This window comes from Stenotrophomonas sp. YJH_SMC_81, from assembly GCF_059370875.1.
On sequence record NZ_JCAFUB010000009.1, the window covers coordinates 1 to 56,864 of the forward strand.

General features: G+C 67.0%; 49 protein-coding genes (1 of these 49 running past the window's edge). 28 read left to right on the forward strand and 21 right to left on the reverse strand.

Translation table 11 applies throughout. From position 1 onward, the window contains the following. Window positions 1-480 precede the first annotated feature (480 nt). The 3 genes from AC5P8U_RS16165 to AC5P8U_RS16175 are packed head-to-tail and all read left to right on the forward strand — an operon-like array spanning window position 481 to window position 2,017. Entirely contained in the window at window positions 481-1,110 is a 630-nt protein-coding gene (locus AC5P8U_RS16165; protein WP_447897538.1) for a superoxide dismutase, read from the forward strand. Next, window positions 1,107-1,685: a flavin reductase family protein gene (locus AC5P8U_RS16170; protein ID WP_188240902.1), complete on the forward strand. Its 579-nt coding sequence runs from the start codon at window positions 1,107-1,109 to the stop codon at window positions 1,683-1,685. Before AC5P8U_RS16165 ends, AC5P8U_RS16170 begins: the two co-directional genes overlap by 4 nt. Continuing rightward, a complete protein-coding gene (locus AC5P8U_RS16175) occupies window positions 1,682-2,017 on the forward strand; it encodes a tetratricopeptide repeat protein (protein ID WP_072167526.1) in 336 nt (111 codons plus the stop codon). Before AC5P8U_RS16170 ends, AC5P8U_RS16175 begins: the two co-directional genes overlap by 4 nt. A 5-nt stretch (window positions 2,018-2,022) precedes the next feature. Here AC5P8U_RS16175 and AC5P8U_RS16180 read toward each other — a convergent pair whose 3' ends face one another. Then, window positions 2,023-3,171 carry a fatty acid desaturase family protein gene (locus tag AC5P8U_RS16180; RefSeq protein ID WP_072167525.1) on the reverse strand — a complete coding sequence of 383 codons (1,149 nt, stop codon included), beginning with the start codon at window positions 3,169-3,171 and terminating at the stop codon, window positions 2,023-2,025. 11 nt (window positions 3,172-3,182) lie between these two features. Beyond that, window positions 3,183-4,253 carry a ferredoxin reductase gene (locus AC5P8U_RS16185; protein ID WP_172412121.1) on the reverse strand — a complete coding sequence of 357 codons (1,071 nt, stop codon included), beginning with the start codon at window positions 4,251-4,253 and terminating at the stop codon, window positions 3,183-3,185. A 92-nt stretch (window positions 4,254-4,345) separates the two neighbouring features. Between AC5P8U_RS16185 and fabR the strand changes: the two genes are divergently transcribed. The 3 genes from fabR (at window position 4,346) to AC5P8U_RS16200 (ending at window position 7,977) form a co-directional block, all read left to right on the forward strand. Further along, window positions 4,346-5,002 carry an HTH-type transcriptional repressor FabR gene (gene fabR, locus AC5P8U_RS16190; RefSeq protein ID WP_447897537.1) on the forward strand — a complete coding sequence of 219 codons (657 nt, stop codon included), beginning with the start codon at window positions 4,346-4,348 and terminating at the stop codon, window positions 5,000-5,002. 277 nt (window positions 5,003-5,279) lie between these two features. Continuing rightward, on the forward strand, window positions 5,280-7,439 hold the full coding sequence (locus AC5P8U_RS16195) for a TonB-dependent receptor plug domain-containing protein (RefSeq protein ID WP_447897536.1): 2,160 nt from the start codon (window positions 5,280-5,282) through the stop codon (window positions 7,437-7,439). Continuing rightward, complete coding sequence (locus AC5P8U_RS16200; protein ID WP_072167522.1) at window positions 7,429-7,977, forward strand: thioredoxin-like domain-containing protein; 549 nt, start codon at window positions 7,429-7,431, stop codon at window positions 7,975-7,977. The genes AC5P8U_RS16195 and AC5P8U_RS16200 overlap by 11 nt, the downstream gene beginning before the upstream one ends. Before the next feature lie 78 nt (window positions 7,978-8,055). On the opposite strand, the gene mntR is transcribed toward AC5P8U_RS16200, so the two are convergent. Next, a complete protein-coding gene (gene mntR / locus AC5P8U_RS16205) occupies window positions 8,056-8,520 on the reverse strand; it encodes a manganese-binding transcriptional regulator MntR (RefSeq protein WP_005416934.1) in 465 nt (154 codons plus the stop codon). 116 nt (window positions 8,521-8,636) lie between these two features. Here mntR and AC5P8U_RS16210 point away from each other — a divergent pair, with 116 nt between their 5' ends. Beyond that, window positions 8,637-9,968: an Nramp family divalent metal transporter gene (locus AC5P8U_RS16210; protein WP_061479854.1), complete on the forward strand. Its 1,332-nt coding sequence runs from the start codon at window positions 8,637-8,639 to the stop codon at window positions 9,966-9,968. Between the two features lie 118 nt (window positions 9,969-10,086). Here the strand turns inward: AC5P8U_RS16210 and AC5P8U_RS16215 are convergent, their stop codons facing one another. The 4 genes from AC5P8U_RS16215 to AC5P8U_RS16230 form a co-directional block, all read right to left on the reverse strand. Further along, complete coding sequence (locus tag AC5P8U_RS16215; RefSeq protein ID WP_058982346.1) at window positions 10,087-10,413, reverse strand: thioredoxin family protein; 327 nt, start codon at window positions 10,411-10,413, stop codon at window positions 10,087-10,089. After that, a complete protein-coding gene (locus tag AC5P8U_RS16220) occupies window positions 10,385-10,852 on the reverse strand; it encodes a flavodoxin (RefSeq protein WP_080376919.1) in 468 nt (155 codons plus the stop codon). The genes AC5P8U_RS16215 and AC5P8U_RS16220 overlap by 29 nt, the downstream gene beginning before the upstream one ends. Window positions 10,853-10,877: 25 nt before the next feature. After that, window positions 10,878-11,918, reverse strand: a complete 1,041-nt coding sequence (locus tag AC5P8U_RS16225; protein ID WP_061479853.1) for a ribonucleotide-diphosphate reductase subunit beta — start codon at window positions 11,916-11,918, stop codon at window positions 10,878-10,880. Window positions 11,919-11,988: 70 nt separating this feature from the next. Further along, entirely contained in the window at window positions 11,989-14,352 is a 2,364-nt protein-coding gene (locus AC5P8U_RS16230) for a ribonucleoside-diphosphate reductase subunit alpha (protein WP_188240900.1), read from the reverse strand. A 431-nt stretch (window positions 14,353-14,783) separates the two neighbouring features. Between AC5P8U_RS16230 and AC5P8U_RS16235 the strand changes: the two genes are divergently transcribed. Continuing rightward, window positions 14,784-15,761: a zinc-binding dehydrogenase gene (locus tag AC5P8U_RS16235; protein ID WP_072167519.1), complete on the forward strand. Its 978-nt coding sequence runs from the start codon at window positions 14,784-14,786 to the stop codon at window positions 15,759-15,761. 232 nt (window positions 15,762-15,993) lie between these two features. Beyond that, window positions 15,994-18,621 (forward strand): TonB-dependent receptor, encoded by a 2,628-nt coding sequence (locus AC5P8U_RS16240; protein WP_495214235.1) that lies wholly within the window; start codon window positions 15,994-15,996, stop codon window positions 18,619-18,621. A gap of 106 nt (window positions 18,622-18,727) precedes the next feature. On the opposite strand, the gene betT is transcribed toward AC5P8U_RS16240, so the two are convergent. The 4 genes from betT to AC5P8U_RS16260 all read right to left on the reverse strand — a co-directional run bounded on the left by betT (window position 18,728) and on the right by AC5P8U_RS16260 (window position 22,044). Beyond that, entirely contained in the window at window positions 18,728-20,707 is a 1,980-nt protein-coding gene (gene betT / locus AC5P8U_RS16245; protein ID WP_072167517.1) for a choline BCCT transporter BetT, read from the reverse strand. A gap of 183 nt (window positions 20,708-20,890) precedes the next feature. After that, on the reverse strand, window positions 20,891-21,271 hold the full coding sequence (locus AC5P8U_RS16250; protein ID WP_072167516.1) for a VOC family protein: 381 nt from the start codon (window positions 21,269-21,271) through the stop codon (window positions 20,891-20,893). Window positions 21,272-21,367: 96 nt separating this feature from the next. Next, window positions 21,368-21,691 carry a DMT family transporter gene (locus AC5P8U_RS16255; protein ID WP_072167515.1) on the reverse strand — a complete coding sequence of 108 codons (324 nt, stop codon included), beginning with the start codon at window positions 21,689-21,691 and terminating at the stop codon, window positions 21,368-21,370. Then, on the reverse strand, window positions 21,691-22,044 hold the full coding sequence (locus tag AC5P8U_RS16260; protein ID WP_088497872.1) for an SMR family transporter: 354 nt from the start codon (window positions 22,042-22,044) through the stop codon (window positions 21,691-21,693). Before AC5P8U_RS16260 ends, AC5P8U_RS16255 begins: the two co-directional genes overlap by 1 nt. A 160-nt stretch (window positions 22,045-22,204) precedes the next feature. Here AC5P8U_RS16260 and AC5P8U_RS16265 point away from each other — a divergent pair, with 160 nt between their 5' ends. Beyond that, the gene (locus tag AC5P8U_RS16265) at window positions 22,205-23,056 is read left to right on the forward strand and encodes a LysR family transcriptional regulator (RefSeq protein ID WP_072167513.1); all 852 of its coding nucleotides are present in this window, start codon (window positions 22,205-22,207) and stop codon (window positions 23,054-23,056) included. Between the two features lie 101 nt (window positions 23,057-23,157). Here the strand turns inward: AC5P8U_RS16265 and AC5P8U_RS16270 are convergent, their stop codons facing one another. Then, window positions 23,158-24,078, reverse strand: coding sequence for a M14 family metallopeptidase (locus tag AC5P8U_RS16270; protein ID WP_072167512.1), 921 nt, complete (start codon window positions 24,076-24,078; stop codon window positions 23,158-23,160). A gap of 131 nt (window positions 24,079-24,209) precedes the next feature. Between AC5P8U_RS16270 and AC5P8U_RS16275 the strand changes: the two genes are divergently transcribed. From AC5P8U_RS16275 to AC5P8U_RS16285, 3 genes are all read left to right on the forward strand, one after another. After that, entirely contained in the window at window positions 24,210-26,291 is a 2,082-nt protein-coding gene (locus tag AC5P8U_RS16275; RefSeq protein ID WP_447897416.1) for a TonB-dependent receptor family protein, read from the forward strand. A gap of 62 nt (window positions 26,292-26,353) precedes the next feature. Further along, on the forward strand, window positions 26,354-28,126 hold the full coding sequence (locus AC5P8U_RS16280) for a chloride channel protein (protein ID WP_447897417.1): 1,773 nt from the start codon (window positions 26,354-26,356) through the stop codon (window positions 28,124-28,126). 101 nt (window positions 28,127-28,227) lie between these two features. Next, window positions 28,228-28,944, forward strand: coding sequence for an MgtC/SapB family protein (locus AC5P8U_RS16285; protein WP_495214236.1), 717 nt, complete (start codon window positions 28,228-28,230; stop codon window positions 28,942-28,944). A 30-nt stretch (window positions 28,945-28,974) separates the two neighbouring features. On the opposite strand, the gene AC5P8U_RS16290 is transcribed toward AC5P8U_RS16285, so the two are convergent. Next, window positions 28,975-29,379, reverse strand: a complete 405-nt coding sequence (locus tag AC5P8U_RS16290) for a MerR family transcriptional regulator (protein WP_088497877.1) — start codon at window positions 29,377-29,379, stop codon at window positions 28,975-28,977. A 63-nt stretch (window positions 29,380-29,442) separates the two neighbouring features. On the opposite strand from AC5P8U_RS16290, the gene AC5P8U_RS16295 reads away from it, so the two are divergent. Then, window positions 29,443-30,270, forward strand: coding sequence for a class I SAM-dependent methyltransferase (locus AC5P8U_RS16295; RefSeq protein WP_072167508.1), 828 nt, complete (start codon window positions 29,443-29,445; stop codon window positions 30,268-30,270). Between the two features lie 81 nt (window positions 30,271-30,351). Here the strand turns inward: AC5P8U_RS16295 and AC5P8U_RS16300 are convergent, their stop codons facing one another. The 4 genes from AC5P8U_RS16300 to AC5P8U_RS16315 all read right to left on the reverse strand — a co-directional run bounded on the left by AC5P8U_RS16300 (window position 30,352) and on the right by AC5P8U_RS16315 (window position 38,234). Next, window positions 30,352-30,615 (reverse strand): DUF6959 family protein, encoded by a 264-nt coding sequence (locus AC5P8U_RS16300; protein WP_231352155.1) that lies wholly within the window; start codon window positions 30,613-30,615, stop codon window positions 30,352-30,354. Window positions 30,616-30,762: 147 nt separating this feature from the next. Continuing rightward, the gene (locus AC5P8U_RS16305; RefSeq protein ID WP_111200613.1) at window positions 30,763-31,599 is read right to left on the reverse strand and encodes an OmpA family protein; all 837 of its coding nucleotides are present in this window, start codon (window positions 31,597-31,599) and stop codon (window positions 30,763-30,765) included. Between the two features lie 61 nt (window positions 31,600-31,660). Next, window positions 31,661-37,018, reverse strand: coding sequence for an ESPR-type extended signal peptide-containing protein (locus tag AC5P8U_RS16310; protein WP_447897418.1), 5,358 nt, complete (start codon window positions 37,016-37,018; stop codon window positions 31,661-31,663). 235 nt (window positions 37,019-37,253) lie between these two features. Next, the gene (locus AC5P8U_RS16315; RefSeq protein WP_072167504.1) at window positions 37,254-38,234 is read right to left on the reverse strand and encodes an AraC family transcriptional regulator; all 981 of its coding nucleotides are present in this window, start codon (window positions 38,232-38,234) and stop codon (window positions 37,254-37,256) included. Between the two features lie 693 nt (window positions 38,235-38,927). Here AC5P8U_RS16315 and AC5P8U_RS16320 point away from each other — a divergent pair. From AC5P8U_RS16320 to AC5P8U_RS16380, 13 genes are all read left to right on the forward strand, one after another. After that, on the forward strand, window positions 38,928-39,116 hold the full coding sequence (locus AC5P8U_RS16320; RefSeq protein WP_005416979.1) for a Flp family type IVb pilin: 189 nt from the start codon (window positions 38,928-38,930) through the stop codon (window positions 39,114-39,116). A gap of 89 nt (window positions 39,117-39,205) precedes the next feature. Further along, window positions 39,206-39,751 (forward strand): A24 family peptidase, encoded by a 546-nt coding sequence (locus tag AC5P8U_RS16325; protein WP_447897419.1) that lies wholly within the window; start codon window positions 39,206-39,208, stop codon window positions 39,749-39,751. Continuing rightward, complete coding sequence (locus AC5P8U_RS16330) at window positions 39,748-40,224, forward strand: TadE/TadG family type IV pilus assembly protein (RefSeq protein WP_072167502.1); 477 nt, start codon at window positions 39,748-39,750, stop codon at window positions 40,222-40,224. The genes AC5P8U_RS16325 and AC5P8U_RS16330 overlap by 4 nt, the downstream gene beginning before the upstream one ends. A gap of 25 nt (window positions 40,225-40,249) precedes the next feature. Continuing rightward, window positions 40,250-41,287 carry a Flp pilus assembly protein CpaB gene (gene cpaB, locus AC5P8U_RS16335; protein ID WP_447897420.1) on the forward strand — a complete coding sequence of 346 codons (1,038 nt, stop codon included), beginning with the start codon at window positions 40,250-40,252 and terminating at the stop codon, window positions 41,285-41,287. A gap of 18 nt (window positions 41,288-41,305) precedes the next feature. Next, window positions 41,306-42,664 (forward strand): type II and III secretion system protein family protein, encoded by a 1,359-nt coding sequence (locus AC5P8U_RS16340; protein ID WP_447897421.1) that lies wholly within the window; start codon window positions 41,306-41,308, stop codon window positions 42,662-42,664. Between the two features lie 28 nt (window positions 42,665-42,692). Further along, the gene (locus AC5P8U_RS16345) at window positions 42,693-43,949 is read left to right on the forward strand and encodes a CpaE/TadZ family protein (protein ID WP_005416986.1); all 1,257 of its coding nucleotides are present in this window, start codon (window positions 42,693-42,695) and stop codon (window positions 43,947-43,949) included. Beyond that, window positions 43,934-45,280, forward strand: a complete 1,347-nt coding sequence (locus AC5P8U_RS16350) for a TadA family conjugal transfer-associated ATPase (protein WP_061479830.1) — start codon at window positions 43,934-43,936, stop codon at window positions 45,278-45,280. The genes AC5P8U_RS16345 and AC5P8U_RS16350 overlap by 16 nt, the downstream gene beginning before the upstream one ends. A gap of 2 nt (window positions 45,281-45,282) precedes the next feature. Beyond that, window positions 45,283-46,239, forward strand: a complete 957-nt coding sequence (locus AC5P8U_RS16355) for a type II secretion system F family protein (RefSeq protein WP_069138314.1) — start codon at window positions 45,283-45,285, stop codon at window positions 46,237-46,239. Window positions 46,240-46,267: 28 nt separating this feature from the next. Then, window positions 46,268-47,203, forward strand: a complete 936-nt coding sequence (locus tag AC5P8U_RS16360; RefSeq protein ID WP_069138312.1) for a type II secretion system F family protein — start codon at window positions 46,268-46,270, stop codon at window positions 47,201-47,203. Next, the gene (locus AC5P8U_RS16365) at window positions 47,203-48,093 is read left to right on the forward strand and encodes a tetratricopeptide repeat protein (RefSeq protein ID WP_072167498.1); all 891 of its coding nucleotides are present in this window, start codon (window positions 47,203-47,205) and stop codon (window positions 48,091-48,093) included. The genes AC5P8U_RS16360 and AC5P8U_RS16365 overlap by 1 nt, the downstream gene beginning before the upstream one ends. Beyond that, entirely contained in the window at window positions 48,090-48,557 is a 468-nt protein-coding gene (locus tag AC5P8U_RS16370) for a DUF3613 domain-containing protein (protein WP_447897422.1), read from the forward strand. The genes AC5P8U_RS16365 and AC5P8U_RS16370 overlap by 4 nt, the downstream gene beginning before the upstream one ends. 8 nt (window positions 48,558-48,565) lie before the next feature. Then, the gene (locus AC5P8U_RS16375; RefSeq protein ID WP_180885409.1) at window positions 48,566-50,716 is read left to right on the forward strand and encodes a TadG family pilus assembly protein; all 2,151 of its coding nucleotides are present in this window, start codon (window positions 48,566-48,568) and stop codon (window positions 50,714-50,716) included. Window positions 50,717-50,815: 99 nt separating this feature from the next. Further along, window positions 50,816-51,520: a DUF2968 domain-containing protein gene (locus tag AC5P8U_RS16380; protein ID WP_032954256.1), complete on the forward strand. Its 705-nt coding sequence runs from the start codon at window positions 50,816-50,818 to the stop codon at window positions 51,518-51,520. A gap of 76 nt (window positions 51,521-51,596) precedes the next feature. Here AC5P8U_RS16380 and AC5P8U_RS16385 read toward each other — a convergent pair whose 3' ends face one another. After that, on the reverse strand, window positions 51,597-51,983 hold the full coding sequence (locus tag AC5P8U_RS16385; RefSeq protein WP_088497886.1) for a hypothetical protein: 387 nt from the start codon (window positions 51,981-51,983) through the stop codon (window positions 51,597-51,599). Window positions 51,984-52,169: 186 nt separating this feature from the next. Between AC5P8U_RS16385 and AC5P8U_RS16390 the strand changes: the two genes are divergently transcribed. Further along, entirely contained in the window at window positions 52,170-52,994 is an 825-nt protein-coding gene (locus AC5P8U_RS16390; protein ID WP_151355020.1) for an alpha/beta fold hydrolase, read from the forward strand. 430 nt (window positions 52,995-53,424) lie between these two features. On the opposite strand, the gene AC5P8U_RS16395 is transcribed toward AC5P8U_RS16390, so the two are convergent. The 3 genes in view from AC5P8U_RS16395 to AC5P8U_RS16405 are tightly spaced (each overlapping or abutting the next) and all read right to left on the reverse strand, a layout consistent with a single transcriptional unit that may run on beyond the window. Beyond that, entirely contained in the window at window positions 53,425-55,071 is a 1,647-nt protein-coding gene (locus AC5P8U_RS16395) for an MFS transporter (RefSeq protein WP_445391194.1), read from the reverse strand. Continuing rightward, a complete protein-coding gene (locus AC5P8U_RS16400) occupies window positions 55,065-56,348 on the reverse strand; it encodes an alginate export family protein (protein WP_445391195.1) in 1,284 nt (427 codons plus the stop codon). The genes AC5P8U_RS16395 and AC5P8U_RS16400 overlap by 7 nt, the downstream gene beginning before the upstream one ends. Continuing rightward, window positions 56,327-56,864 carry the 3' portion of an amidohydrolase gene (locus AC5P8U_RS16405; RefSeq protein ID WP_445391467.1) on the reverse strand. The gene runs 1,310 nt beyond the window's last position, so only the last 538 of its 1,848 coding nucleotides appear in the window; the start codon falls outside the window, past its right edge; its stop codon occupies window positions 56,327-56,329. The genes AC5P8U_RS16400 and AC5P8U_RS16405 overlap by 22 nt, the downstream gene beginning before the upstream one ends.

Sequence of the window (56,864 nt, forward strand, 5' to 3'; positions counted from 1 at the left end):
CGTAGCGACGAGCAACGGCTTTGACCGATGTGGAGGTCTTGCAGGCCTCTTTGGCGACCTGCAGTTTGAAACGCGCGTCGTATCTGTTCATGTATCCCTCGGGGTTGGATCTGATGTCCAACTCCCGGGGGTCACTTCACCTTGGGGGCTCGATGGCGCCATCCATGGCGCCAATGGTCCCGGCCAGCCCCTCCCCCCGCCACCGGACGGTTTCCTGCGAGCGCGGGCAGCACTTCAGCGCGCCGGTGAGGTTCGAAAAGCGGGTTCTGGTAGTGCCGGCCGCTGGCCGGCAACCCGACCTTGCCGGCATGCCGGCCAGCGGCCGGCACTACCATTCCGCTCGTGCTGTCCTGCAGGAAGAATCAAAGCGATGAACGCGCACGCACCTCAATCCCACCCCTTGACCTCAACCAATGTTGAGGTGCGATAACGATCTCCCCACGGCCAGCTCCTCTGGCCTTCCCCACGGAGATTGCTTCGATGTCGTACTCGCTTCCCCCGCTCCCCTACGCATATGACGCCCTCGAGCCGCACTTCGATGCGCGCACGATGGAGATCCACCACAGCAAGCACCACCAGACCTACGTCAACAACCTCAATGCCGCCATCGAGCAGGCCGGCATCGCCGAGCAACCGGTCGAGGCGCTGATCGCCAACCTCGATGCCGTGCCCGAGGCGCAGCGTGGCGCGGTGCGCAACAACGGCGGTGGCCACGCCAACCACAGCCTGTTCTGGACCGTGCTCAGCCCCAGCGGTGGTGCACCCGATCATGAACTGGCCGCCGCCATCGACCGTGACCTTGGCGGCTTCGATGCCTTCAAGGATGCCTTCAGCAAGGCCGCGCAGACCCGCTTCGGCAGTGGCTGGGCCTGGCTGACCAGCGATCGCGATGGTCGCCTGCAGGTGGAAAGCAGCGCCAACCAGGACAGCCCGCTGATGGGTGCAGCCGTGGGCCTGTCCGGCCACACCCCGATCCTCGCACTGGATGTCTGGGAACACGCCTACTACCTGCACTACCAGAACCGCCGCCCGGACTACATCGGCGCCTTCTTCAACATCATCAACTGGGCCGAGGTCGGCCGGCGCTACCGCCAGGCCCGGGCCTCATGAGCGGCGAGACACTGCCCTACGCCGGGCCGTGGGCGGGGGTGTTCCCCGCCCCGGTCCCGGTGCCATCGGTCGAGATGCCGCCGCGTGCCCTGCGGCGGCTGCTCGGCCATTTCCCGACCGGCGTGGTCATCGTCTGCGCGCGCGATGCACAGGGCAAGCCGGTCGGCCTGACCATCAACTCGTTCGTACCGGTCTCACTGCAGCCCCCTTTGGTGCTGTGGAACCTGGCGTTGCACGCGCAGAGCCTGTCCACCTTCCAGCGTGCCACACGCTTTGCGCTCAGCGTGCTGGCGGCCGACCAGGAGGCACTGGCCCGGCGCTTTGCCGATCCGCAGGTGCGCAACCGCTTCGACGGCCTGGCATTGCTGGATGACGACGAGGACGCCCCACCGCGCATCGCCGGTGCGGTCGCCCATCTCACCTGTACCCGCCACGCGCAGTGGCCGGTAGGCGATCACCTGCTGCTGGCCGGCCGCATCATCGAAGTGCACGAGAACGGCGGCACGCCACTACTGTTCCATCGCGGCCGCTTCCAGCCCGGCCCGGCCGAACTGCTGGTGGAGGTGCGCGGATGAACATCGAAGCTCTGGAATGCATGCTTGCCGCAGGCAAGGACGGCGCGCTGCTGCGCTTCGGCCTGGGCAAGGGCTGGCTGGATGCCGGCAACCCGGTACGCGCGGCAACCCACCTGGGCCGCTGCGTGGTGCTTGATCCGCATTACTCGGCAGCCTGGAAGCTGCTGGGCAAAGCCTGGCTGGCCAGTGGCCAGCCACAGGCGGCCCGTGAGGCATGGCAGCGCGGCTTGAGCGTGGCCGGCAGCAAGGGCGACCAGCAGGCGCGCAAGGAAATGCAGGTGTTCCTGCGACGCCTGGACCGCGAGCAGGCCGCCCTGGCGAAGGCGGGCTGAGTCGATCAGCCCGCGTTGGCCGATGCCGGTGCGGACATGATGTCCGGCATCGGCAGGCGGCGCGGCTTGCTCGGGAATGCGTGGCGCAGGATGCGCCAGACCACCTGGCCGAACTGGCGCGGCAGCGAGCCGTTGTTGTAGTGCTGGCCGTAGCGGCGGCAGATGTCCTTCACTTCCTTGGCGATGGCCGCATAGCGGTTGGCCGGCAGATCCGGATAGAAATGGTGCTCGATCTGGTGGCTGAGGTTGCCCGACAGCACGTTGATCAGGAAGCCGCCGCTGATGTTGGACGAACCGCGCAGCTGGCGCAGGTACCAGTGGCCGCGCGACTCATTGCGCAGGCACTCCTTGGGGAAGGTTTCCGATTCGGCGGTGAAGTGCCCGCAGAAGATGATCACGTAGGTCCAGATGTTGCGCAGGCCGTTGGCAACCAGGTTGCCCAGCATCACGGTGAGGAAGAACGGACCCGCCAGCAGCGGGAAGAACACGTAGTCCTTCAGCACCTGGCGGGCCATTTTCCGCGCCACCGGGCGGGTCTGCATCCACATCGCACGGCCGCTGATGCGGCCCTTCAGCCACCGGCCCAGGCGCAGGTCCTGCGCGGCCACGCCCCACTGGAACAGCAGTGCGAAGATCGGCGCGATGATCGGCTGCAGCAGGTAGAACGGCTTCCAGCGCTGTTCCGGGAAGATCCGCAGCAGGCCATAGCCGATGTCATCGTCCATGCCTCGCACGTTGGTGTAGGTGTGGTGGCGGAAATTGTGGGTCTTGCGCCAGTTGTCGGCGGTGGCAACGATGTCCCACTCGTAGGTGTTGCCATTGAGCTTGGGATCACCGGTCCAGTCGAACTGGCCGTGCATCACGTTGTGGCCCAGCTCCATGTTCTCCAGGATCTTCGACAGCGCCAGCAGCAGCGTGCCGGTGATCGCGGCCGGCCACAGCAGCGGCATCCAGAACAGCGGCGAAAATGCCGCCAGGAACAGCAGGCCACGGCCACCCACGCCGAACCAGCGCACGGCGGCGGCCACGCGGCGGATGTAGCGGGTATCGGACGCGCCGAGGCTGCCGATCACACGGTCGCGGATCGCGTCGAGTTCCTCACCGAAGGCATGCATCTCGGCAGTACTCAGGGCACGGTCGGTGGCGCGGGTCATGGCAGGCGTCCTCAGAGATCCAGGGTCAGGTCGGTGGTCGGTGCGCTCACGCAGATCCGTACCGGTTGTGCCGATTCGGACTGCAGGTCGCCGGTGCGCAGGTGGCGGGTGGCGCCACTGACGCGGTCACAGCTGCAGGTGTTGCAGATGCCCATGCGGCAGCCATGCTTGGGCTTGATGCCATGGGCTTCGAGGCTTTCCAGCAACGAGCGGCCGCGCGGCACGCTCAGCTGGCGGCCACTGCGGGCAAGGGTCAGCGACACTTCGCCTTCGCTGCTGGCGTCACGCAACGGCGCCGGCGGAGTGAATGCTTCCGCCTGGAAACCCGCAACCTGGTGCGCCAGGCGTTCGCGCGCAGCGGCAACGAATCCATCCGGGCCACAGGCCAGTACGTGGCGCTGCGCCAACGGGGTGTCATCGCCGGCCACCTGCAGATCGTGGGTATCGATGCGTGCGGCAGGCACATCACCTTCGCGGGTGGTCAGCAGGTGCACACGCAGGTTCGGCTGGCGCGCGGCCAGTGCCTGCAGCTCATCGCGGAACTGCAGCTGGGCGGCACTGCGCTCCCAGTAGAACAGGTCCACCGGCGCGGCCAGCGGGCGCTGGCAGGCTTCGCGCAGCAGGCTGCGCATCGGCGTGATGCCACTACCGGCCGCCAGCAGCAATACCGGAGCCGCGGCCGGCAGCTGGAATTCTCCGAACGCAGCCTCCAGGCGGAACAGCTCGCCCGGCTGCGCATGGTTGACCAGATGCTGGCTGACCCGGCCGCCCTCGACCGCCTTGACGGTGATCGCCAGTTCGCGCGGTCCCAGCGCAGTGGGGCTGTAGCTGCGCTGCCACAGGCGTCCTTCAATCTCCACGCCCAGGGTGACGTGCTGGCCCGCGCGCATGCCGGCCCAGTGCCGGTTGGTGCGCAGGACCAGGGTCGCCGCGCCCTCGCCGGCCGGCTCGCGCCGGACCAGGCGGGCCACCGGCTCACGCAGGGTCCACAGGGGATTGAGCTGGCCCGCCCAGAAATCGAACAGCGACGGCGAGACCCAGCGGTACGGAGAGAACAGGGATGGACGGACGACAGCGCTCATACGCGCACTATACGGGCGCACATACATCTGTGTATACATGTGTATATTGAACCGGATTGGGTATGATTCAGCCTCGCCCCACCGGAACCGCCATGGCCGCCGCCACCGTCTTGTCGACGCCTGAAGATGCCAACAGCCCGGCCCGCCGTACGGTGAGCCGCGAGGATCTGCTGGCCGCCGCCCTGAAACTGATCGGGCCGCACCGCAGCCTGTCCACGCTCAGCCTGCGCGAAGTGGCACGTGAGGCCGGCATCGCGCCGAACAGCTTCTACCGGCAGTTCCGCGACATGGACGAACTGGCCGTAGCGCTGATCGACGCGGCCGGCCGCTCGCTGCGCACCATCATCGGCGAGGCGCGCCAGCGTGCCACCTCCAGCGCCACCAGCGTGGTGCGGGTCTCGGTGGAGACCTTCATGGAACAGCTGCGCGCCGACGACAAGCTGCTGCACGTGCTGTTGCGCGAAGGCGCGGTCGGCTCGGACGACTTCAAGCACGCAGTCGAACGCGAGCTGCATTATTTCGAGGAAGAGCTGCAGCACGACCTGGTGCGCCTGGCCGCACTGGATGGCGCCGTACTGCATGCCCCCGAACTGGTGGCCAAGGCCATCACCCGGCTGGTGTTCGCGATGGGTGCCACCGCCATGGACCTGCCTCCGGAGAAGGATCCGGAGCTGGTCGAACAGATCTCCACGATGATCCGCATGATCATCGTCGGCGCCCGCACGCCCGCCGCATTCCGCCGCGGCTGACGATCCGCTCCCGGGGCAGATCCCTTTCCAAAGGAAAGGGCTCTGACCCCGTCCCCACTGCCCCCACGACTATTCCATCCTCCGCCTATGACCAGCGGCAGGGTGGTCGCTGTCAGTTGTAATGTTATAACACCCGCATGATCTGATTCGACCGGCGCTCCACCCGAAATTGCTGCGGCTTCGTTATATAGCACTTGCTATATTCATAAGTCATTGCTTTCATATGCGTCAGCCAGGTCGCCCTCGCCGCCTTTCTTCCCACAAGGACGACGCCCTCATGCGCTCTATCCCCCACCGCTTCCGACGGTTGCCGCTGGCCGCCGCCATTGCACTGACCCTGCCGCTGCCTGCACTGGCCGACACTCCGAAACCGACCGAACTGGACCGTGTGCAGGTCAAGGTCAGCACCGCCACGCGCAGCGAACGCCTGTTGTCGGACGTGCCGATCCGCACCGAAGTGCTGCGCAAGGAAGACATTGCGCTGCGCGCGGCCACCGACTTCTCGCGCGCCGCCGAGTTGATCAACGGCCTGCGCGTGGAGAGCAACTGCCAGAACTGCAACACCAGCGAAGTACAGCTGCTGGGCCTGCCCGGCGCCTACAACCAGCTCCTGTTCGATGGCATTCCGCTGCTGTCCACGCTGGGCAGCGTGTACGGTCTGGAGCAGATCCCGGCCGGGTTCGTCGACCGCATCGAAGTGGTCAAGGGCGGCGGCTCGGCGCTGTACGGACCGGGCGCAGTTGCCGGTGTGATCAACCTGATTCCGCCGCTGCCGGCGCGCAGCGGTGGCCACGTGCAGGCCGGCGTGGATGTGCTGAAGGGTACGCCGCAGAAGAACGCCGACGTTCGACTGGACCTGGTCGCCAAGGACGCAGACGCCGGCCTGTCGGTGATTGCCCAGCGCAACTGGAACAGCGGCATCGACTACAACGGTGACGGCTACACCGAGATCACCCGCAAGAACCTCAAGGTCGGCGGGCTGCAGGCCTGGTACGCGCCCACGCCGGGCACGCGGCTGCGCCTGGACCTGCAGGTGACCGATGAAACCCGCCGCGGCGGCAACCGCCTGGACCAGCCAGAGTACCTGGCCAACATCGCCGAATCGCTGGATACGAAATACCGCCGCGGCAGCGTGTCGTGGGACCAGGAGATCACTGCCGACGTCGATTTCCGCCTGGCCTATGCCTTCGCCGACATCGACCGCGACAGCTTTTATGGTGGCCTGGGCGACGTGGTCACCGATCCCTCGGCGCCCAGCTATGACCCGTTGCAGCTGGACCGCAACGTGGCCGGCAGCGCGGCCTCGCGTTCGTGGCGCCAGTACGGCCGCACCCACAACCCGCTGCACTACATCGACAGCCAGTTGAACTGGCGCCGCGGCGCGCATGCGCTGGCCTTCGGTGTGCAGTACAAGCACGAGGCGCTGCGCGACGACAACCGCACCGGTGACGGGCAGCGTCTCGCGGTGCTGGAGGATGCGACCTTCCACAACCTGGGCGCCTTCATCCAGGACGAGTGGAGCCTGCGCGACAACGTCGACCTGGTACTGGGCGCACGCGTGGACAAGAGCTCGGAGCTGGACAGCGCGGTGTTCTCGCCGCGCATCGCGCTGGCCTGGCAGGCCACTCCGAACCTGAAATGGCGGGCGGGCGTCGCCACCGGTTTCCGTGCACCGGAGATTTTCGTCGAGGACGTACATGTCGATACCCTCGGTGGCGAGCAGGTGCGCGTGCGCAACACCGATGGCCTGAAAGAGGAACGCGCGTTGACCACCCTGTTCGGCTTCGACTGGCGTTCGGACCCGGCCAATCCGGTGTGGAGCTGGGATGCCACCGCCTCCCATGCACGCATCCGCGACACCTTCGCGCTGGGCGAGATCCAGCGCGGCGATGACGGCCAGCTGAGCCAGCTGCGCTACAACGCCTCCGGCTCGAACGTGCTGGGTGCGGAAACCAACCTCGGCTGGCAGCCGTCGCCGCAATGGCGCCTGACCGCCGGTGCCTCGTGGTACCGCTCGCGCTTCCGCGAACCGCAGCGCATCTTCGACGACACTGGCGACGGTGGCGATACCATCATCGAAAGCCGCGACTACCTGAAGACACCACGCTGGACCGGCCTGGCGCAGCTCAGCTGGATGCCTGCCGAACCGTGGGAAACCTTCGTCGCGCTGCGCCATACCGGGCCGATGTCGGTGCTGAACAACCGGCTGGGCGAGCTGCACCGCACGCGGTCATTCCTGGTCACCGACCTCGGAGCGCGCTGGCACCGCCATCTGGGCACGCAGGCGCAGCAGGAAGTGTCGGTGGCCGCGGGCGTCAAGAACGTGTTCGATCAGCGCCAGAAAGATCTGGAAGTGGGCGCGCTGCGTGACAGCGACTATGTCTACGGGCCGCGCTTTGCACGTTCGTGGTACGTCAACCTGCGCTATGCGTTCTGAAGCTCTGCGAGCGTTGGTGCTGGCCTGTGCCGTGCTGCTGGCCGCACCGGCGATGGCTGCGGACCTGCACGCGCAGGTTTCGGCCTCGCTGATGCGGCCGGAGCAGCGATCGCTACGGCCGATGCAGTGGTCGTCGCCGCCGAAACTGGTGGCGCTGTACTTCGGCGCCGACTGGTGTGCACCGTGCCATGCCTTCGTACCCACGCTGCGCAGCGTGCGTGATGCCCTGCGCCAAGCCGGCGCCGATACCGAAGTGGTGTACGTCAGCCAGGATGAGAGCGAGAGCGCGCTTCGCCGCTACATGCACGCGCAGGACATGCCGTGGCCGGTGCTGGACCCGCGCCGCGCCGCGCGCATGCCGGCACTGCAGGCATTGGCCGGATTGGCACCACCGAACCTGGTGCTGATCGATGCGGATGGGAAGGTGCTGGCCAACGGATGGCAGGGCCGGCGCTATGAAGGCCTGCAGCCGGTGTTGAAGGAATGGACGAGACGCGCGTGCGCGCAGCAGCAGGCGCGCTGCCCGCCTGGATTGTAGATCCACGCCATGCGTGGATGCTCCCTGTCATCGCGCGAACAGCAGCCGAGCATGGCTCGGCTCTACAGGAAACGTGGCTCAGCCGCCCTCGGCCCTGCGCACGAATGCCTCGAACAGAGCCAGTGTCTGTTCGCTGACATGGTGCTCGATGCCCTCCGCATCGCGCCGCGCGGTATCTGCGTCCACCCCCAGCGCCAGCAGGAAACGCTCCACGGTCTGGTGGCGTTGGCGGCTGGCATGGGCCAGCGCCTCACCTTCCGGGGTCAGGAACACGCCACGGTACGGCCGCTGCACCACCCAACCATCACGGGCCAGGCGCCGCAGCATCTTCGCCACCGTAGGCTGGGCCACGCCCAGACGCGTCGCGATGTCGACCTGGCGGGCCTCGCCGCCGTCGGCCAGCAGGTCCGAGATCAGCTCGACATAGTCCTCCACCAGCTCCATCCGGTGCGCCTCGCGCACTTGCCGGAAGCTCTCGACCTGGCGCTCGGCCTCGATCAAGGGGGTGCTCTTCAGCGATGTCGAATCGTCGGTCTTGCCCACGCCTGCGCCTGTCCTTCCGGGGTGATCCGGTGTTGAACCTGAATTCTGGACCAGTAAAGCGATAAAGACGATTGTTTCACATTGCTAATGACTATAGCAGGAGCTATATTCGGGCCATGAACACCCTGGCGCCCCGCGACCCTTCGGCCTCCACTCCGGCCAGCCTGGGCGCGCTCAACGCCTCGGTGGCGGTACCCGACAAGGGTCACTGGTGGTTCCGCCTGCTGGCCTTCCTCGGCCCGGGCTACATGATCTCGGTCGGCTACATGGACCCGGGCAACTGGGCCACCGACCTCGCCGGTGGTTCGCGCTTCGGCTACCTGCTGCTGTCGGTCATCCTCATTTCCAACCTGATGGCGGTGATCCTGCAGGCGCTGTCGGCACGGCTCGGCATCGCCACCGGCATGGACCTCGCGCAGGCCTGCCGCGCCCGCTACCCGAAGCCGGTGAACCTGGCACTTTGGGCGCTGTGCGAGGCGGCGATCATCGCCTGCGACCTGGCCGAGGTGATCGGCACCGCGATCGCACTGAAACTGCTGTTCGACCTGCCACTGCTCTGGGGTGCGGTGATCACTGCGCTGGATACGCTGCTGGTTCTGCTGCTGATGAACCGCGGCTTCCGTGCGCTCGAAGCCTTCGTGATCGCGCTGCTGATGGTGATCTTCGCCTGCTTCGTGGTGCAGATCGCGATGGCTGCCCCGCCAGTGATGGCGGTGCTGGGCGGATTCATTCCGCGCGCACAGGTGGTGACCGATCCGAACGCGCTGTACATTGCGATCGGCATCATCGGTGCCACGGTGATGCCGCATAACCTGTACCTGCATTCGTCCATCGTGCAGACCCGCGCCTACCCGCGCACGGATGAAGGCCGCCGCAGCGCGCTGCGCTGGGCGGTCACCGACAGCACCCTCGCGTTGACACTCGCATTGTTCATCAACGCCAGCATCCTGATCCTGGCGGCGGCGGTGTTCCATGCCAATGGCCGATTCGACGTGGAAGACATCGAGCAGGCCCACCAGCTGCTGGCGCCGATGCTGGGCGTGGGTGCGGCGGCGACCTTGTTCGCGGTGGCGCTGCTGGCGTCAGGCCTGAATTCGACAGTCACCGCGACGCTGGCCGGCCAGATCGTGATGGAAGGCTTCCTGCACCTGCGAATGCCGCCATGGCTGCGACGGCTGATCACACGTGCGCTGGCGATCATTCCGGTGGTGGTGGTGATCCTGCTGTTCGGCGACCAGGGCGCGGTGAAGCTGCTGGTGCTGAGCCAGGTGGTGCTGTCGATGCAGCTGCCGTTCGCGATCATCCCGCTGGTGCGGATCGTGACCGACAAGGTGACGATGGGCGCGCTGGTGGCCCCGCGCTGGCTGGGCGCGATCGCCTGGGTGATCGCGCTGGTGATTGTGGTGCTGAATGTGAAGCTGCTGGTGGATACCTTCAGCGGAGCCTGACGCCAAACCACGGACCCTGCCCCGGTAGATCCACGCCATGCGTGGATGCCCTTGTAGAGTCGAGCCATGCTCGACTCATCGCTCACCGCGCGAACGGCAGCCGAGCATGGGCTCGGCTCTACAAATGCAACGCGATCGCGGCTTCGATCTGCTGCGGCGACTGGAACCCGGCCAGGCGCGTGCGCTCATCACCGTCACGGAACAGCGAGAGGGTCGGCGTCTGCCGCAGCCCCAGCTCCCTGAAGAACGCCTCACCCAGCACCTCCAGCTGCACGCGCAGCAACGTGGTGCCCTGCCCCGCGACGCTGTTGGCCACCCGGTGCAGCGACATCTCCAGCATCCGGCATCCCGGGCAGTGGTCCTTGTGGAAATCCACCAGCACCCGCGGGTGCTCGGCCAGCAGCTGCTGGAACTGCTCAGGCGTGGTGGCGTCGATGATCTGCATCGTGGTTGCTCCAGTAGTGGGCCAGGATCGCATCGGTCCAGGCGTCGATGGCTGCGGCGTGACGCTCGCCATGCGGCATCTGCTCGATCTCGAGCGGCGGATAGTCGCTGCGGAAATAGCGGATCAGCCGGTGCACGGCGCCGCAGTAGTACGCCTGCCCCCACTGCGTTTCGCCGGTACCGAACACCGCCAGCTGGCGTGGCTGCTGACCGCGCTCGGCAATGCCGGCCACCCACGCCTTCATCTCCGCTGGCGTGCGCCCGGCGTTGTCGGTCCAGCAGCCCAGCAGCACCAAGTCGGCCTCATCGGCCGCCAGCGGCGGTGCCTGGCGCAGGTCGTCGGCCTCCTGCCAGTGCACCGCATGACCTGCCGCGCGGCAGCGCTCGGCGATCTGCCGGCCGAGTTCGCGGGTGTTGCCGCTCAAGGAGGCGACCACCATCAGGATGCTCAGCGCGGCGCCGGGCTCAGAGATCGTCGAAGCCGTTGTCGACATTGGTCTTCTTGTAACTTGCATTGCGCATCTCGAAGAAGTCGGTCTTGGTTTCGGTGAAGTTGTCGGCGTAGGCCTTGATCCACGGCATCACGTTGTCAGTGGTGTCGCTGTACAGGCGCTCGATCCCGAGCATGCCGGCCATCTTGTTGGCGCGGTACTTCACGTAGCGCACCATCTCGTCCACGTCGATGCCATCGATGCCATCCAGAACCTCCGACGACCACTGCGTCTCAAGCTCGATGGCATGTTCGAATGACTGGTGCACATAGGCGGTCAACTCATTGGTCTGCAGCTCGGGGTTTTCGCCGATGATGGCGCGGATCAGCTCGCTGATGAACTTGGTATGCGCCAGCTCGTCGCGATTGATGAAGCTGATGATCTTGCCGGTGCCGTTCATGCGGTTCTGCCGCACCATGTTGTAGAAGTACGCAAACCCGGAATAGAAGTTGATGCCCTCCAGGATCGAGGACTGGATCAACGACTTGAGCAGGGTCTCGGCGGTCTTCTCGCGCATGAAATCGTCATACGCGCCCATGATCGGGGCATTGCGCTTGATGATGGTCGGGTGGGTGCGGGCGATCTCGAAGATCCGGTTCTGGTTCGGCAGGTCGGTGATCGAGGCCAGCACGTAGCTGTAGCTCTCGTTGTGGATCACTTCCTGCTGGCCGATGATCGCCGCGTTGGCGTGCGCGGCCGGATCGGTGATGTACTCGGCCACGTTGTAGATGAAGCGCGTCTGCGGCGAATCGAGCGTGGCCAGCAGGCCGATGATCGAGTCGTAGGCGTTCTTTTCGCGCCCTGACAGCTCGCCGTACTGGCGCGCATCCAGCTTCATGTCCACTTCGTCGGGAATCCAGAAGTTGGTCGACAGCTCCTTGTAGGCCCGATAGAACGACGGGTACGGGATATCGTTCCAGTTGAGGATGCCGCTGGTCTGGCCGTTGATGATGCCGGTGCTGCGGTTGGGATGGCGTGGTTCGAGTATCTTGATGCGATCGAGGGGGGTTGCCATGGTTTATGCCTTCGTTCTCTTTCCTTCGTGTTGCCGGCCAGCGGCCGGCACTACCGTGGGCCGCCGGTGGTCAGCTTGAACACCACTCGCATTCGCTGATGTCGATGTCGTTGGAGCGCACGTAGTAGGTGGTCTTCAGGCCTTCGCGCCAGGCGCTCAGGTGCAACTCCAGCAGCGTGCTGGCGCGGATGGTGCTGGGCACGTACAGGTTGAAGCTGATCGACTGGTCGACATGGCGCTGGCGGCGCGCGTTCTGGCGCACGCTGGCGAACTGGTCGACCTTGTAGGCACCCTTCTCGTAGTACGGCCAGGTCTCCAGCGACAGACCCGGCGCCGCCACCGGCCGCCGGAAGTCCTTCTTTTCCTCGTAATAGAACGCGCTGTAGATCGGGTCGATGGAGGCCGTGGAGCCTGCAATCTGCGCGGTGCTCATGTTCGGCGCAACTGCAAGCAGCCAACCGTTGCGCAGGCCATGCCTGGCGACTTCGCGGGCCAGGCTGTCCCAGGCCGCGCCGCTGTAGCCGCGGTCACGGAAGTAGCGTCCGTTGTGCCAATCGCTGCCGGCGAACATGGGGTAGCTGCCCTTCTCCCGCGCCAGTTGCGCGCTGGCCTGGATGGTCAGGAAGTTGATGCGTTCGTAGAGACGGTCGGCCAATGCTTCGGCATCCGGAGATTCCCACTGGATCGCCTGCTGCGCCAGCAGGTGGTGCCAACCGAACGTGCCCAGGCCGATGGCACGGTACTTGTGGTTGGTGATCGTGGCCTGCGGCACCGGCAACGCGTTGAGGTCGATCACGTTGTCGAGCATGCGCACCTGGATCGGGATCAGGCGCTCCAGCACATCGGTGGCCAGCAGGTCATCAGGTGCACTGATCGCCCGGCCGAGGTTGATCGAGGACAGGTTGCAGACCACGAAGTCACCGGCACGGCGCGTGGTGACGATCTGGTCGCCGCTGACGATCTCCTGGATCATCCGCGTCGGGCTCATGTTCTGCAGGATTTCGGTGCACAGGTTGCTGGAATAGATCATGCCCGCGTGCTTGTTCGGGTTCCTGCGATTGACCTCGTCGCGGTAGAACAGGAACGGGTTGCCGGTTTCCAGCTGGCTGAGCATGATCCGCTTGAACAGATCGATGGCCTTCACCGTGCGGCGGCTGATGCGCTCATCGGCCACCAGCTCGGCATAGCGGTCGCGGAAGCTGCCCGAACCGCGCTTCTCATCGTAGAAGTCCTGCAGGTACCAGCCCTTGGCCTGCTTCACCTCGTGCGGGTCGAACAGGTACCAGTCGGCGCGGCGTTCGACCGCTTCCATGAACAGGTCGGGCACGCACACCGAGGTGAACACATCGTGCGCGCGCAGGCGCTGGTCACCGTTGTTGAGGCGCAGGTCCATGAAGGCTTCGATGTCGCGGTGCCAGATGTCCAGGTATACCGCCACCGCGCCCTTGCGCTGGCCAAGCTGATCAACCGACACCGCCGTGTTGTTGAGCTGCTTGATCCACGGCACCACGCCACCGGAGGAATTGGCCACGCCGCGGATCGGCGCGCCGCTGCTGCGCACGTAGCCCAGGTAGGCGCCAACACCGCCGCCGTGCTTGGACACGCGCGCGATATCGGTGTTGGAGTCATAGATGCCCTGCAGGCTGTCGTCCACCGTGTCGATGAAGCAGCTGGACAGCTGGCCGCCCACCTTGCCGGCGTTGGCCAGGGTCGGCGTAGCCACCGTCATGTACAGGTTGGACAGCGCCCAGTACGCCTCGCCGACCAGCTGCATGCGGCGTTCGCGCGGCTTTTCCTCCTGCATCAGGTACAGCGCAATGGTCAGCCAGCGCTCCTGCGGCAGCTCATAGACCTCGCGGCTGCGGTCGCTGGCCAGATAGCGCGTGGCCAGCAGGTACAGGCCGTTGTAGGCGAACAGGAGGTCGCGTTCCGGATCGATCATCTCACCGGCCTGCTGCAGCTCTTCCTTGGAATAGCAGCGCAGGATGTCGTTGCTGTAGATGCCACGATCGGCGAGGCTTTCCTGCAGGCCCACGTAGGAGCCGTACTTCAGGCTGACATCGTAGAAGCGGTTGCGGCTGGCACGCTTGTACAGGCGACGCAGGTAGATGCGCGCGGCGAACTGTTCCCACTCGGGCGCGACCAGGTCCACCCGCGATTCGGCCTCGCGGATCAGCAGATCGACCAGGTCATCGGCGCTGATGCTGGGCTTGCGCTCGACCATTGCCTGCACCACGCGGCGGTAGTCGCTCACATCCAGCTGCGGGAACTCGGCATGCACGGCATCGATGCTGCGCTGCAGCCGCTCAGCGTCGAACGGCAGGCGGCGGTTGCCGGCCTCCTTGGTGATCCAGGTCGGCATGCGCTCGCCACCAGCGCGCAAAGCATCGCCGGCGCCGGCCAGATCGGCCGCGCGGAAGGTACTGTCGGTCATGGTGGTAAAACTCCAGGCTCGCACGCGCTTTGGCGGTCGATGCCATGGCGGCCCTGGACGCGATACCGGCGCACGGGGCGAACGGGTGGATTGCCAGAGTGCGGGAACGGAGGTCGTCGGCATCTGCCTGCGCCTGCGGCCGGTATCCGGGCCGTGGGGGCGACCTGCGTCCGCACGGTGGCGGCCGCGTCGACACGGCAAGCCTTCAGGGGCGGGCCGTGGGACGTTTGCTGCATGTCCGGCGGCGGCGGCTGACCGGGAGTGACGGCCACAACATAGTGGGGATGACTCGAACCGTCAACACAAGATGCGGTAATCACGACATGCCGCGACGATCAGTCGCAGGATGCCGTGTTGCAGCAGCGACGCCTTGTCGACATGCCCTGCGTCCCCAGTTCGGTACAACATCCACTTTCCCCGGAACACCGTCCATGCGCGCTGCCCAGTACTCCTCCTTCGGCAACCCGGCCGACGTCCTCGCCATTGCCGATGCCGCCCTGCCCGAGCCCGGTCCCGGCGAGGTGCGCATCCGCACCGTGCTGGCCTCGATCCACAACCACGACCTGCTGACCGTGCGTGGCCTCTACGGGTACAAGCCGACACTGCCTGCGATCGGTGGCAGTGAAGCACTGGGCGTGGTCGATGCACTCGGCGATGGCGTGGACGGCCTGCAGATCGGTCAGCGGGTTGCCGCCGCCTCGGTGCACGGTACCTGGGCCGAAGCGTTCATTGCACCGGCACGCATGGTGATTCCGATGCCGGAGGCGATCCCGGACGAGATGGCCGCACAGCTGATCGCCATGCCGCTGAGCGCTCTGATGCTGCTGGAGTTCCTGCACGTCGAAGCAGGCCAGTGGATCGTGCAGAACACCGCCAACGGCGCGGTCGGCAAGTCGCTGGCGATGCTGGCAAAGGCGCGTGGCGTGCATGTGGCCAACCTGGTGCGCAACGCCGCTGCCGTGGCGCAGTTGCAGGCGCTGGGCATCGATCATGTGTTCGACACCTCGTTGGACGGGTGGAAGGATCGCGTTCGTGAAGCGACCGGCGAAGCACAGGCGGCGGCCGCCGTGGATTCCATCGGCGGCGACGCCAGCGGTGACCTGGTCGACCTGCTCGGCCACAACGGCACGCTGGTGTCGTTCGGGGTGATGAGCGGCGAACCGATGCGCGTCCCGGCCGGCGGCCTGATCTACAAGGAAGCCACGGTGAAGGGCTTCTGGGGCAGCAAGGTCAGCCAGGCGATGGCGGTGGAGGACAAGCGCCGGCTGGTGGGCGAGCTGCTGAAGCGTGCTGCTGGCGGCGAGCTGACGCTGCCGGTGGAGCAGATCTTCGCGCTGGACGACATCGCCCAGGCAGCGAAGGTCGCAGGAGGCTCGGGCCGCAACGGCAAGGTGCTGCTGCGGCCGTGATGGGCTGGCATTGCCTTCTGTAGAGCCGAGCCATGCTCGGCTGCTTTCCGGTCAGTGTGCGCAGCCGAACGTAGGCTCGGCTCTACAGGAGCGTGCGGACCAAATGCTCCGCACTCCTCGCTCCGTTCATTAAGAACCTGTGCTGTATAACTGAATGCGCTTTCGTCATTGGAAGGCGCATGTACCTGCGTGCGGTACTGACGGCTCCTCCCCGTTTGGCGTTGTCGCTTCCATGTACCGCACCACCCTGAACCTGCTAGCCGGCGCCATTGCGCTGAGCCTCACCGCCGGCGCTGCCGGCGCCGCTGAATCGGCCGATACCGGCAAGGACAGCACCACTCTCGGCACCGTGCTGGTGACCGGCTCCAACATCAAGCGCAGTGATACCGCCGGGCCGAACCCGGTGCAGATCGTCAGCCGCGAACAGATCGAGCAGACCGGCCGCTCCACCCTTACCGACGTGCTGCGCAACCTGTCGGCCAATGCCGGCAACAGTTTCGATGAGCAGTACACCGGCAGCTTCGCCGCCGGCTCTGCCTCGATCGGCCTGCGTGGCCTGTCACCGAAGAACACGCTGGTGCTGGTCAACGGCTACCGCGTGTCCAACTTCGGCTTCGCGCTCAATACCCAGGACACGTTCGTCGACCTCAACGCGTTGCCGATCAGCGCCGTCGAGCGCATCGAAGTGCTCAAGGACGGCGCCTCGGCGGTGTACGGTTCCGATGCCATCGCCGGCGTCATCAACATCATCCTGCGCAAGAACTTCCAGGGCGTGGAAGTGGGTGGCGGCTTCGGTGCCGCCACCGAGGGTGGCCTGAACGAACGCAAGGCCAACCTGTTGGCCGGCTTCGGCGACCTGGAGCAGCAGGGCTGGAACGTGCTGTTCGGCTTGGACCTGCTCAAGCGTGATCGCCTCGACGCCGACCAGCGCGCCTATACCCGCAGCGGCGATTTCCGCGACAAGCCCGGCGGACGCCTGGCCGGCTGGCCCACCGCCGGTGGCAACTGGCTGAGCAACCCACGCGCACCTCAGCCGTTCGCCAACTGCCCCGACGGCAGCCAGCTGCGCCCGTACAGCGACTTCGGCAGTACCCTGCCCGGCCAGGCCTGCGCCTTCAATGCGCAGCCGTTCAAGACCCTGCAGCCCGGCGCCGAGCGCCTGCAGGCCTCGCTGAGCGCGACTTACCGCTTCAATGACAGCGTCGAGGCCTTCGCCGATGTGCTGTACAGCCACAACAAGGCCGACCAGATCTTCAGCGCGCCGCTGACCGTTGGCCCCGGCCTGCGCGCGTACAACCCGGCCACCGGCACGCTGATCGACGTGCCGGCGGTGCTGCCGGTCGGCCACCCGAACAATCCGGGCAGCACGCCGCTGCCGTTCGAGTACACCTTCTTCGACCTCGGCCCGCGCCTGAAGGACAACACCCAGGTGTTCTACCGTGCACTGGCCGGCGTGCGCGGCAGCGGTGAACGCTGGGACTGGGAAGTCGCGGCGCTGACCTCGCAGAGTGCGCAGCGCGAGTACGTCGACAATTTCGTCAACCGCTACGCGTTCGAACAGATCCTGCGCGATGGCAGCTACAACTTCCTCAACCCGTCCAGCACGCCGGGGGCACTGGATGCACTGCGCCTGCAGACCAAGCGTCCGGGCTGGTACAAGCTGCATTCGTTGAACCTGAAGGCCTCGACCTCGCTGTGGGAGCTACCGGCCGGTGCGATCGGCTTCGCCTGGGGTGCAGAGTTCCGCAAGGAATCACTGGACGCGCGCACCAGTGCACAGGTGCTGTCGGGCACCGAACTGCGCCCGGCCATCAACGTGGTGAACGGCGAGCGCCAGGTCAGCGCCGCCTACGCCGAACTGAGCGTGCCGCTGCATCGCACGCTGGAACTGCAGGTTGCGGGCCGCGGCGACCACTACGACGACTTCGGCAAGGCGTTCTCACCGAAGGTGGCGCTGCGCTGGCAACCGCTGGACAGCCTGCTGCTGCGCGGCTCGTTCTCCCGCGGCTTCCGTGCACCGTCGCTGCCGGAAATCGCACCCGGCCAGACCGTCAGCTATGGTTCGGTGATCGATCCGCTGGATCCGCTGCAGCCCGGCGGCAGCCGTGGCATCACCAACATCCGCACCGGCAACCCGGACCTGAAGGCCGAACGTTCGCGCAACTTCAACCTGGGTGCGGTGTGGTCGCCGGATGGCGATACCAGCATCGGCCTGGACTGGTACCGCATCGAGCAGGACAACCTGGTCAAGCCGGACAGCGCGCAGTTCATCGTCGACAACCCGACCCTGTTCCCGGGCCGCGTGCAACGTGATGCGCAGGGACGCATCCAGTTCATCACCAACCAGTACGCCAACCAGGGCGAGTTGACCACCTCGGGGCTGGACCTGGACGCCAGCCGTACCTTCCGTACCGACGGCTGGGGCACCTTCACCGTGGCCGGCAGCTGGACCCACCTGCTCAGCTTCAAGCAACCGCTGGTGGCCGGCCAAGCACCGTATGACGGCGCCGGCAACAACCGCCACGGCGCGCTGCCTCGCACCCGCGGCACCACCTCATTGAACTGGGCGGTGGGCGACTGGAGCAGCACGCTGAGCCTGCAGTACGTGAGCGGCTACGACCAGCGCGTGGCGACGGCGACCAGCAACCCGGGGCTGCGTGACCGCGTCAAGCCCTATCACCAGCTGGACCTGTATGTGGCGTACGAAGGGATTCCCAACACCACGCTGTCGCTGTCGGCGCTGAACCTGACCGACAAGGACCCCCCGTTCGACCCGGCTGGCGGTTCCAACGGTTTCGACATCAGCCAGTACAACCTGCGCGGGCAGTTCGTCTCGCTGGGCGCGCGCTACCGGTTCTGATTGCCACTGTAGAGCCGAGCCATGCTCGGCTGCTCTTCGGCACCACGCAGCCGAGCATGGCTCGGCTCTACAGGTCGGTGCGGTCCCGCGGTCCGCACCCACCGCATCAACGGCTCAGGTGCAGGAACTGCAGGTGCCGTTCGTACTGGCTGATGATGTCGTTGATGATCTGCTTGCGGCTGTAGCCCACCAGGTCGTAATCCTGGCTGCCTTCGAACAGATGTACCTCAGCGCGGTAGTAGCGCTGATTGCGCAGCTGCTGGGCAGCGAACGACGGGGTCAGGTAGCCGCTGAGGATCACCCGGTACAGGAAGTCCTGCTGCTCGCCGTGGTTCACCGTCAGCTCCATGTCGCCGGCCTCGAAGCGGGTGGATACATCCCAACCCTGCCCGCGCAGCTGCTCGGCCACCGCCTCCATCGCCGGCTTCACCGTGTCATCCATGAAACGGTAGACCTGGTCGCGTACCGGGAAGTGCATGGCCTGGCTCAGGCGCTGGCGCCAGCCCTGATGATGGCGATCGTCTCCGATCAAGGGCGATGGCCGGTATTGCAGCGCGCGCTTGCGGTGCGACTCGTCACTGAACGCGCGGGTCAGGCCCCACATCATCAGCAACAGGATCGCCGAGAACGGCAGCGATGCCAGCACCACCGCCGATTTCAATGCATCGATGCTGCCGGCCAGCAACAACCCGGCGGTCAGCACCGCGATCACCGTGCCCCAGAACACGCGCAGCCAGCGCGGACCATCGTCTTCGGGTGATCCACCATGCGACGACAGCGTGGACAACACCACCGCCCCTGAATCAGCGGAGGTCACGAAGAAGATGAAGCTCACCAGCACCGTCACCGCGATCACCGTGCGGCTCCACGGGTAGCCGTCCAGCAGCGCGTACAGCACCGTCGGTGGATCATCCACCGCCAGCTGCGCCAGTTGCTGCTGGCCGTGGTGGAGCACCTGGTCCAGCGCGCTGTTGCCGAAGATCGACAGCCAGGCCAGGGTGAAGCCGAGCGGGATCAGCAGCACCCCGAATACGAATTCGCGGATGGTGCGGCCACGTGAGATGCGCGCGATGAAAAGGCCGACGAACGGTGCCCAGCCGATCCACCAGGCCCAGTAGAACACCGTCCAGCCGCCCAGCCATTCCGGTCGGCCGCCATAGGCGTACACATCGAAACTCTTGCCGACCACGCTGCCCAGGTAGTCGCCCAGGTTCTGCATCAGCGTGCTGAACAGGTACTGCGTCGGCCCGGCGAACAGCATGAACAGCACCAGCGCGATCGCCAGCAGCATGTTGATGTTGGCCATCCAGCGCACGCCCTTCTCGACGCCGGACACGGCCACGGCCACCGCCGCGCCCATCATGCTGACCACCAGGATGATCTGCACCAGGTTGGAGTGCGGAATGTCGAACAGGTGCGACAGACCGGCATTGAGGTGCAGCACGCCGAAGCCCATGTCGGCACCGATGCCGAATACGGTGGCGACGATGCCCAGCGCGTCCACGGTGTATCCGATCGGGCCGTTGATGCGCTTGCCGATCAGCGGGTACAGCGCCGAGCGCAGGGCCAGTGGCAGGTTGTGGCGATAGGCGAAGTAGGCCATCGCCATCGCCGCCAGCGCGAACACGCCCCAGCCGTGCAGGCCCCAGTGCAGGAACAGCAGCTGCATGGCCTGGCGCGCGCCAGCCTCGCCTGCGGCCGGATCGCCCTGCGGCGGCTGCAGGTAGTGGGTCAGCGGTTCGGACACGCAGAAGAAGAACAGGGTGATGCTGATGCCGGCGGCGAACAGCATGCCGGCCCACGAGAGGTAACTGAACTCCGGCTCGTCATGGTCGGCACCCAGCTTGATGCCACCGTACTTGGACAGCGCCACGCCCACCACGAACACCAGGTACAGGGTCATGGCCAGCAGGTAGTACCAGCCGACGTTGAGGGCGGCCCAATCCTGTGCCTTGAGCAGAAGGCGGCCCGCGCCGAGCGGGAACAGGCTGACGAACAGCGCGAACGCCACGACAATGATCGCCGCGAAGGCGAACACAGGCCGAAGGGTGCGCACCGGGGATTGTTGCGGCTCCAGTACTTCCATGGGGCGGCGTTCTCCGGTAGATCAAAGGGTTAGCCGACCGATTCTGGCTGAACCGCAGTGGACAGAGCATGAAGTTGCGGCCTGCGGTCGCAGGCCCGTCCGCTCATTCCGTGGTATCACGCGCGCGCCGGAGTGCCACCTTGCCCGCGCGGGCTGCGGCGCGGCCACGCACATCCTGTCCGATCACGACATTACGTGCACCGCACACAGCTTGTTGCCATCCGGGTCACGCAGATAGGCCAGGAACACCTGGCGACCGGACATGTTGCGGACGCCGGGCGGATCTTCGATGGCGGTGCCACCGTGAGCCACTCCAGCCTCCTGCCAGGCACGCACGGCCTCTGCACTGCCCAGACTGAAACCGATGGTGCCACCGTTGGCATGGCACGCTGGCTGCCCATCGATCGGCGCGGTTACACCGAACATCCGCCCATCCTTGAAGTACAGCAGCCGTCCCTTCTCGTCCAATACGCCCGCCCGCGCGTCCATCGCGGCGAACAGGGCGTCGTAGAAGCGACGTGCGGCATCCATGTCGTTCGTTCCTACGGTGATGTGGCTGAACATGCGGGCACTCCATGTGGAAAACCGCAGTGTCGATGAGCATGGGCGACTTCGCAAATCGCTGCATCATCGCCGCCCCGCTCGCGACCGGACGTGCTGCTACTTGGCGGTGCTGAGCAGCAGTACCGCCGCCGTGACCAGGGCGATGCCAATCCAGCCGATCGGCCGCAGGCGGTTACCGAACAACAGGCGGCCGCAGCTGGCGGTGCCGATCACGCCGATCGCCCCCCACATCGCATAGGCCGTGGCCAGATCCATGTAGCGTACGGCCTGGCCCAGCAGGGCGAAGGCAATCCAGACCAGGACGATCGCACCGACGCCCCAGCGCCAACGACGGAAACCTTCCGACTTGGCCACCATCATGTTGGCGGCGACGTCGATCAACGCCGAGCAGATCACGAAAAACAGGGCCAGGGTATTCATCAGTGCGCCTCCCCGAGGGTGACGCAGACGATGCCGGCCACGGCCAGCATCAGGCCGGCCAGCTGCTGCAGCGACAGGCTCTCGCCGAACACGGTGAGGCCGACCACGGTCAGCAGGGTCAGGCCGAGGCCTTCCCACACCGCGTAGGCCACGCCCACGGCGATGCGGCGCACCGACTGCGCCAGGAAGAAGTAGGACAGCGCCAGCGCGCCGGCCATGATCAGGTAGCCGGTCCAGCCGCCATCGCGGGCGGCATGGGCCATGAACGAGGTGCCGACCACTTCGGCGACGATCGCCACGGTCAGGCAGGCCCAGGCGGCGAGCGCGCCACGGGCGGCAACAGTACGGGACATGTGAAGCTCCTTGCAGGGCGGGGACCGCGCCGCCTCTTCAATGGGTCCACGGCATGCGTGGACGGTCCGGAACGCCCCGCAGACAAGGGCGACGGCGGCCAGTATCATCGCCTTTTACGGTGGTATCAAAATGGATTCCATCGACAGGAGCGATGGTTCAATGCCCTACTCCCCCGAATCCCTGCAGGCCTTCGTGGAAGCCGCCGCGCTGGGCTCGTTCTCGGCGGCGGCGCGCCGCCTGCGCAAGACGCAGTCAACGGTCAGTACCGCCATTGCCCATCTGGAGGCCGACCTCGGGGTGAGCCTGTTCGACCGCAGCGGGCGCTACCCCCGGTTGACCGAGGCCGGGCGCCAAGTGCTTGGCCATGCCCAGGAAATCCTCGCCGCCGATGCCCGCCTGCAGCAGTTGAGTGTGCGCCTGGCCGCGCCGGTCGAAGCGCGGCTGACCGTGGTGTTTTCCGACGTGTACCAGCTCGATCCGGAGCAGCGCGTGCTGCAGCGCTTTGCCGAAGCATTCCCGGAGATCGAACTGGAATGGCTGGATGCCGAAGGCGATGACGTGCTGGAGCTGGTCGGCAGCGGCCGCGCCGCGCTGGGCCTGCTGCCGCGCCAGGAAAGCTATCCGGATGGTCTGGTGGCACGGCCATTGGCCCATCACAGCGAGCTGTCGGTGTATGTGGCGCGCGACCATGCGCTGGCCGACGCCGGCCGTCGCGCAGCTTCCCAGCTGGCACGGTACCGGCAGGTGCGATTGAGCGCGGAGGTCGACCATGCGCGGGCGGTTACCGGGCTGGCGTGGACCGCCACCGACTACCTGATGGTGATGGAGATGGCCGAGGACGGCATCGGCTGGGCCGAGCTGCCACGCGCGCTGGTACAGCGCTACGACCGCGGGCAGCTGGTGGAACTGACGCTGCCCGGCTGGCCACGACGCATCCACAGCGACCTGCTGTGGCGCCGCGACACGCCGCCGGGACCGGCCGCACTGTGGTGGGCCGACGCGTTGGGATGACACAAAAAAGGGGACGGAGGGGATCAAGTCGTTTGTGCCACAAACGACTTGATCCCCTCCGTCCCCTTTTTCAGTTGCCGGCCAGCGGCCGGCACTACCGGTCAACGATGGGCGAGCGCGTAATCCAGCGCCGCGCACACCGCGGCCACCTGCGCGTCGTTGCACTGCTGCGGGGTCGCCCGGGGGCTGTCCGGGTAGACCTCGGTGGTGGTAGTGAACTTCGCACCGGTGATGCCCGCGCACAGTCCGAGCTTCACCAGCGGATACTCGATCACGCCGTGGGCCACCACCGGCGAGCCGATGATCTCGCCCTTGTCGTCGGCCGGGGCGATGTGGGTCACCTTTTCCACCGCAGCGATCACCGCCTGCTGGAAGGCCGGCTGCGGGTTCTCGCTGTCATCCACCAGGTAGAAGCCATCGGGGATCAGGCCCGGCTCGAACGGCTTGCCGTCACGTGCCGCCAGCGCTGGGCGGAACTCGCTCTCGTCGCTGTCGGTGGTCTCGTGCAGGTCGATGTGCAGCACGAACTGGCCCTTGTACGGCGCGATCAGATCGATCACCGCCGTTGATTCACGCGCCGGGCCATCGGCGCGGAAGTTGCGGTTCGGGTCGATCGCATCGAAGTTCCAGCGGTTGATGCGCTCGAAACCCCACGGGTTCACGCACGGCGCGACCAGCAGGTTGGCCTTGGCGGCATAGTTGGCGGCGTGCTTCTCGAGGAATTCCAGCGCGCCCATCACGCCGCTGGTCTCGTAGCCGTGCACGCCACCGGTGACCAGTGCGGCCGGCAGCGCCGGGTTCCAGTCGCGGCTGCGCAGGGCAAACAGGGTATAGCTCTCGCCGGCGTAGTCGAGCTGACCATAGGCCACCTTGTCGAAGCGCGATGCGAGCGACTCGATGCGCGGCAGCACCTCCTTGTCATACCGACGCAGGCGCTGCTGGCGGCCACGCCACAGCTCCCGTTGCGCCGCTCCCCACGGTTGGCCAGGGGTTCCGACGGGGTAGAAGGCGGCTTGGGACATGGCGGATCTCAGCGAGTCAGGAAACAATCGCCCACTCTATCACCGGGGCACGGGCATGAACCGGGGGCGCATTCCAATAGCGAATGGAATCAGCAATAATTCTCATTTGCGACCTTCCACAACCTCTACCGATGGCCATCCACGCCCTGCAACCGGCCCGCCTGCCCCTGGCCGCCGCCCTCGCCCTGTGCCTGCTTCCGGCCACCCGCGCCTTTGCCCAGGACCGCGCCACTACGCTGGACAGCATCCAGGTCTCGGGCAGCTGGCTCGGCACCGGCCTGCATGACAGCGTCAAGCGCTTTGCCGGCGCACGCACGGTGGTCGACCGCCAGCGCATCGAGGCCAGCGGCGCGGCCAGCATCGGCGATGCCATGCGCCGCATCCCCGGCGTGCAGGTCACCGAAAACTCCGGCACCGCCGGCAGTTCCGTGTCGCTGAACATCGGCGTTCGTGGCCTGACCGGGCGCTACTCGCCGCGTTCGACGGTACTGCTGGACGGCGTGCCGCTGGCGGTAGCGCCGTATGGGCAGCCGCAGCTGTCGTTCGCGCCGACCAGCCTGTCGAACATCGAATCGATCGACGTGGTGCGTGGTGGCGGCGCGGTACGCTACGGCCCGCAGAACGTGGGCGGCATCATCAACTTCAGTACCCGTGCCATTCCCACCGGCACCGGCCTGCATGGCGAAGCCGGTGTGCGCTACACCGCCTACGACCACGGCGGCGGCGACAGCACCCAGTACAACGCCTTCCTCGGCGGCACCGGCGACAATGGCCTGGGCGCGGCCCTGCTGTACTCCGGCCAGGACGGCCGCGGCTGGCGCCAGGGCAGCGATGACCGCTTCAACGACCTGGCGCTGAAGTTCGCCTATGCCATCGACGAACAACAGGAACTGCGCGCCAAGCTGTCCTACTACGATGTGCGCTCGCTGACCCCGGGCGGCCTGACTCGCGCCCAGTACGAGGCCGACCCGTTCCAGAACATCCGCCCCACCGATTTCTGGAAGGGTCATCGCACCGGCATCGACCTGGGCTACACCAACACGCTGTCGGCCAACAGCGAGTTCGAGGTGCTGGCTTATTACAACGAGAGCACCCGTGCCAGCTCGCTGATCAACGCCGCCAACACCCAGTTGACCGTGCAGCCGCGCGAATACCGCGTGCTCGGCATCGAGCCGCGCTACACCCAGCGCCTGCATTGGGGTGCAAGCGTTCACGACATCACCGCCGGCTACCGTTTCCTGCGCGAACGTGGAAACGACCGCAGCTACACCGTCACCCGCCGCACCGGCGTGGCCGGCGCCACCAACCGCTTCGACAACGCCACCGACGCCCACGCGTTCTACATCGACGACCGCATCGCGATCGGCCAGTGGCGGATCACCCCGGGCGTGCGCATGGAGTGGATCGACATGGACCGCCGCCAGGCCGGTGGCGCGGCGACCTTCAGCAGCCGCAACGACAAGGCTCTGCCCTCGCTCAACATCGCTTATCTGCTGACTCCGCAGCTGACCGTGTTCGGCAACTACACCACCTCGTTCGGGCCGGTGCAGAACATCCAGCTCAATTCGCAGACGGCCAGCAACCCGCTGAACCCGGAAATCGCCAGGACCACCGAGCTGGGCGCGCGCTGGCAGGACGGCGCCCTGCGCGCGGAAGTGACCGTGTTCAAGATGCGCTTCGACAACCAGATCCTGCAGGTGCCGGGCATCACCCCGCCGACCTTCCAGAACATCGGCGCCACCGACCACAAGGGCGTGGAGAGCGCGGTGGAGTACCACTTCGCCGAGGACAGTGCGCTGGCCGGGTTGGAGCTGTACGCCAACTACACCTGGACCAAGGCGGTCCAGCAGTCCGGTGACAACCGTGGCCTGGACGTGCCGTTCTACTCGCGCGACACCGACAGCGTCGGCGCCCGCTACGCGCTGGCTGGCTGGACCTTCAATGTCTCCAGCACCCACCAGAGCGGCCAGTTCTTCGATGCCGCCAACACCTGGGAAGAAACCGCCGATGCGCGCGTGGGCCGCGTGCCGGGCGTGCGCCTGTGGAATGCGCAGGTGGCCTGGCAGGTGCCGGGCCTGGGTGACAGCGAGATCGTGCTGGGCGTGAACAACCTGGCCGACACGCGCTGGTACACCCGCAACGTCGATGGCAACGCCGGCCGCATGGTGGCCGCACCGCGCACCTTCTACGTGCAGGGTCGCTACCGCTTCTGAAGCGGTAGCCGCCCGATGCAGTGACGGTGGCGATCACGGTGGCGGCGTATCATGCCGCCACCATGTCACTGCCTGTTTCGCCATCGCGCCTGCATTCGGCCTTCCAGGGCCTGCGCCTGCGGCTGCGCGGCAGCGACCTGTGGTTCATCGCACTTGCCCTGCTGGTCGGCCTGCTTGCCGGCTACCTGACCCTGCTGCAGTCCGGCATCGCACGCTGGCTGCAGGGCACGCTGTACGGGCTGGATGAAGGGATGCGCCTGAGCTCCCTGCCCTCGATGACCTGGACCGCGCTGCTGGTGCTGCCGCTGGGTGGCCTGCTGGTGGGCCTGGTCAGTTTGGCGGCAACGCGACTCAAGCGGCCCCTGCTCGATGCGGTGGAAGCCAATGCCCTGCACGGCGGCCGCATGTCGATGCGCGACAACCTGATCGTGCTGACCCAGACCCTGCTGTCCAATGGTTGCGGCGCCTCGGTCGGGCTGGAAGCTTCGTATACGCAGATGGGGGCCGGCACTGGCTCGCAGCTGGGCCGGGTGATGCGCCTGCGCCGCAACGATGTGCGCATCCTGGTCGGCGCCGGTGCCGCCGGTGCCATTGCCGCCGCCTTCGGTGCGCCGCTGGCCGGTGCGTTCTATGCCTTCGAGATCGTCATCGGCGCCTACACGCCGGCCGCACTGGCCCCGGTGGCGGTCGCCGCGCTGGCCGGCGCGTTTGTGGCCGACCAGGCCGGCATCGAGGCCTACCTGCTGCCCGCCGCCTCGACCATCGACGTGCGCGCCGCCGACTACGCCATCTACGGCCTGCTCGGCTGCTGCTGCGCGATGGTCGGCATTGTCATCATGCGGCTCATCGCCTCGATCGAGGGCACGGTCAAGCGCAGCCCGCTGCCTGCCTGGGGTCGGCCGGTGGTGGGCGGCCTGCTGCTGATCCCGCTGGCCATGGCAAGCCCACAGGTGCTGTCGTCAGGCCACGGCGCGCTGCATCTTGACCTGACCACGCATCTGCCGCTGATCTGGATCGGCGGCCTGCTGACCCTGAAATGCCTGGCCTCGGGCATCTCGCTGGGGTTCGGTTTCCGCGGCGGCCTGTTCTTCGCCTCGCTGTTCATGGGTACCCTGGTCGGCGCGCTGTTCGCTGGCTTGCTGGCCATGGCCACCGGCGTGCCGGTAATCGACGCCACCTCCGCCGCGCTGGCCGGCATGGCCGCGCTGGCCGCCGCCGTGGTGGGCGCGCCGATGACCATGGCCATGCTGGTGCTGGAAGGCACCCACGACTTCCTGCTGACCAGCGTGGTGATGAGTGCGGTGCTGGTCTCCAGCACGCTGGTACGGCAGTGGTTCGGCTACTCGTTCTCGACCTGGCGCATGCACCTGCGCGGGGAGACCATCAAGAGTGCCCGCGACGTGGGCTGGGTACAGAACCTCAGCGCCGGCCGGCTGATGCGCAAGGGCGTGGCCACCGCGCCGGGCGATATCGATGCCGCCGCGTTCCGCCAGCGCTTCCCACTGGGCTCGGGCAGCCGGGTGATCCTGATCGACAGCGAGGGGCACTACGCCGGTATCGTACAGATCCCGCGCGTCTACGGCGACGGCGTGAAGCCGGAGACCGCGATCGGTGAGCTTGCCGAGAACCGTGACATCTCGCTGTCGCCGTCCGCGGACGTGGTCAGCGTGATGCAGCGCTTCGACCAGACCCAGGCCGATGAACTGGCCGTGGTCGGCGCCGACGGCCAGGTGCTGGGCGTGGTGTCCGAAGCCTTCGTACGCAAGCGCTATGCCGAGGAACTGGACAAGCGCCAGCGCGAACTGATGGGCGAGCGCGTCGACGACACCGACTGACCCCGAAAAAGGGGACGGAGGGGATTAAGTCGTTTCTGGCACTTCCGGGTATCCACGCATGGCGTGGATCTACTGTCACTTCGACCGGGTAGACTCCGGCCATGCGCTTCATTGAGACCTTCCAGGCCGGTCCTTTCGCCGACACCGTGGTCAGCCTGCTGGCCGCCTTCGTGCTGGGTACGTTGATCGGTGCCGAGCGCCAGTACCGGCAACGCACCGCCGGCCTGCGCACCAACGTGCTGGTGGCAGTCGGTGCCGCCGCCTTCGTCGACCTCGGCATGCGCATCGCCGGCAGTGCCGAGGCGGTGCGGGTGATCTCCTACGTGGTCTCCGGTGTCGGCTTCCTCGGCGCCGGCGTGATCATGAAGGAAGGCATGAACGTGCGTGGCCTGAACACCGCCGCCACCCTGTGGTGCTCTGCAGCGGTCGGCAGCTGCACCGGCGCGGACATGCTGGCCGAGGGCGTGCTGCTGACCGTGCTGATCATCGCCGGCAACACCCTGCTGCGGCCGTTGGTGAATGCCATCAACCGCATTCCGATCAACGAGGCAGCGACCGAAGCCACCTACGAGGTGCGCCTGAGCGTGGATGCCGACGCCGTGCCGCGGGTGCGCGAGCGCCTGGTCGATGCGCTGGAAGCGGCGCAGTATCCGGTGGGCGATGTGCAGGTGGTCAAGCATGCCGACGCGCCTACCGATGTGATCGCGGTGCTGGTCAGTACGGCCGTGAGTGCCGATGAACTGGACGTGGTGCTGGCACGGATGGAGCAGGTGCCGGGCGTGCTGCATGCCACCTGGGAAGTCAGCACCCGCGATTGATGATCCACGCGGGGCGTGGAGGCTCTTCTCTCATCCCCTCGTCCGCTGCTGCGCGCGCAACAGTTTCCGGAACGAACTGCACGACCGGGCATCCTCCGCCAGCGGGCATGCCGCCGCGCGTTGCAGCTGACGGCGCACCCGCTGCAACCGGGTGATCTGCCGCTGCAGCACGTCGGCCTGCGCCAGCAGTGCCTCGCGGTCCAGTGAGATGCGTCCATGCTGCGACGGCAGTGATGCACCAATCTGCTGCAGCGAAAGGCCGGCCGCCTGGCCAAGGCCGATCAAGGCCAGCCGTTCCAGCACCCGCTTGTCGTACTGCCGGCGCAGGCCGCGGCGCCCCAGCGCATGCAACAACCCCAGCTGTTCGTAGTAGCGCAAGGTCGAGGCCGGCACGCCACTGCGCTTGACCACCTCGCCGATATCCAGTTCACGCACGGGCTTGACCTCAAGTGACCTTCAAGCACCAAGCTATGGGCAACTACCCGTCGAGGCAAGGCCATGGCCAGCACATCTCCCATTGATCAGTACGCCCTGTGGAACGGCCCTGGCGGCCAGGCGTGGGTTGCGCAACAGGCTGTTCTTGACGGCCTGTTCCAGCCGATGGCTGACCTGCTGGTCACCGAACTTCCTGAGACCGTTACCGAACTGCTCGACATCGGCTGCGGCACCGGCGCCAGCCTGCTGGCCGCGGCCGCAGCGCGCCCTGCGGCACATTGCACCGGCCTGGACATCTCCGCGCCGATGCTGGCGCTGGCCCGCCAGCGCGCCGAGGCTGCGGGACTGGACGCGGACTTGATCGTGGCAGACGCGCAGCGCCATCCGCTGCCGCCCGCGCACTTCGACTGGATCCAGTCGCGGCTGGGCGTCATGTTCTTCGAGGACAGCCAGGCCGCGTTCGCCAACCTGCATCGTGCCACGACACCCGGCGCTGGGCTGCGCTTCATCGCCTGGCGCAGTGCCGACGAAAATCCATTCATGACCACGGCCGAGCGCGCGATCGGCGATGTACTGGATCTCCCGCCCCGCGTACCCGGCGCACCGGGACAGTTCGCTTTTGCCGATGGCGAGCGCGTGCAGCGCCTGTTGCAGGCCGCCGGCTGGAATGACGTGGAAGTGGTTGCGGTGGACCTGCCCTGTTCGCTCGCCCGCGAAGACCTGCCGACCTATGTCGGCCACCTGGGACCGTTGGGACTGGCCCTGCGATCGATGCCGGAAGCCCGCGCCACAATGCTTCGCGGAAAAGCATTGGCCGCATTCGCGCCGTTCATCGAAGGTGACCGCGTTCGTGTGGATGCCGCCTGTTGGTTGATCCGCGCCCGCGCTTGAAAGAAGGGGACGGAGGGGATTAAGTCGCATATGCCCCGGCTGTGCCGGAAACGACTTAATCCCCTCCGTCCCCTTTTTTTGCTAGAGGGCCTCGCCGGCGTCGGCCAGGCGCGATTCGATCAGGGCGTACCACTGCTGCAGCACGTCGATCAGCATGTCCAGCTCGGCGTCGGCGCGCTGTGCGCGACCGCTGCGCAGGCAGGCCTGGGCTTCCTGCAACTGGGCCAGGAATCCGGCCACGGTGTCGGCCTGCAGGATCAGGCCCGGCAGGCGCCGCCCGGGGATGCGCACCACGGCATGATTGCCGAGCTGGCCGTACACGCTGAGCGTAGCTTCCGTCTTCATGGAGAGTGGCAGGAATTGGGCATTCATCGCGTGCACCGTTTGAAAACCTGAGCCGCAGGCAGGCGTGGACGACGGGGGAGACGTTGCCACGCCTGCCGGCGGTCAGGGGGGACTCGGAATGCCGGGGCACCGCCCCGGCGCAGGAGGTCAATGTGGCTGTGCCATCCCGGCGATCTGCACGCGCCGGTTCGGTGCCAGGCAGGCAATCAGCTCGCGCCGGTTGCGCTGCTCGCACTGCACGATCGGCTCGGCCGCGCCGCGTCCTTCGGCACTGATGCTGGCTGCAGGCACGCCCCCCTGCACCAGCGCGTTGCGCACGGCATCGGCGCGGCGCTGCGACAGTGCCTGGTTGTAGCTGGCGCTGCCGATGCGGTCGGTGTAGCCGGTTACCCTGATCGACTGCACCTGCGCGGCCTCGCGTACCTGCGCCAGGATGCCCTGCACCGCCTGCTGGCCTTCGGCGCTGAGCACCGCGCTGTCGAAGCCGAACAGCGCGTCGGCCGACAGCCGCAGCGGCTGTTCCGGCAGCGGTGCCGGTGCCAGCGGCGCCGGTGGCCGCGGTGGTTCGAGCACGGCCGCGCACGACTCCGGCTTCCAATACCCGCCCTGCGCGATGCCCTTGCTGTCGAAGCGCACCTGGAACTGGCAGGTGAAGTATTCCGCGCCCTGCGCGGTGCGGAAATTGAACAGGTAGTTCCACTCGCGCACGCCCCACATACCCTCATTGAAGTGCGGCGTGCCCAGCAGCGTGTACAGCTGCCGCTTGCTCATGCCCGGCGCGAAGCGGCGCAGGTCGGCGACGTCGGGATAGATGCCTTCCTTCAGCGAGGCCTTGGAGGCCTCCGGGAAGTGCACGGCGGTGGCGTCGGCAGGACCGTCGGCGGCCGGCGCATGGCTGCGGCAGGCGGCCAGCAGGCCCATCCCCAGGATCAGGCCAAGCGTGGCGGCACATTGGCCGGCGCGGGCGATGCGATGCTGTTTCATGTCGTTCCCCCTGTAGACGTTTCCGCGATGCCGGGCCGCGGGTGCGGCCCGGCGGCGGGGATTACCACTGGATGCCGGCACCGACGGCCACACCGGCCTCGCCACGGCTGTTGGTCGAACCGCTGAACTTGTAGATCCAGCGGCCGCCTTCGGAGACACCGGAGATACCGACCGCCACGCCCGATTCGCCGTTGTAGCTGCCAGCCGCGATCGAGGCCATGCTGCGGCCCGCCTCGCTCGGCTGCGGCAGCGCTGCGGTGGCCATCGCCGACGCGATACCGGCCGAAGCACGATTGTCGGTCTTGCGCAGGTCGCGCTCGAAGCCGCCCATGCGCTCGTCGGTGTAGGCCTTGGACCAGTCCAGGGTCTGCGCCATGCCCGACTTCAGCTGGTCGACGTTGACGGCATCGGTGCCAGCAGTACCGGCGGCGACGTTGCGCACCGTAGTCGGGCCGCTGCTGGTGCTGCCCAGGGTGACACTGTTGTAGTTGGTCGCGCCGTTCACCGTGGTGTCGTAGCGGATCGTGCCCTGCTGCGAAGCCTGCAGCTGGCGCACGTTGACCGCATCGGTGGCCTGCGAGCCGTCTGCCACGTTGACCACCTGGCGTTCGGCACCGGCGGCACCGACAGAGACCGTGTTGGCCCGGTTCGCCACCGAACCCGCACCCAATGCCACCGAGTTGTCGGCCTGCGCCTGCGAACCATTGCCCAGCGCGGTCGAGTTGGCACCGGCGGCAGTGGAGCCTGCACCACCGGCGGCCGAGTTGGCGCCGCTGGCGGACGGATCGGCCAGGTTGTTGGTGTTGTTGGCGCGGAAGCTGCCCGCCACGTTGGTGATGTTCTGGATCTTCTGGTCGGTGTACTTCTTCGACTCGTCGATGGCGTAGTTCACGCCGTTCTTGAGTTGGCCGACATTGGTCGCGTCGTAGGTGTCCGAGCCGTCGGCAACGTGGGTGATCTTGCGTTCGCTGCCGGTGCTGCCGACCGAGACCTCACCGGCCGAGTTGCTGGCACCGGTCTGCCCGTAGGCGCCGGTGTAGCCGCTCTGTGCACCGACGCTGGCGACCGAACCGGCGCCCAGCGCCACGCTGTTGCCGGCACTGCTGCTGGCACCGTTGCCGACCGCCACGCTGTTGGCACCGGCTGCACTGGCCTGCGGACCGACCGCCACGGCTTCCGCACCGGCTGCAGTGGCTGCGGCCGCCGTTGAGTTGACCGCCAGGTACGCACTGCCACCACCGCCATTGGTGATGCGCTGGTTGAGGACCTTCAGCGAGCCGTCGACAGCGGTGAAGGCGGCGGTGACGTTGTTGTAATCGCCGCTGGTGAAGGTGCCATCGGTGGCGATGCTGGAGATGCTGAACGTCGGCGCGGTCCACACGTTGGTGGTGCCGTTGTAGGCGGTGGTGCCACCGAAGTAGGTGGCGATGGTGTTGTTCGTGCTGAACAGCTGGTCGCCGGTGATGGCATCACTGCTGCCGGCCAGGATGCTGCCGGCGGCGACGTTGGTGATCTTCACCGCGCCGGTGCCGGTACCCGTCAGCGTCACGCTGTTGAGCACGTTGCCACTGCCATCGACGTCGTACTTCACGGCCAGCTTGTCGATCTCGCCGGTCTGGTCCGCGACGTTGGCCAGCGAGTTGCTGACGGCATCGAAGGCGGTACCGACGTCGTTGTAGTTGCCCTTGGTGATCGTGCCGTTGGCGGCGACGTTGTTGATCGAGTAGGTCGGTGCGGTCAGTACGCCGTTGGCATCGACCGCGGCACCACCGCCCAGATGGGTGGCCACCGCCTGGTTGGCGGCAAACAGCTGGGCACCATTGATGGCCTCACTGCTGGTGGCACTGACCTGGCCCGGGCCAAGGTTGCGCAGCGTGGTTGCCGTGCCGGTCTGGCCCAACGTGGCGCTGGCGTAGTTGACGCTGCCGTCGCCGTTGAGGTCATAGCGCAGGGCGCCCTGCTCCGAGGCCTGCAGCTGGCCCACGTTGACCGCATCGGTCGCCGCCGTGCCGGCGGCCATGTTGGTGACCTGGCGCTCGGCACCGGCCGCACCGATGGAGACACTGTTGGCACGGTCGGCCAGGCTGCCGGCGCCGACCGCGATGCTGTTGGCGGCAGTGGCGCGGGCATTGGTACCCACCGCGATCGAGTCGGCGCCGCTGGCCACCGCCTCAGTGCCGGTCGAGTTCACCCGCAGGTACTTGGTGCCACCGTTGCGGATGTCGGTGATCTGCGTGTTGAGGTTGACCAGCGAGCCATCGACCGCGGCGAAGGCATCGGTGGCATTCTCATACAGGCCCTTGGCGATGGCACCGCCAGTGGAGATCGTGCTGATCTCGAACAACGGTGCAGTAAAGATGCCGCTGGCCGGATCGAAAGCCGCACGACCACCGAAGAAACTGGCGATGGCACTGTTGGTCGCCGCCAGCTGGCCACCGTTGACCGCCTCCAGGCTGCCTGCGGTGACCGCGCCAGCGGCAAGATTGCCGATGGTGGTGGTGCCGGTGCCTGCGCCGAGCGTGACCCGGCGATAGTTCGGGTTGCCCGAGCCGTCCAGGTCATAGGTGACCGCTGCGGAGGCCACATCGTCGATCAGACTGATGGCGCCCTTCAGCTGGGCCACGTTGACAGCATCGGTATTGGCGCTGCCCGCGGCAAGGTTGGTGATCTGGCGCTCGCCACCACCGGCCGTGCCCACCGACACTTCACCGGCCGAAACCTGCGGTGCGGTGAGGCCGTAGGCGCTGTAGCTGGCCTGCGCGCCGCGCAGTGCAGCGGAGCGGTAACCCAGCGCGACCGAGTTGGCCTGGTTTGAAGTAGCTTCGGCACCCAGCAGGGTCTGTCCGTTGGCGGTGCCCACGGCACTGTCACCGACGACGACCGAGTGGCCCATGCGGGCGGCATAGTCGGCCGTCGGCACGCCGGTCGGATTGCTGGGATCGTTGACGCCATCGCCGGGGAAGGCGACATTGGCATCGACCTTCGGCAGTTCATGGCGTGCATTGGCACCGATCACCACTTCCTTGGACCCGTTGGCGAAGGCGCCATCGCCCATCAACACCTGGTAGTCCTGTGCCGCGTTGACCGCCCAGCAGGAAATATCGGCCAGCGCGATGTCCAGGCACTTGGCCGCCCACGCCGGCGAGTCGGTTGGCAGAAGGAGGCCCAGCAGGCCACCGGGATTGCCGTTGTTGATGTTGTAGATGTAACTGTCGGAGGTCACGCCACCGATCAGGGTCAGGTGCGAGCTGCCGCCCGTGGCTGCGCCGCCCAGGCCGTTGAGCGTGCTGCCGACCGGCGACAGGTTGACCACCGGCAGGCCCAGCACATTGACCGTCGAATAGGTCTGCATGACGTTGGCGTTGCTGAGCTTGAGATTGCCGTTGCTCAGGTAGCCGTTGCCGCCGAACAGGCTGGTGGTGGTCGGCCCGATCAGCTGGCCGACATTGCCGACCAGGCCACCGGTGCCGATGATCAGACCAGCATTCGGGTCGGCCGGCGCGGGCGCCTTCGGACTGGTTGGCGGAATCGCCGAGGGTTGGGTCAGGCCGAGGCTGCCCAGCGTGCCTCCCACCAGGCCCCCCACGGCGCTGCCCAGGTTGCCGACGGTGCCATTGAGATTGCCGTTGAGCAGGTTGCCCACCGCGCTTCCGACACTGCCCAGCGTGCTGCCCAGCACACCGCCCAGGTCGCCGGCGGTGCTGCCGGTGGTGCCGTTGAGAATGCCGCCCACGGCGCCGCCGACCGTGCCGACCGTGTTGGTGAGCGTGCCGCCCACTGCGCTGCCGACCTGGCCGACGGTGCCGTTCAGTGCGCCGCCCACTGCGCTTCCAACGGTACCGACAGTGCCGTTCAGAGCACCGCCAACTGCGCCACCGACCGCGCCTACCGTGTTGTTGAGTGTGCCGCCAAGTGCGCCGCCGACCTGGCCGACGGTGCCGTTCAGTGCGCCGCCCACTGCACTTCCAACGGTACCGACAGTGCCGTTCAGAGCACCGCCAACTGCGCCTACCGTGTTATTGAGCGTGCCGCCCACTGCGCTGCCGACCTGGCCGACGGTGCCGTTCAGTACGCCGCCCACTGCACTTCCAACGGTACCGACAGTACCGTTCAGAGCACCGCCAACTGCGCCACCGACTGCGCCCACCGTGTTGTTGAGTGTGCCGCCAAGTGCGCCGCCGACCTGGCCGACAGTGTCGTTCAGAGCACCGCCAACTGCGCCACCGACTGCGTCTACCGTGTTGTTGAGCGTGCCGCCCACTGCACTTCCAACGGTACCGACAGTGCCGTTCAGCGCGCCACCGACTGCACCGACGGTGTTGTTGAGCGTGCCGCCCACTGCGCTGCCGACCTGGCCGACAGTACCGTTCAGCGCGCCACCCACCGCGCTACCAACTGCGCCCGCGGCACCGTGAAGCGTCCCGCCGACAGCACCCACCGCACCACCGACCAGGTTGCCGACGCCCAGCGCGCTGTGCTGTGCGGCCACCGTCGCCTGTCCGGCCAGCTTCAGATTGCGATCGGCCACTACCTCCTGGCCGTCTGGCGCCTGCACGCGCACCTTGCCGGCGACGCCGGCATCGAACGCGGCACTGATGGCACGATCATGGGTTTCACCCGGCAGTTCTTCCTTGGCCGGCAGCGTGACTGCCGCCGTCGCCTGGGCCTGGCCATGCCCCTCGATGTGATGGCCAGCGACCGCCAGATGCGTGTCGGCCTTGCCGTCGACGGTGGCTTTCAGCCCAGGCAGTGATCCGGCGGCTGCACCGCTGAGGCCGGCGGCCGCTTGGGCACCCGTATCGATCGCAGCGACCTGGCGGCCAGCGATGCCGACCTTGGCCCTGGCGCGCGCATTGGCAGCAACGCCCAGCGGCGCCTGCGCGCCGGGCGCAACGTGCGCAGCCAGCGATGCATCCACCTGTGCCGCCCTGGCCGCAGCGTTGCCCACGCCAACATTGGCGCGGACATCAGCCGCCAGTGCCGGCACGGCCACCTGTTTCGGCACGGTGTTCGCTGCCAGCTTCACCTGCACGGTGGCCGGCAACACGTCACGTACCACCGGCAGCGACGTGGTGTTCAACTGCAGGCCCAGACGAGCATCCGCGCTGAGTGCGGGGCTGTTCTGCGCCTGTCGCGCGGCGGCAGCCAGGGCCACTTCCGCGTCAACCTTGACCGGCATCGGCTGCGCATACTTTGCCGCGAGTGCTTGCAGGTCACGCAGCGATTGATTGGTTTCCGAGGCCCCTGCATGGCCGCTGGCCAGCGCACACAGCAGTGCCAGGGCCAGGGCCGTGGGCATCAGCAGGAAGGCGCGCGGATCGCGTGCGGCGCTGCCGCCGCTGTCGCCGGTGGCCAGTTCCGAGGCCACAACCAGAGCATTGAGCTGGCGGTTCCATACACGCCGGTAGATGCGGTTCATGAGCATTTCCCCCGTAGGCGAACAACTGGAATGTCAGTGGACTTGCCGCTAGGCAGGTGACTGACATTCCAGCGGTTGCAACGAGGGCGGTGCACTTCAATCCGGCACGGCAATCGCGCATTCCGGCAAATCCACGGCCGGAATCGGCAGCCGGCTATGCATAAGCGGCAACACGATCGGCAAGCGGATACGCAATTCCGGCATAAACTCCGCAAAAACCCTTGCCGGGCCTGGATCAGGCCGGTTGGCCGATCTGCGCGGGTGCGCGCATCAGGGTGTCGCGCGGCAGTTCGCCGAATACCTTGCGGTAATTGTCGGCGAAGCGCGACAGGTCCCACAGCCCGCAGCTCAGGGCGATCGCCTTCACCGAGCGACGGCTGGAGTCCGCCATCGACAGGCTGCGGCAGGCCGCGCACAGGCGCAGCATGGAGAGGTAGCGGTTCGGCGAGGTTCCAAACAGGTCCTCGAACGCATAGCGCAGGCCGCGCTCGCTGACGCCGGCGGCATCGCAGATCTCGTTCATGTAGATATTGCGACGCAGGTTGAGCCGCATGAAGTTCTCTGCACGCTGCGCGATCAGATAATGCGTGCGCCGCGCACGGGTGCAGCCCGGGCGATCCGCCGCACCGGCGCCCAGCAGGGCCTGCACATGCTCATGCAGCAGGTTCTCGGTCTCATCCGGCTGCAGGCCTGCACCCTGCCCCAGCTGCAGGTGCAGCTGCTGGTAATGGCGTGCCAGCGGCGTGGCATCGCTGGCCAGGTTGAACAGCGAAAGTGCCTGGCCAGCAGGTGGCGTGCTGCGCAGGCTCAGTTCGGTCAGCTTGCGCTGGACGCGGGCCACCGGCACCAGCATCAGGGTCATGTGCGTGCCCGGGCTCAGGGTGAACTCACTGATGCCCTCCGGCATGATCGTCAGCGCCATGCCCGGCGAGAGCGGCACGCCGTGGCACCAGCTCATCGTTTCATCGGTGGCGTGCAGGTACCCCAGCATCGCCCAGTCCGGCGGCAGCATGAAACGGCCACGGCAATGGAAGCCGCAGCTGATGCTGCAGAACAGGGCTTCCTCGTGCACGCGCGAAGCGAACGCCGCCCGTGGCCCGTTGCCATCCAGCAGCAGCAGTTCGACATCGCAGACGCGAAGCACGCCGCTCAGCGTGGCCAGGTCTATCGACCGAAGGCCGCTGTCGTCGCTGTCCTCTACCCCACCATCGACCATGACAGTGTTGTCCCCCCGTTGATCCGCCATCCGCTGCGGCCCCCACTGCCTGACAGGGCGCGCAACGATCCAGAATCCATTTCCGTTGCCACGCCGACAGCGCCGGCGTCGATGCGATCGTACAAATCAATGCAAGAGCTTGAATACGAGTATGCCCAATAATCGGCAAAGGTAAACCCGCGGCGCTGAATGATGAAACGGGATACACAAGTGAAGAAAATGTCTGAGCAGGTGGCACGGTTTTCGCATGGAACCACAAGGCGAATCACATTATCTGCACGACAATGAATCGTTTTGCCTGCGAACGGATTTTCATCACAAAAACCATCTGAAATTTTCAGGCTTCCGGGGTTTCTGCCGAATTTGCATATAGGTTCCGGTTGCAGCCAACCGCCATTCAGGCAAAGTCGACATTACGGTGATCGAGCCATCTGATCTGGCCGCACCCAGGGGGACAGCATGACCACGCACGCATCATTGGATGCCTCGACCACCGGCCCCGGGCCGTCCGGTCGCGACCGTGCGGCCGATGTCCCGCCTGGAAACGATCACCCTGCTTGAGCACAGCGGGCCTATCCCGCCGTGCCTCCTCCGCCAGGACGCGCGGAGGCCCACGGACGATCCCGGCGGAGCCGGGCCACCGCCCAACGCAGGTGTACTGCATCCGCAGACAGGTAGAGGGAGACATTGGTCATGAACGCATCGATCCGCAAATTCCTGAAGGAAGAAGACGGCGTCACCGCGCTCGAGTACGGGCTGCTGGCTGCCGTGATAGCTGGCGTCCTGATTGCGGTCGGCAACGACCAGATCAAGGGGTTCTTCGAAACGCTGTTCAAGAACCTCTCCGCACTGGCCACCAAGGCTTCGGGCTCGACGACCTGAGCGGCGACCGCGCGCGGCCGGCAGAGCCGCGACGGCGGGGCGCATGGAACCAGGCGAAGACCGTCCAGTGACGGACGATGGAGTGTGCGATGACAGTGCTGGGATTGTTGGCCATCGGCGTGTGCCTGCGGATCGCGATCAGTGATCTGTATGCCCGTCGAGTGCCCAACAACTGGCTGGTCGCCGCATGCGTGATCGCCACTGCGGTGATCGTAGTCGGCCAGTTCAGTGCGCCGCGCCAGCCGTGGCTGCCCCACCTTGCCGGCGCGGCGATCGGCCTGTTGGCGCTGCTGCCGTTCCATGCCCTGCGCTTGATGGGCGCCGGGGACGTGAAGTTCTTTGCCGTGCTGGGCCTGATGCTGGGCTGGCAGGCGCTGCTGCCGGTCTGGCTGGTGGCAAGCCTCGCGGCTGGGTTGCATGCCGTACTGGTGCTGGCCGGTCGCCGCCTGGGCGTGCTGCTGCCCGGTCACCAGCAGATGCAGGTCAATCGCACCAGCACGCAGTGGCAAGCGCATCCGGTGCTGCGTGACATGCAGGCCGCCCGCCAGGGACGACGTGGCATTCCCTATGCAGCCTACCTGGCACTGGCCGCCATCGGCTGGGTGCTGGCCAGCATCTACGGAGGTGCACCATGAACATCCGCAGCCCACGCCTGCAACGCGGTGTCGCCAGCATCGAGTTCGCCCTGATGCTGATGCTCGGCCTGTTGCCGCTGCTGCTGTTCACCTTCTCCGGGGTGATGATCATGGCGGCGCAACAGACCCTGGCCACCGCATCGGCCGAAGGCGCGCGTGCCTCGCTGCGCTACGGCACCGCCAGCGAACGACGCACCGCCGCCTGCGTCGCCGCACGCACCTCGATGCAATGGTTGCTGCAGTTTTCCAGGCAGAACGTGGACTGCAGCGCGGGGGGCAGCAACGCCATCGTGGTGTCGGCACAGGCACCCTGCGCCGGTCTGGCCACGGCCCAGTGCATGACCGTGACGGTCAGCTACGACTACGCCAGCCATCCCTTCCTGCCCGGCACCGCCACGCTCTACAAGTGGGTGATGCAGGCCCCCATCCGCAGCGTCGCGGTCGCGCAGCTCGATCTCGGCAGCGGCAATTGATGATCGGTACTTTGGAGATGGTTCCATGCTCAAGTTGACCCGCATCGCTGCCGTCGCCCTGATCGGCCTGGCCGTGCTGCTGGCGCTGATCGCCTTCATGATCGGGCGCAAACCCGCCGCACCTGCAACGGTCGCGCCGGTCGCTCACAACGAAACCCAGGCGATCACCGTGGTCGAAGCCGTGGCACGCCTGCCTGCGGGCGAGCCGATCAGCGCCAACGGCCTGCGCCTGGCCCAGCGCACCGCACCCGTCCCCGGCGCCGCTACCAGCATTGCCGCCGTGACCGGCAAGGTGCCGGTGCAGGACATTGCCGAAGGCAGTGTGATCAACGGCAGCGCATTGGCTCAGGGCTTCTCGCTGCAGCTGCGGCCGGGCGAGCGTGCCCTGGCCGTACCCGTGGACGAACTGGTCGGTGCCGGCAACCGCATCCTTCCCGGTGATTTCGTCGACGTCTTCCTCAACCTGCGCAACGCCCAGCCCAGCATCAACAGCCCTGGCGAAGCGGCGCAGACGCGCCTGCTGCTGTCGCGCCTGCGCGTCCTGAGCTACGGCCAGCAGGACATCGTGCCGCTGGCCACAGAGACTATTTCCGACAGCGAGGCCGACACCCGCAACGACCCGCGCGCTGCCGACATCACCGGAAGTGGCAGCACGCAGAGCAGCAGCAATGAAGCGCCGCAACCCGCACGCAGCGCGGTGCTTGCGGTACCGGTGGCCGACGCCAACCGGCTGCTGCTGGGTGCGCAGCAGGGCAAACTTTTCCTGGCCCTGCGCAATCCCGCCGATACCGGCCTGCCCGACCTGGCGTTGTTCCCGCAATCGCGCGGAGTGATCGACCCGCTGCGTGGGCTCGACGCCGAACAGCAGCTCGCCCTGCAGCGGCCGGAGAACCACGCCTTTGCCGGTATCGACAGCGACGCGCTGGCCGGACGTGGCAGTGCACCGCCACGCAGCACCCCGGATGCACCGGCGCGCGCGCCGGCGTCACGTCGCAGTGCACCGCGCGCGTCGGGGATCGAGATCATCCGCGGCGACAGTTCCGCATCCCGTGCCTCCCTTTGACCTGCATCGAGTGCATCCATGACCGAACGTCGCCGCCGTCCACGCCTCTCCCTCCGCCAGCGCTGGCTGGCCCTGCTGCTGGTGCTGCTGGCGCCGGCAGCGAGCGTGGCCGCCGATGACCTGGTGCTGCAGGCGCGCGAGCAGCGTCCCTGGAACCTGCCGGCCGACCTGGAGCGGGTGGCCATTGCCGACCCGGGTGTAGCCGACATCGTGATGCTGCGCGGGCAGCGCCAGGCGCTGCTGGTCGGCAAGACGCCTGGCACCACCACCCTGCTGCTGTGGCACCGCAGACAGGCCGAGCCACAGCGGTTGACGGTACGGGTGCAGAGCGCCGTACAGGGCGCTGCCAGCACCGGCGGTACCGGGCTGGTGTTCACCCAGCAGGACCAGCAGGGCCTCCTGCAGGGAAGCACCGACAGCATGCTCACGCACATGCAGGAACAGCGCACTGCGGCGATGGCGCTGGGCAAGGACGGCATGCTTGCCGATGCGTCCACCATCAACAGTGGGGGCGTGGTCCAGGTCGAGGTCAAGGTGGTCGAGTTCAACAAGACCGCGATGAAGCAGATCGGCATCAACTTCCAGAACCGCAACGGCGGCTTCGCCTATGGCTTCGCGCGGCCCGGCACTGGCCTGCCCGGCAATACCGGCCTGCTGCCCGGCATGAAGGAAGGCAACAGCAGCAACGAGGCCGTGTCGCCGATTTCCTCGGCGTTCCGGCTGGTGTTCGGCTCGACCAAGGGACGGTGGAACGCCGATGTCGAACTGCTGCAGAGCAATGGCATGGCGCGCGTGCTGGCCGAGCCGACGCTGGTGGCACTGTCCGGCCAGAGCGCCAGCTTCCTGGCCGGTGGCGAGCTGCCGATCCTGGAGCCGCAGGGGCTTGGCACCACCACCATCACCTACAAGCCCTTCGGCATCGGCTTGACCGTGACCCCAACGGTACTGGCGCCGAACCGGATCGCGCTGAAGGTCGCGCCGGAGGCGAGCGACCTGGACTACAGCAACGCGATCGTGCTCAACAACGTGCAGATTCCCTCGATCACCACTCGTCGCGCCGATACCACGGTCGAGCTGGGTGATGGCGAGAGCTTCGTCATCGGTGGCCTGGTCAGCTCCAACATCGTCTCCAACGTCAACAAGATTCCACTGTTGGGCGACCTGCCGATCATTGGTTCGTTCTTCCGCAACTTCGACTACAAGCGCCAGGACAAGGAGCTGGTGATCATCGTCACCCCGCGTCTGGTGCAGCCGCTGGCACGCAACACCGAACTGCCGCTGCCTGGCGAGCGCGAAGCCAAGCCGCATCTTCCCGAATGGGGGTCGTGGTTGCTGGGGCCGGTCAGCCAGGACCCGGTGCCCGGCTTCTCGCGCTGACTTCCATGACGCCTGCGGAACCACGCCCATGCCCTACGCCACCGCCCAGCCGCTGCATCCGCAAGGACCGCCGATGAACCTGGTCCTGTACGGCATCGACCGCGAACTGCTGCCCCGGCTGGCCGCCAAGCTGCCGCCGACCACCACCCTGCACTGGCAGGACAGCAGTGCGCCGACGTCTGCGCAGGACCTGCAACGCGGGCCGCAGAGCCTGGTGCTGCTTGACTTCCGGCCCGAGCACGCGGCTGCCTCGAGCGTGCTGGCACAGCAGCTGCAGCAGACCCAACCGGACCTGGCGCTGGTCGCGGTCGGCGCCACCAGCGCCGGCCAGGTCGAAGGCGTGGTGATCGCGCTGCGCGCCGGCCTGCGCGATGTGCTGGACCTGGACAGTGACAACGCCGGCATCGAGGCGGCCCTGCGGCGTGCGCTGTCACCGCGCCCGGCCGCGGTGGCGCAGCACGCGCACAAGGCGCGCCTGATCGTGCTGCTGGGCGTGCGCGCAGGCGTCGGCACCAGTACCCTGGCCGCACATCTTTCGGTGCTGGCGCAACAGACACGGGCCCTCGCCCAGGGCGATGCAGTGCAGCAGGACGGCCTGCTGATGGAACTGGCGCAGCCCGCCGGTGACCTTGCGCTGTACCTCAATCTCGACAGCCGCTTCCACTACGAGGATGCGCTGCGCAACGCCAGCCGCATCGACGCCACCCTTGCACGCACCGCGATGGCGCGCCATGACTCCGGGCTGGTGCTGCTGGACCGTGCCGGCGGCAGTGATGCCGTGCCCCCGTCCGACCCTGGCGCGCTGCTGCAGCGCCTGCGCGGGGTGTTCGCCAGCGTGCTGTGTGATGCCGGCGGCTGCCCGCTGCGGCAGCTGCCGCCGCTGTTGCTGGACCAGGCAGACGAGATCTGGCTGGTCACCGATGCGTCGATCGCCACGCTGGTCTCGCTGGACCAGGCACTGAAGCATCTTGCAGGCCAGCGCGAGCGCGAGAAACGCCTGCAACTGGTGATCAACCGCCACGACGACAGCAGCGGCATGAGCCCGGAACAGATCGCACGCCGCTTCGAACTGCCGTTGCTGGCGACATTGCCTGAACGACCGCGTGTGCGCCTTGCCGCCAGCCAGGGCCGCCTGCTGCTGCAGGATGCGCCGCGCGATCCCTACCTGCGTGCCCTCGCCCCGCTTGTGTCACGGCTGGACCCGGCTGCCTGCCCGGTCCAGCCGCATGGCCTGCGGGAAAGACTCTCCCTTGCCCTGGGTGGATCGCAATGGAAGACAAGGTAACCCCGTTCCCGCATGCCGTTGCCCGCCCGCTGCTGCACGAAAGCCCGGGCCACCTGCCGTTCGCACAGACCGAGCAGTACCAGAAGGTGCTGTCGGCCGCGCATGAGCACCTGCTCAACAGCATCGAGGACGAGCGCATCGACATCGATTCCTGGGCCCCGGATACCATCGCCCGCTGGGTGCAGGTACAGACCGTGGGCTTCATCCAGGAATGGCGCATCCCGATCAACGAAGAAGAGATGCAGGTGGTTGCCGAGGGCCTGGTCAAGGAGCTGACCGGTTTCGGCCCGCTGGACGACCTGCTCCACGACCCCTCCATCGAAGACATCCTGATCAACGGTTTCAAGGACGTGCACGTTTCGCAGGGTGGCCAGCTCCGGCGTGCCACCCAGCGCTTCACCGATGACACCCACCTGCTGCGCATCCTGCGCCGCATCCTCGCGCCGCTTGGCCGCCGGCTGGATGATTCCAATCCGATGGTCGATGCGCGCCTGCCCAACGGCGGCCGCCTCAACGCGATCATCTCGCCACTGGCGGTGGACGGGCCGATGGTGTCCATCCGCAAGTTCCGCAAGGACCCGTTCACCCCCGACGAACTGCTCGCCAAGGGCACCTTCGACGCACCGATGCAGGCCCTGCTGAAGGCAATGGTGCTGGGCCGATGCAACATCCTGGTCTCCGGCGGCACCAGCTCCGGCAAGACCTCGCTGCTGAACGCACTGGCCAGCTACGTGCCACCCAGCGAGCGCGTCATCACCGTGGAGGACACCGCCGAGCTTTCGCTGAACCATCCGCACGTGGTGCGCCTGGAAAGCCGCATCGGTGGCGCCGAGGGCCAGGGCGCGGTCAGCATCCGCGACCTGGTGCGCAACAGTCTGCGCATGCGCCCGGACCGCATCGTGGTCGGCGAAGTGCGTGGCGCGGAAGTGCTGGAAATGCTGCAGGCGATGAACACCGGCCATGACGGATCGATGGCCACCATCCACGCCAACACGCCGCGCGACTGCCTGTACCGCATCGAGATGCTGGCCGGCTTTGCCGGCTTCCAGGGCAGCGAGGACAGCCTGCGCCGGCAGATTGCCAGCGCCATCGACTTCATCGTGCAGATCTCGCGGCTGGGCAGCGGGCGCCGGGTGCTGGTCTCGATCACCGAGATCACCGGGGTCAGTGACAACCTGATCACCACCCAGGAAATGTTCCGCCACGAGGTGCAGATCGACGCCGCCGGCCGCGAGACCGACCGCTGGATCGGCCTGGGCTTCCATCCGCACTCGCACAAGCTGGAGCCGTTCCGCCAGCAACTGCGTGAATCGCTCTACGGGGACTTCTGAGCATGGGCACCGGCCTGCTGCTGGGCGTGTTGAGCATCATCTCGGTGCTGCTGGCGCTGGCCGTCTGGCTATGGGGCACCGCCGCCAGCCGTGAGCAGCGCCAGGCCTCGCTGCAGCATGCCGAGCAACAACTGGCGCGCGGCAGCGCGGCCGGCGCGGTACCGGCCGGGCCTGCCGTTGCGGCGGCCAACGATTCGACCCGCCCGGCCAGCACTGGGACCCGCGTACTGCCGTGGGACGGTGTCCTGCAGCGCGCCGGCCTTCAGCCGGGCTGGAAGCTGCCACTGATGCTGCTGGTGCCGGGACTGGTGCTTGCGGTCGTGGCGGCGATGCGGCTGGGCACGGCCTGGATGTTTCCGCTGACCCTGCTGCTGTACCTGCTGGGCTGCTGGCTGTGGGTGATGCGCCGGATCACGAAGCTGCGCGCGCAGCTGCTGCACCAGATGCCGGACTTTCTCGACAACCTGGTCCGCCTCACCGCGCTGGGCAACAGCCTGCAGGCCGCGTTCCAGGTGTCTTCGATGCAGACCAGCGCGCCACTGCGCGGCCTGCTCGACACCACGGTGCGCTATGCGCGCAGCGGCATGGACCTGGATCGTGCATTGAGCCTGGCCGCGCAGCCGTACCGGATGGACGTACTGAAGGTGCTGGCAGTGGTGATCGGCGTGAGCGTGCGCATCGGTGGCCGCGCCGACCAGATCCTGCAACGCATGGGCGATTTCATGCGCGACCTGGAACAGGCCCAGCAGGAACTGGCGGCCACCACCTCGGAAACACGGATGTCGGCCTGGGTGCTGGGGCTGCTGCCACCCGCCAGTGCGGTGCTGATGGCGATCTCCAGCCCGGCGTTCTTCCAGCCGGTGCTGCACGACCCGCTCGGTCACAGGATCCTGCTGATCGCACTGGGCCTGGAACTGCTCGGGGCGTTCCTGCTGTACCGCCTGGCCAAATCGCTATGACCGCCCGCAGCCGCCCCGGAGGTGCCCGATGAGCGCCAGCGCCTGGTTCGCCCTTTCGCTGCTGGTGCTGGCAGCCGGCGTCGCCCTGCTCGGTATCGCCGGCTGGGTGCGCAGCCATCGCGAGCACCGCACCTCAGCCACACTGAAAACCGCCCTTCAGCCGCGTGAAGAAGGCCGCGACACCGAGGCCACGCGCCGCGACTCACTGGGCTGGATCGAGCGCTTCGGGCGCTCGCTCAGTGGCGGCCGCCTGGAGGCCGCACTGCTTGCCAACGAAGACAAGCTGCTGTTGGACCTGGCTGGCTGGAACACGCGCCGCGGCACCGCGATCTATCTCGGCCTGCGCCTGCTGCTTGCCCTGTTGGTGCTGGCGCTGGCGCTGGCGTTCAGCAGCGCGCACGGGCTTGCCAAGGTGATGGTGGTGATCGGTGCGCTGGCGGCCGGGCTGCTGCTGCCGAAGTTCGTGCTGTCGTCGTGGGTCAAGCGCCGCCGCCGTGCGGTCGAGAACGAGCTGCCCCTGCTGATCGACCTGCTGCGCCTGCTGCAGGGCGTGGGCTTCAGCATGGACCAGAGCCTGCAGACGCTGGGCGACAAGCTGCGCGATGCATTGCCGGTACTCGGCGGCGAACTGCAGGAAGCCAATGTGGCCTATACCCATGGCCGCACGCGCGCGCAGTCATTGCGGCGGCTGAGCGAGGTCTACGCCGATGATGACCTGGCCAGCCTGATGCAGTTGATCCTGCAGGTGCATGCGCACGGCGGCGCAGTGCAGGAGCCGTTGCGCCAGTTCAGCCTCCGCCTGCGCGAACAGCGCCGCAACGCGTTGAAGGAAAAGGTCGGCAAGCTCTCGGTGAAGATGACCGTGGTGATGATGCTGACCCTGTTGCCGGCACTGATGCTGGTGCTTGCCGGCCCGGCGCTGGTCGCGCTGGCCACCACCCTGTCCAAGATGGGATCTCCCTGATGCCTCCCCTGCACACCTCCTGCCTGCTGCTTGCCGTCACCCTCGCCGCCCTGGCCAGTGGCTGCGCCTCGACCACGCCGAAGTATGTGCGGGCGCCCAGCCTTGCGCCGCCGGAACCCGATCCGCAGGACAGCCGCAACGCCTATCTGGAGCTGATCGAACGCATGCAGCAGCAGGGCGCCTGGTATGCCTCGCTGGCCCATGTGGAGGCCTTCCGCCAGCGCTATGGTGATCGTCCTGCCCTGCGCCTGCTGCAGGCCGACGCACTGCGTGAGACCGGCCAGACCGACGCGGCGGTCGCGCTGTATCGCGAGCTGTCCAGCGGGCCGCAGGCCGCCGCTGCGGCACATGGCCTGGGCCTGATCGCCGCACGTCGCGACGACGATGCCGGCAGCGAACAGGCCCTGGCGCGCGCTACGCAGCTGCAGCCCTTGAACACCGACTACCTGGGCGACCTGGGCTATGCACGGCTGCGTGCCGGCCGGTTCGATCAGGCCCGCGAGCCGCTGGCCAAGGCCCTGGAGCTTTCACCGGGCAACGCCAAGGCAACGGCCAACCTTGCACTCTGGGCGGTACTGCGCGGCGACCAGGCCACGGCGGAGCGGCTATCGGCACAGGCCAGCCTCAACGAGGAAACGCGCCGAAGCATCCAGCAGCAGGCCCAGCAGATCCGGACGCGCCTGCAGCAACGACAGGCCGCTGCTGCCGCCAACGCAGCCACACCTGCACATACGGCCAGCGTCGAGAGTGGCGCTCGTGCATCGGGCGGCGCACGGCTGGCGGGCGAACCCCACCGCGACCCGCGCGACCAACGCGATCCGCAGCGCCTGCCACCCTCGATGCTGGAACGCTTCAGCGCCACCGATCACCCGACCGGAAGCACACCATGACCACGATGCGCCAGATCCGACGCCTGTTGCCCGTGCTGTGCTGCCTGCTTGTTGCCGGTGCCGTGCAGGCGCAGCAACAGCCATTGACCGGACAGATGCTCGGTGGCCCCTCGCCGTCGCCAGCGGGCACGGTGCCCATGCAGGCCGAACCGCTCCCCACCGTGGAGTTGGCCGCACCGGCCGCATCCGCCGAGGTGACCGGCGCGCAACCGGCAACCGTCGCAAACGACGTCGCACCAGCACCGCCCGCCGCACCGCGTGCACGCCTGCAGAGCGGCGAGGCGACCCGCAATCTGTTCCGCCTGCAGGCCTCCGGGCAGCAGGCCGGCCAGCGGCTGCCGATCCTGGGTGACCAGGCCACGCTGAGCTATGCGCGTTACCTGAAGAGCTTTGAACACGAGATCCCGGACTTCTTTGAGACCGATGTCTCCCGGTCCAAGGACGCCTCCTCCTCCGGACGCTGAGGTCGGCCATGAAACGCCCACGCCAGTTCAGTTTCAGCCGCGCACGCGGCGGCATGTCGGTCACGATGATGCTGGTCATGCTGGCGCTGTTGGCCATGCTGGGCCTGATCGAGATCGGCTATCTGTTCTGGGCCAAGCGTGATGCGCAGAAGGTGGCCGACCTTGCCGCTCTGGCCGGCGCACAGCGACTGGAGCTGTGCAGCCCGGACAACAGCGACAACAGCGCTGCCCGGCAGAATGCGGTGGCCCAGAACGGGTTCGCAGGCACCCTGCAGATCCGCTGCGGCAACTGGAGCGCCAGCCGTGGCACCGGCACCCGCTTCGTCACCAGCGTCGATGCCAGCAATCCCCGCAATGCCGTTCAGGTGATCGCCGAGCGCAGCGTGCTGCCCTTCTTCGGGCAGACTTCCAGCCTGCCCACCGTGAGCGTGCAGGCCGTGGCGCGCCGTGCCGAACCCACCGCGGTGTTTGCAGTCGGCTCGCAGCTGCTAAGGACCAATGGCGATTCAGTGCTGCTGTCCACCCTGCGCCTGGTTGGCCTGGACGTCACCAATGCCACGGTGCTGTCCTATGACGGCCTGGCGCAGGCCAACGTCACCCCTTCGGGCCTGCTGAAAGCGCTCAACATACCGGTAAGCGCCAACCTCAGCGTGGCCGACTTCAATCGCCTGCTGTCGGTCAACAAGATTTCGCTGGCACAGCTGGTCGATGCCACCGCCACCGTGGTCGGCCGTGACTCCGCAGTGGGGGTGCAGCTGCGCGCCCTGTCCGATCTGGTTGCCACCCAGCTGGACATCAACAAGCTCAACATCGTGCTTGGTAGCCAGTCCGGCGGCGGTGGCCTGTTTGCTGAAGTTGTCTCGCCCGACGGCACCGTCGGCAGCGCACTGGAGTCACAGATCAACGTGCTCAACCTGATCAGCACCGCGATCTCCATCGCCAACGATGGCAACGGCGTGGCGGTCAAGGGACTGGACCTGCTGGGCATCAGCATCCAGGCAGGCGTGGTCGAGCCGCCATCGATCGCCATCGGCGGTGTCGGCAGCCGTGCCTACAACGCGCAGGTGCGGCTGATGGCGGACGTGGACAGCAACAACCTGTTCGCGCTGGGGCCGCTGCTGAACCTGCTTGGCACGCGCCTGCACCTGCCGCTGCACGTCGACGTGGCCAACGGCATGGGCACGCTGACCGGCATCCAGTGCGGCGGCAATCCACCCAAGGCCACGATCCAGGTGGACTCGTCGGTGCTGCGCGCCTGCGTCGGCAATGTCGACCCTGCACAGCGCTTCTCCAAGGCCAATGTCTGCGACGCCACGCTGCAGGACGAACAGCTGCTGAAGCTGCTGGGCCAACCATTGATCAACGACAGGATTACCCTGCCTGCCCTGACCAGCACGCAGACCCTGACCCTGGCCGCCGGTGAGACCGGCTCGACCCGGTTCAACCCGCTCGCGATCGGTGACGCAGTGTCGAGCCTGGTGAACGAACTGCTACGGGTGCTGTCGGGCATGCTCAATTCGCCCAAGCAGGGCATGAACGCCAACGACACCGCCAAGGCGCTGGCCGATCGCTACCTGCAGGCGGCCTTTCCGACTGGCGGACGCTACAACGTCGACCAGGTCATCCCGCTGCTGCGCGATGGCGATCCGGCACGCAATCTCGCCCCGCTGGGCAACTGGACGGTGAAGAATGGCGTCCCCAAGCCCTGCCTGCTGGGCCTGACCACCTGCTGGGAAGACGGTTCGGTGTGGACCGGTTACAGGACGACCGTCACCGGCCAGGGCCTGGGCCTGCTCGACGGCCTGCTTGGCTCGCTGGTCGGCGGCCTGCTGATCAACCGCTGCGACAGCCTGCTCGGCAACCTGATCGATTACAACGGCTGCGTGCGCAACAATCTGGCGTCGTACATCCAGACCGCACCGGCCGGCTTTCTCGATGGTGCGGGGGGAACGGGTGTCACCAACCCCGATGGCAGCGTCAGCTGCAGCGGCCTGCTGTGCACCGTGCTGAAGCCGATCCTGGCCGCACTGCGGCCGGTGCTCAACAGTGTCGGCACCCTGCTGACCAACCTGCTGGCCAGCGTGCTGGGCCTTGAACTGGGCCGGACCGACGTCAACGTGCAGTCGATCCAGTGCAGCGCCGCACAGCTGGTCTACTGACCCGTGACGGGCGCCCTTGGCGGCGCCCACACCCATGCTAGACTCCCGGCGGGGAACCACCTTCATATCAACCCACACTCATCCGTGGATGGTCTAGACATGCGAGAAACTTCAGGGGGCGCGGTCTTTGCCCGGCACGCGCGCAGCGCGGCAGTGCTGGCCGTGGTCATGATGCTGGTGGCACCGGCAGCGATGGCTGCACGTGGCGACCGTGAGGCGGCAGCCGAACCGGCGCGCAGCGCGCCGGTGGTGCGCAATACCGTGGACGAACTCAAGCAGTTGATGGACTCGCGCCAGCTGACCGAGCTGCGCACCACCTACAACGGCAACTACGGCGCCAGCCTGCTGTTCAATGCCAACACCCTGACCTACTACGTCGCCCTGTTCCAGGAGAAGAACTTCTGGCGGGTGATCAAGACCGATGCGGTGGACAACGCCGAGCGCGTCTATCGCACCTTCGCGCAGCAGTCCGAACAGCTGGCCCAGGTCTACATCGACACCACCCGCCTTGAAGCCGGCAAGCGCTACACCGAGCGCCTGGTGGCCTACAACGAGGAACGCCTGCGTACCCTGCAGCAGGAAATGGAACAGCAGCAGGCGCAGTCGGCTCAGGTCAGCGCCGCCCTGCAGCAGGCCCAGCAGCAGGCCGTGAGCCTCAGCACCGACGTGCAGAGCACCAACAGCCAGCTGGACGCCCTGCAGCGCCGCATCCAGATCCTGCAGGCCGAACAGGGCAACCCGGAGTTGAGCCTGCCCAAGCCGGACAGCGTGCCCGCACCGGCGGCCGCCAGCGACGGTCGCTGAGAGCTGCACTCACGGTACTCCACGCGACGGCGCCCTATGGCGCCGTTGTCGTTTTCGGCACTTCAGCGTCCCCGCGTCACTGGCAGGCGCCGTAGACCGCGTCATCCAGCTGCCGGCGCTGCACGAAATCCAGGCGCCGACGCTTGAGCAACGCCTGCTCGCGATGACGCCGGGCACGCTCGCAGGCCGCCGCATCCGTGCTGATCGTGATCAGCGCACCGTGCGCCCGCGCCGCACGCCGTGGCCGGGGCGATGGCTTCGGTGTCGAAGCCGCTGGCGCCACAGCGCCGCGGGACAATGACTGCTCCGCGGGCACGTCCCAGCGCCATGCGGCGCGCCCCTGGCAGGGTGTCTGCTGGTAGACCGGGTGCGGTCCATCCACGCACTTGTAGACATGGGTCTGTGCCGGCGCTGCCATGGGCAGCAGCAGGCACAGCATCAGCGACCATCGCATGGCGGGCATCCGTGCGTTCCTGTGGCGGGCTGCGCTCATCCTCGGCATACGGCTCCCGTCCTGCCAGAGCGATACGCGTCACATCCGATGCAATCCAGCACAGCCGTGCAAGTCGGTCGCCTGCGCCTGCGCTGTACTGCCGAAGGCACCGGCATCCTGCCGAAGCCTTCCCTCCCTTCCGCCAAGGAACCTGCAATGAGCAACTTCGTCACCGTCGCCGATGGCGCCCGCATCTTCTACAAGGATTGGGGCACCGGCCAGCCGATCGTGTTCGCCCACGGTTGGCCGCTGACTTCCGATGCCTGGGATCCGCAGATGCTGTTCATGGGCCAGAACGGCTTTCGCGTGGTCGCCCACGATCGCCGCAGCCACGGACGCTCCAGCCAGACCTGGGATGGCAACAACATGGACACCTATGCCGATGACCTGGCCGCGGTGATCGAAGCGCTGGACCTGAAGGACGCGATCCTGGTCGGCCATTCCACCGGCGGCGGTGAAGTGGCCCATTACATCGGTCGCCACGGCAGCGCGCGCGTGGCCAAGGTGGTGCTGGTCGGCGCCGTGCCGCCGCTGATGCTGAAGACCGCTGGCAACCCCGCCGGCACCCCGCTGGAGGTCTTCGACGGTATCCGCAAGGGTACCGGCGGCGACCGTTCGCAGTTCTTCAAGGACCTGACCACCCCGTTCTTCGGCGCCAACCGGGATGGCAACAACGTCACCCAGGGCATGCGCGATGCGTTCTGGCTGCAGGGCATGCTCGGTGGCGTCAAGGGCCAGTACGACTGCGTGCACGAATTCTCGGAAGTGGACTACACCGAGGACCTGAAGAAGATCGACGTGCCGGCGCTGGTCGTGCACGGCGATGACGACCAGATCGTGCCGTTCGATGCCTCGGCCAAGCTGTCCTCGCAGATCATCAAGGATGCCGAACTGAACGTGTACGCCGGTGCGCCGCATGGCCTGACCATCACCCACGCCGACCAGTTCAACGCCGACCTGCTGGCATTCGCACGCAAGTGAGGTATCGCGGCGGCGCCGCAACGGTGCCGCCGCCACTTCGGTAGTGCCGGCCACTGGCCGGCACCCCGATCAATCCATCGCGATCCTGCGCAGCCGGCCAGCGGCCGGCTCTACCACCGGCAGGTCAACCGCCTCCGCTTCGGTAGCGCCGGCCGCTGGCCGGCACCCCGATCAATCCTTCGCGATCCTGCACAGCCGGCCAGCGGCCGGCTCTACCGCTGGCAGGTCAACCGCCTCCGCTTCGGTAGTGCCGGCCGCTGGCCGGCACCCCGATCAATCCTTCGCGATCCTGCACAGCCGGCCAGCGGGCGGTTCTACCACTGGCAGGTCAACCGCCGCCCCTTCGGTAGTGCCGGCCACTGGCCGGCACCCCGATCAATCCATCGCGATCCTGCGCAGCCGGCGAGCGGCCGGCTCTAGCCGCGACGGCTCAGATGTCGGCATGGTGATGTGGCACGGAGGCGGGCAGCGGATCATGGCCACCCACGAAGTGGCGCACCACCGGCGCGCGCTCTCCCCGATGCAATCCGCGTAGTTCTTCCTGGATCGCCTTGTCGTCGGCGGTGATGCGCTCGTGCTGGCGAAGGTGCTCCAGCCATGACGGGGTCACGAAATACTCAAGGTGGATTCCCGGTGTTGCCACGTCTTCGACTACGCCCCAGACCACCGCACCGTCGCGACGACGGATGGATCCCATCGCGCGCATCTGCGCCTGGAACGCGGCACGATCAGCATCATCGATGCGATACTCGATGGTGACCAGCACCGGGCCTCGATCGTTCGACACCGGCACCGACAGCTCGGGTGCCGGCCAGTGCCCGGCCGGGCGCAGGTTCAGGTCCTCGGTGCCGGCGATGCGCACGCGCCACACCAGCAATCCGCCGATCACCGCACCGGCCGCTGCCACCAGCAACGCCAGTTCGGGCGAGGTGCGCTGAGCGAGCGCGCCCCAGCTCAGGCCGCCGGCGGCCATGCCGGCAGAGAACACCATGATGTACAGCGCCAGCGCACGCGCACGTACCCATGCCGGAACCGCAGTCTGCGCAGCGATCTGCAGCGACGACAGCACGGTGATCCACGCAAAACCATTGACCAGCATCACCGCCGGAAGCACGTACCAGCTGCGGGTCAGCGCCAGCCCGACCAGGCTCAGGGCCAGCGACAACGTCGCCAGCAGTACCAGCAGGTCGCGATCCAGCTGTGCGCGCAGCTTCGGCAGCAGCAACGCACCGCCCACTGCACCGATGCCGATGCAGCCGAGCAGCATGCCGTACTGCCCCGCCCCACCCTGCATCTGCCCACGCACCACCACCGGCAACAGCGCGTTCATTGCCGCGGCGAAGAAGAAGAAGCCGACCGACTTGATCAGCACCGCCTGCAGCCGTCCGGCACGGCTGGCGTAGCGCAGGCCCGCTTTCAATCCGGCACCGAAGCCTTCCGGCGGCAAGCTCGACTGCTTTGGGTCGCGCTTCCAGCCCCACACCACGAACAGCATTGCGGCGAAGGTGATGGCATTGAAGCCGAACGCCCAGGCCGCACCCAGCTGGGCGACGATCACGCCGCCGATGGCCGGGCCGATCGAACGGGCGATATTGATGCCGATCGAGTTCAGCGCCACCGCCGAGGCCAGCATCGGCTGCGGCACCAGTTCGGAGACGATGGCGGCCTGCGCGGGCATTGCCATCGCCGCACCGCAGCCCATGCAGAAGGTCAGCAGCACCAGCAACTGCGGGGTCAGCAGGTCCATCGCGGTCAACGCAGCCATCGCTGCGGCCACCAGCAGCATCCAGCCCTGGGTCGCCAACAGGTACTTCCGACGATCGACAATGTCGGCCAGGGTGCCGGCAGCGAGCGCCAGCAGCACGATCGGCACTGTGGTGGCCGACTGCACCAGGGCCACCATCAACGGCGAACCGGTGCGCTCGGCCATCACCCAGGCGGCGGCCACATCATTGACCCAGGTGCCGATGTTGCTGGCCAGGATCGCCAGCCAGATCGAACGGAACATCTGGATCTTCAGCGGGGACCAGGCCCCTGCGGCCTGTACGGGGGGTTGCGACGCGGTTGCGTTCACCATTGCCATGCTCCAACGATCGAGGCGAACAGCGTGTCCTGGCCTCCAGCCTGCTTCAGTGCAGGACCGGCGTCGACCCAGGCCAGCTGCAGCTGCCATTGCCAGTGTTCGCTGGCCTGCCAGCGGGTTTCGGATTTGTACTGGGTGCCGATGCGGCGCGCGCCACCGGCGCTGCCCGGCAACGCCACCAGCGGCGCCGGCGTGGTGTAGACCGCATCGGCACGACGATGCTTCCAGGCCATCTGTACGCCCAGTTCCGTCGTCACCGCATCGTGCAGGCGCAGGGCCAGGGTCGGCTGCAGGTCCATCAGATTGGCCGGGGCCAGCAGGCTGGCCTCGCTGAAGTAGGCCGATTTCGGGAACAGTGCATTGAAGGTGCCCAATCGCCGGTCGTGCAGGTTGCCATCGCCACTGGCGACGTCGGCCTTCAGGCCCACGCGCGGTTGCAGCGGCACATCCCTCCAGCGCCAGCCGGTGTCGGTCGCCAGCGTCCATGCACGGATGTCGAGGGTGCCGGTGGCGGCACGCAGCTCACCGCCCTGCGCCACCAGCTCGCTGTTCCAGTCCAGTGCACCAACCTGGCCGAACCAGCGTGCACCGAGGGTCTGCCGGCGCTCGGTTCCGGAGCCCGCCGCAAAGCGCGCACCGTCGCGGCGGTAGTCCAGCAGGTACAGATCCCACTGTCCCACGCCCTGCCCGCGTGCCGCGGTGGCATAGGCACCCCACAGGTGCGCACCGTGTTCGCTGCGATCATCAAAGGCACCCGGCCGGTTCTCGACCGGCCGCAGGGCCATCAAGTCAAGCGTGCCGAGCCGCCCCTTCCAGCCCAGGCGCGCACCGTCGAAGGCCAGGCGGATGTTCGGCCCATCGCGCACCGACAACAGCCGCGAGCTGCCATAGCCGGCGTCCTGCCGGCCGAGCTGCACATGGAAGCCACCGCGCTGCCAGCGCCAGTACGCCTGCTGCACGTCCAAGGCACCACGGTCGGTGCGGCCCGGGCCGCCTGCCTTGCCATTCTCGGCATGCACGCCCAGCTGCAGTTTTGCCTGCCAGGTGTCCTCCACATAGGTGGCCGAAGCCAGTGCACGCAGCAGGCCATAGCCATCTTCGCCGCCGCCGATACCGAACCGGGTCGGGTCGTAGTACAGGCCACGCAGGCGCAGCGATGCGTCCAGCTGCAGCTCGCCGTTGCCCGCGTCGCTGCAGCGGCCGCCTTCGCAGGCCAGCGCCAGCGAGGGCACGGACAGCAGCGCCAGGCTCAGAACGCGAAGCACGAGCATCCCATCGCGCCCCAGAAGACGGTCAGGTCATCGGTGGGCGCCGCATGCTGCGCGGCATGCCCGTGAGCACCATGCGTACTGCAGGCCACACCGTGATGGTGGCGATGGGCAGCTGCCAACCCGGTGGCAGCACCGCCGACATGGTAACCACCGAACCGGTTGACCGGCGACCAGTCCGGCATCGCCGGCGGCAGCTGCGGCGCCAGCCCAGCATAATCGCCGTCGGCGTGCACGATGCGCCCGCCGACCACGGTCAGCATGCTGGTGATGTCGGCGATCTGCGCGTCGTCGACGCGGAAGAAATCGGCCGAGAGCAGGATGAAGTCGGCCAGCTGACCAACCTTCAATGTCCCCTTCACTGCTTCGTCGCCGGAGAACCAGGCGCTGCCCTGGGTCCACAGGCGCAGCGCCTGCTCGCGTTCGAGCAGGTTTTCCTCGCCATACAGGGCCAACCCGCCCACGGTGCGCCCGGTCACCAGCCAGGACAACGCCACCCACGGGTTGTAGCTGGCCACG

Coding starts and splice junctions, on each gene's coding strand:
- AC5P8U_RS16215 (WP_058982346.1), bottom strand. CDS start 10,413: ATGCAGATCATCGACGCCACCACGCCTGAGCAGTTCCAGCAGCTGCTG.
- AC5P8U_RS16375 (WP_180885409.1), top strand. CDS start 48,566: ATGAAACGCCCACGCCAGTTCAGTTTCAGCCGCGCACGCGGCGGCATG.
- AC5P8U_RS16310 (WP_447897418.1), bottom strand. CDS start 37,018: ATGAACCGCATCTACCGGCGTGTATGGAACCGCCAGCTCAATGCTCTG.
- AC5P8U_RS16385 (WP_088497886.1), bottom strand. CDS start 51,983: ATGCCCGCCATGCGATGGTCGCTGATGCTGTGCCTGCTGCTGCCCATG.
- AC5P8U_RS16345 (WP_005416986.1), top strand. CDS start 42,693: ATGCCCTACGCCACCGCCCAGCCGCTGCATCCGCAAGGACCGCCGATG.
- AC5P8U_RS16390 (WP_151355020.1), top strand. CDS start 52,170: ATGAGCAACTTCGTCACCGTCGCCGATGGCGCCCGCATCTTCTACAAG.
- AC5P8U_RS16295 (WP_072167508.1), top strand. CDS start 29,443: ATGGCCAGCACATCTCCCATTGATCAGTACGCCCTGTGGAACGGCCCT.
- AC5P8U_RS16350 (WP_061479830.1), top strand. CDS start 43,934: ATGGAAGACAAGGTAACCCCGTTCCCGCATGCCGTTGCCCGCCCGCTG.
- AC5P8U_RS16380 (WP_032954256.1), top strand. CDS start 50,816: ATGCGAGAAACTTCAGGGGGCGCGGTCTTTGCCCGGCACGCGCGCAGC.
- AC5P8U_RS16220 (WP_080376919.1), bottom strand. CDS start 10,852: ATGGTGGTCGCCTCCTTGAGCGGCAACACCCGCGAACTCGGCCGGCAG.
- AC5P8U_RS16270 (WP_072167512.1), bottom strand. CDS start 24,078: ATGTCCCAAGCCGCCTTCTACCCCGTCGGAACCCCTGGCCAACCGTGG.
- fabR (WP_447897537.1), top strand. CDS start 4,346: ATGGCCGCCGCCACCGTCTTGTCGACGCCTGAAGATGCCAACAGCCCG.
- AC5P8U_RS16280 (WP_447897417.1), top strand. CDS start 26,354: ATGTCACTGCCTGTTTCGCCATCGCGCCTGCATTCGGCCTTCCAGGGC.
- AC5P8U_RS16370 (WP_447897422.1), top strand. CDS start 48,090: ATGACCACGATGCGCCAGATCCGACGCCTGTTGCCCGTGCTGTGCTGC.
- AC5P8U_RS16320 (WP_005416979.1), top strand. CDS start 38,928: ATGAACGCATCGATCCGCAAATTCCTGAAGGAAGAAGACGGCGTCACC.
- betT (WP_072167517.1), bottom strand. CDS start 20,707: ATGGAAGTACTGGAGCCGCAACAATCCCCGGTGCGCACCCTTCGGCCT.
- AC5P8U_RS16360 (WP_069138312.1), top strand. CDS start 46,268: ATGAGCGCCAGCGCCTGGTTCGCCCTTTCGCTGCTGGTGCTGGCAGCC.
- AC5P8U_RS16235 (WP_072167519.1), top strand. CDS start 14,784: ATGCGCGCTGCCCAGTACTCCTCCTTCGGCAACCCGGCCGACGTCCTC.
- cpaB (WP_447897420.1), top strand. CDS start 40,250: ATGCTCAAGTTGACCCGCATCGCTGCCGTCGCCCTGATCGGCCTGGCC.
- AC5P8U_RS16285 (WP_495214236.1), top strand. CDS start 28,228: ATGCGCTTCATTGAGACCTTCCAGGCCGGTCCTTTCGCCGACACCGTG.
- AC5P8U_RS16170 (WP_188240902.1), top strand. CDS start 1,107: ATGAGCGGCGAGACACTGCCCTACGCCGGGCCGTGGGCGGGGGTGTTC.
- AC5P8U_RS16225 (WP_061479853.1), bottom strand. CDS start 11,918: ATGGCAACCCCCCTCGATCGCATCAAGATACTCGAACCACGCCATCCC.
- AC5P8U_RS16210 (WP_061479854.1), top strand. CDS start 8,637: ATGAACACCCTGGCGCCCCGCGACCCTTCGGCCTCCACTCCGGCCAGC.
- AC5P8U_RS16400 (WP_445391195.1), bottom strand. CDS start 56,348: ATGCTCGTGCTTCGCGTTCTGAGCCTGGCGCTGCTGTCCGTGCCCTCG.
- AC5P8U_RS16305 (WP_111200613.1), bottom strand. CDS start 31,599: ATGAAACAGCATCGCATCGCCCGCGCCGGCCAATGTGCCGCCACGCTT.
- AC5P8U_RS16355 (WP_069138314.1), top strand. CDS start 45,283: ATGGGCACCGGCCTGCTGCTGGGCGTGTTGAGCATCATCTCGGTGCTG.
- AC5P8U_RS16275 (WP_447897416.1), top strand. CDS start 24,210: ATGGCCATCCACGCCCTGCAACCGGCCCGCCTGCCCCTGGCCGCCGCC.
- AC5P8U_RS16180 (WP_072167525.1), bottom strand. CDS start 3,171: ATGACCCGCGCCACCGACCGTGCCCTGAGTACTGCCGAGATGCATGCC.
- AC5P8U_RS16315 (WP_072167504.1), bottom strand. CDS start 38,234: ATGGTCGATGGTGGGGTAGAGGACAGCGACGACAGCGGCCTTCGGTCG.
- AC5P8U_RS16330 (WP_072167502.1), top strand. CDS start 39,748: ATGAACATCCGCAGCCCACGCCTGCAACGCGGTGTCGCCAGCATCGAG.
- AC5P8U_RS16195 (WP_447897536.1), top strand. CDS start 5,280: ATGCGCTCTATCCCCCACCGCTTCCGACGGTTGCCGCTGGCCGCCGCC.
- AC5P8U_RS16165 (WP_447897538.1), top strand. CDS start 481: ATGTCGTACTCGCTTCCCCCGCTCCCCTACGCATATGACGCCCTCGAG.
- AC5P8U_RS16255 (WP_072167515.1), bottom strand. CDS start 21,691: ATGAATACCCTGGCCCTGTTTTTCGTGATCTGCTCGGCGTTGATCGAC.
- AC5P8U_RS16230 (WP_188240900.1), bottom strand. CDS start 14,352: ATGACCGACAGTACCTTCCGCGCGGCCGATCTGGCCGGCGCCGGCGAT.
- AC5P8U_RS16340 (WP_447897421.1), top strand. CDS start 41,306: ATGACCGAACGTCGCCGCCGTCCACGCCTCTCCCTCCGCCAGCGCTGG.
- AC5P8U_RS16395 (WP_445391194.1), bottom strand. CDS start 55,071: ATGGTGAACGCAACCGCGTCGCAACCCCCCGTACAGGCCGCAGGGGCC.
- AC5P8U_RS16250 (WP_072167516.1), bottom strand. CDS start 21,271: ATGTTCAGCCACATCACCGTAGGAACGAACGACATGGATGCCGCACGT.
- AC5P8U_RS16365 (WP_072167498.1), top strand. CDS start 47,203: ATGCCTCCCCTGCACACCTCCTGCCTGCTGCTTGCCGTCACCCTCGCC.
- AC5P8U_RS16200 (WP_072167522.1), top strand. CDS start 7,429: ATGCGTTCTGAAGCTCTGCGAGCGTTGGTGCTGGCCTGTGCCGTGCTG.
- AC5P8U_RS16175 (WP_072167526.1), top strand. CDS start 1,682: ATGAACATCGAAGCTCTGGAATGCATGCTTGCCGCAGGCAAGGACGGC.
- AC5P8U_RS16260 (WP_088497872.1), bottom strand. CDS start 22,044: ATGTCCCGTACTGTTGCCGCCCGTGGCGCGCTCGCCGCCTGGGCCTGC.
- AC5P8U_RS16300 (WP_231352155.1), bottom strand. CDS start 30,615: ATGAAGACGGAAGCTACGCTCAGCGTGTACGGCCAGCTCGGCAATCAT.
- AC5P8U_RS16240 (WP_495214235.1), top strand. CDS start 15,994: ATGTACCGCACCACCCTGAACCTGCTAGCCGGCGCCATTGCGCTGAGC.
- AC5P8U_RS16185 (WP_172412121.1), bottom strand. CDS start 4,253: ATGAGCGCTGTCGTCCGTCCATCCCTGTTCTCTCCGTACCGCTGGGTC.
- AC5P8U_RS16325 (WP_447897419.1), top strand. CDS start 39,206: ATGACAGTGCTGGGATTGTTGGCCATCGGCGTGTGCCTGCGGATCGCG.
- AC5P8U_RS16265 (WP_072167513.1), top strand. CDS start 22,205: ATGCCCTACTCCCCCGAATCCCTGCAGGCCTTCGTGGAAGCCGCCGCG.